46 protein-coding genes and 1 pseudogene are annotated in these 50,622 nt (G+C 38.1%); 44 read left to right on the top strand and 3 right to left on the bottom strand.

Annotated features, from left to right (window positions below; genetic code table 11):
• Window positions 1-1,497: 1,497 nt before the first annotated feature.
• From K364_RS26095 to K364_RS27815, 3 genes and pseudogenes are all read right to left on the bottom strand, one after another.
• Window positions 1,498-1,650: a hypothetical protein gene (locus K364_RS26095; protein WP_084295507.1), complete on the bottom strand. Its 153-nt coding sequence runs from the start codon at window positions 1,648-1,650 to the stop codon at window positions 1,498-1,500.
• Between the two features lie 29 nt (window positions 1,651-1,679).
• Window positions 1,680-2,000 (bottom strand): hypothetical protein, encoded by a 321-nt coding sequence (locus K364_RS27210; RefSeq protein ID WP_028307075.1) that lies wholly within the window; start codon window positions 1,998-2,000, stop codon window positions 1,680-1,682.
• Between the two features lie 43 nt (window positions 2,001-2,043).
• A pseudogene (locus tag K364_RS27815) lies at window positions 2,044-2,115 on the bottom strand (hypothetical protein); the annotation flags it as partial.
• 36 nt (window positions 2,116-2,151) lie between these two features.
• Here K364_RS27815 and K364_RS0104805 point away from each other — a divergent pair.
• From K364_RS0104805 to cas4a, 44 genes are all read left to right on the top strand, one after another.
• Window positions 2,152-2,511 (top strand): hypothetical protein, encoded by a 360-nt coding sequence (locus K364_RS0104805; protein WP_028307074.1) that lies wholly within the window; start codon window positions 2,152-2,154, stop codon window positions 2,509-2,511.
• A gap of 298 nt (window positions 2,512-2,809) precedes the next feature.
• Complete coding sequence (locus K364_RS0104800) at window positions 2,810-3,958, top strand: iron-containing alcohol dehydrogenase (RefSeq protein WP_028307073.1); 1,149 nt, start codon at window positions 2,810-2,812, stop codon at window positions 3,956-3,958.
• Between the two features lie 35 nt (window positions 3,959-3,993).
• On the top strand, window positions 3,994-5,334 hold the full coding sequence (locus K364_RS0104795; RefSeq protein ID WP_028307072.1) for a GAF domain-containing sensor histidine kinase: 1,341 nt from the start codon (window positions 3,994-3,996) through the stop codon (window positions 5,332-5,334).
• A 1-nt stretch (window position 5,335) separates the two neighbouring features.
• The gene (locus K364_RS0104790) at window positions 5,336-6,787 is read left to right on the top strand and encodes a sigma-54-dependent transcriptional regulator (protein WP_028307071.1); all 1,452 of its coding nucleotides are present in this window, start codon (window positions 5,336-5,338) and stop codon (window positions 6,785-6,787) included.
• Between the two features lie 331 nt (window positions 6,788-7,118).
• Window positions 7,119-8,273 carry an iron-containing alcohol dehydrogenase gene (locus K364_RS0104785; protein ID WP_035268052.1) on the top strand — a complete coding sequence of 385 codons (1,155 nt, stop codon included), beginning with the start codon at window positions 7,119-7,121 and terminating at the stop codon, window positions 8,271-8,273.
• A gap of 472 nt (window positions 8,274-8,745) precedes the next feature.
• Entirely contained in the window at window positions 8,746-10,002 is a 1,257-nt protein-coding gene (locus K364_RS0104780; protein WP_051533810.1) for a sensor histidine kinase, read from the top strand.
• Window positions 9,999-11,636 (top strand): response regulator, encoded by a 1,638-nt coding sequence (locus K364_RS0104775; protein ID WP_028307068.1) that lies wholly within the window; start codon window positions 9,999-10,001, stop codon window positions 11,634-11,636. The genes K364_RS0104780 and K364_RS0104775 overlap by 4 nt, the downstream gene beginning before the upstream one ends.
• A gap of 331 nt (window positions 11,637-11,967) precedes the next feature.
• Window positions 11,968-13,068, top strand: coding sequence for a glycerol dehydrogenase (locus tag K364_RS0104770; protein ID WP_028307067.1), 1,101 nt, complete (start codon window positions 11,968-11,970; stop codon window positions 13,066-13,068).
• Window positions 13,069-13,079: 11 nt separating this feature from the next.
• The gene (locus tag K364_RS22875) at window positions 13,080-13,544 is read left to right on the top strand and encodes a DUF1097 domain-containing protein (protein ID WP_051533809.1); all 465 of its coding nucleotides are present in this window, start codon (window positions 13,080-13,082) and stop codon (window positions 13,542-13,544) included.
• Between the two features lie 73 nt (window positions 13,545-13,617).
• Complete coding sequence (gene eutM, locus K364_RS0104760; protein ID WP_028307066.1) at window positions 13,618-13,899, top strand: ethanolamine utilization microcompartment protein EutM; 282 nt, start codon at window positions 13,618-13,620, stop codon at window positions 13,897-13,899.
• Between the two features lie 17 nt (window positions 13,900-13,916).
• The gene (pduB, locus tag K364_RS0104755) at window positions 13,917-14,702 is read left to right on the top strand and encodes a propanediol utilization microcompartment protein PduB (protein WP_028307065.1); all 786 of its coding nucleotides are present in this window, start codon (window positions 13,917-13,919) and stop codon (window positions 14,700-14,702) included.
• Window positions 14,703-14,716: 14 nt separating this feature from the next.
• On the top strand, window positions 14,717-16,375 hold the full coding sequence (locus K364_RS0104750) for a propanediol/glycerol family dehydratase large subunit (protein ID WP_028307064.1): 1,659 nt from the start codon (window positions 14,717-14,719) through the stop codon (window positions 16,373-16,375).
• Between the two features lie 36 nt (window positions 16,376-16,411).
• Window positions 16,412-17,059, top strand: coding sequence for a propanediol/glycerol family dehydratase medium subunit (locus tag K364_RS0104745; protein WP_028307063.1), 648 nt, complete (start codon window positions 16,412-16,414; stop codon window positions 17,057-17,059).
• A gap of 15 nt (window positions 17,060-17,074) precedes the next feature.
• A complete protein-coding gene (locus K364_RS0104740; RefSeq protein WP_028307062.1) occupies window positions 17,075-17,608 on the top strand; it encodes a diol dehydratase small subunit in 534 nt (177 codons plus the stop codon).
• Window positions 17,609-17,617: 9 nt separating this feature from the next.
• Window positions 17,618-19,444: a diol dehydratase reactivase subunit alpha gene (locus K364_RS0104735; protein ID WP_028307061.1), complete on the top strand. Its 1,827-nt coding sequence runs from the start codon at window positions 17,618-17,620 to the stop codon at window positions 19,442-19,444.
• The gene (locus K364_RS22870) at window positions 19,395-19,907 is read left to right on the top strand and encodes a glycerol dehydratase reactivase beta/small subunit family protein (protein ID WP_084295501.1); all 513 of its coding nucleotides are present in this window, start codon (window positions 19,395-19,397) and stop codon (window positions 19,905-19,907) included. Before K364_RS0104735 ends, K364_RS22870 begins: the two co-directional genes overlap by 50 nt.
• A 12-nt stretch (window positions 19,908-19,919) precedes the next feature.
• On the top strand, window positions 19,920-20,375 hold the full coding sequence (locus K364_RS27810) for a BMC domain-containing protein (RefSeq protein WP_035268049.1): 456 nt from the start codon (window positions 19,920-19,922) through the stop codon (window positions 20,373-20,375).
• Between the two features lie 2 nt (window positions 20,376-20,377).
• The gene (gene pduA, locus K364_RS0104720) at window positions 20,378-20,653 is read left to right on the top strand and encodes a propanediol utilization microcompartment protein PduA (RefSeq protein WP_028307059.1); all 276 of its coding nucleotides are present in this window, start codon (window positions 20,378-20,380) and stop codon (window positions 20,651-20,653) included.
• A gap of 51 nt (window positions 20,654-20,704) precedes the next feature.
• A complete protein-coding gene (gene pduL / locus K364_RS22865; protein ID WP_084295499.1) occupies window positions 20,705-21,409 on the top strand; it encodes a phosphate propanoyltransferase in 705 nt (234 codons plus the stop codon).
• Window positions 21,387-22,166, top strand: coding sequence for a flavoprotein (locus K364_RS0104710; protein ID WP_028307058.1), 780 nt, complete (start codon window positions 21,387-21,389; stop codon window positions 22,164-22,166). Before pduL ends, K364_RS0104710 begins: the two co-directional genes overlap by 23 nt.
• A gap of 25 nt (window positions 22,167-22,191) precedes the next feature.
• Entirely contained in the window at window positions 22,192-22,464 is a 273-nt protein-coding gene (locus K364_RS0104705) for a EutN/CcmL family microcompartment protein (RefSeq protein ID WP_028307057.1), read from the top strand.
• Window positions 22,465-22,504: 40 nt separating this feature from the next.
• Window positions 22,505-23,485, top strand: coding sequence for a cob(I)yrinic acid a,c-diamide adenosyltransferase (locus tag K364_RS0104700; RefSeq protein WP_028307056.1), 981 nt, complete (start codon window positions 22,505-22,507; stop codon window positions 23,483-23,485).
• A gap of 153 nt (window positions 23,486-23,638) precedes the next feature.
• The gene (locus tag K364_RS0104695) at window positions 23,639-25,054 is read left to right on the top strand and encodes an aldehyde dehydrogenase family protein (protein ID WP_028307055.1); all 1,416 of its coding nucleotides are present in this window, start codon (window positions 23,639-23,641) and stop codon (window positions 25,052-25,054) included.
• Between the two features lie 20 nt (window positions 25,055-25,074).
• Window positions 25,075-26,403 carry a 4Fe-4S dicluster domain-containing protein gene (locus K364_RS0104690; protein ID WP_028307054.1) on the top strand — a complete coding sequence of 443 codons (1,329 nt, stop codon included), beginning with the start codon at window positions 25,075-25,077 and terminating at the stop codon, window positions 26,401-26,403.
• Window positions 26,404-26,411: 8 nt separating this feature from the next.
• Window positions 26,412-26,960, top strand: a complete 549-nt coding sequence (locus K364_RS0104685; protein WP_028307053.1) for a BMC domain-containing protein — start codon at window positions 26,412-26,414, stop codon at window positions 26,958-26,960.
• 56 nt (window positions 26,961-27,016) lie between these two features.
• Complete coding sequence (buk, locus tag K364_RS0104680) at window positions 27,017-28,096, top strand: butyrate kinase (protein WP_035268047.1); 1,080 nt, start codon at window positions 27,017-27,019, stop codon at window positions 28,094-28,096.
• Between the two features lie 436 nt (window positions 28,097-28,532).
• Entirely contained in the window at window positions 28,533-29,867 is a 1,335-nt protein-coding gene (locus K364_RS0104675; protein ID WP_207640831.1) for a uracil-xanthine permease family protein, read from the top strand.
• A 283-nt stretch (window positions 29,868-30,150) separates the two neighbouring features.
• Window positions 30,151-30,876, top strand: a complete 726-nt coding sequence (locus tag K364_RS25415) for a GntR family transcriptional regulator (protein WP_051533807.1) — start codon at window positions 30,151-30,153, stop codon at window positions 30,874-30,876.
• 37 nt (window positions 30,877-30,913) lie between these two features.
• Window positions 30,914-32,164: a YgeY family selenium metabolism-linked hydrolase gene (locus tag K364_RS0104665; RefSeq protein WP_028307050.1), complete on the top strand. Its 1,251-nt coding sequence runs from the start codon at window positions 30,914-30,916 to the stop codon at window positions 32,162-32,164.
• A gap of 33 nt (window positions 32,165-32,197) precedes the next feature.
• Window positions 32,198-33,181 (top strand): ornithine carbamoyltransferase, encoded by a 984-nt coding sequence (locus K364_RS0104660; protein WP_028307049.1) that lies wholly within the window; start codon window positions 32,198-32,200, stop codon window positions 33,179-33,181.
• 190 nt (window positions 33,182-33,371) lie between these two features.
• Window positions 33,372-34,607 (top strand): threonine synthase, encoded by a 1,236-nt coding sequence (locus tag K364_RS0104655; RefSeq protein ID WP_028307048.1) that lies wholly within the window; start codon window positions 33,372-33,374, stop codon window positions 34,605-34,607.
• Between the two features lie 129 nt (window positions 34,608-34,736).
• Window positions 34,737-35,675, top strand: a complete 939-nt coding sequence (gene arcC, locus K364_RS0104650; protein ID WP_028307047.1) for a carbamate kinase — start codon at window positions 34,737-34,739, stop codon at window positions 35,673-35,675.
• A gap of 20 nt (window positions 35,676-35,695) precedes the next feature.
• A complete protein-coding gene (locus tag K364_RS0104645) occupies window positions 35,696-37,057 on the top strand; it encodes a PLP-dependent cysteine synthase family protein (protein ID WP_028307046.1) in 1,362 nt (453 codons plus the stop codon).
• A gap of 24 nt (window positions 37,058-37,081) precedes the next feature.
• On the top strand, window positions 37,082-38,155 hold the full coding sequence (locus K364_RS22855; RefSeq protein ID WP_051533806.1) for an XdhC family protein: 1,074 nt from the start codon (window positions 37,082-37,084) through the stop codon (window positions 38,153-38,155).
• Window positions 38,156-38,988: 833 nt separating this feature from the next.
• Window positions 38,989-41,763: a hypothetical protein gene (locus tag K364_RS0104630; RefSeq protein WP_028307045.1), complete on the top strand. Its 2,775-nt coding sequence runs from the start codon at window positions 38,989-38,991 to the stop codon at window positions 41,761-41,763.
• Window positions 41,764-41,825: 62 nt separating this feature from the next.
• Window positions 41,826-42,449, top strand: coding sequence for a hypothetical protein (locus K364_RS0104625; RefSeq protein ID WP_028307044.1), 624 nt, complete (start codon window positions 41,826-41,828; stop codon window positions 42,447-42,449).
• A complete protein-coding gene (gene cas7d / locus K364_RS0104620) occupies window positions 42,446-43,408 on the top strand; it encodes a type I-D CRISPR-associated protein Cas7/Csc2 (protein ID WP_028307043.1) in 963 nt (320 codons plus the stop codon). Before K364_RS0104625 ends, cas7d begins: the two co-directional genes overlap by 4 nt.
• Window positions 43,409-43,413: 5 nt before the next feature.
• Window positions 43,414-44,124 carry a type I-D CRISPR-associated protein Cas5/Csc1 gene (gene cas5d / locus K364_RS0104615; protein ID WP_169734737.1) on the top strand — a complete coding sequence of 237 codons (711 nt, stop codon included), beginning with the start codon at window positions 43,414-43,416 and terminating at the stop codon, window positions 44,122-44,124.
• Window positions 44,125-44,126: 2 nt separating this feature from the next.
• Complete coding sequence (gene cas3, locus K364_RS0104610; RefSeq protein WP_028307041.1) at window positions 44,127-46,133, top strand: type I-D CRISPR-associated helicase Cas3'; 2,007 nt, start codon at window positions 44,127-44,129, stop codon at window positions 46,131-46,133.
• A 289-nt stretch (window positions 46,134-46,422) separates the two neighbouring features.
• Window positions 46,423-47,391: a CRISPR system precrRNA processing endoribonuclease RAMP protein Cas6 gene (gene cas6, locus K364_RS0104605; protein WP_028307040.1), complete on the top strand. Its 969-nt coding sequence runs from the start codon at window positions 46,423-46,425 to the stop codon at window positions 47,389-47,391.
• Between the two features lie 164 nt (window positions 47,392-47,555).
• Window positions 47,556-48,563 (top strand): CRISPR-associated endonuclease Cas1, encoded by a 1,008-nt coding sequence (gene cas1, locus K364_RS0104600; RefSeq protein WP_028307039.1) that lies wholly within the window; start codon window positions 47,556-47,558, stop codon window positions 48,561-48,563.
• Window positions 48,564-48,565: 2 nt separating this feature from the next.
• Window positions 48,566-48,826, top strand: a complete 261-nt coding sequence (cas2, locus tag K364_RS0104595; protein ID WP_028307038.1) for a CRISPR-associated endonuclease Cas2 — start codon at window positions 48,566-48,568, stop codon at window positions 48,824-48,826.
• Entirely contained in the window at window positions 48,813-49,394 is a 582-nt protein-coding gene (gene cas4 / locus K364_RS0104590) for a CRISPR-associated protein Cas4 (protein WP_242841654.1), read from the top strand. Before cas2 ends, cas4 begins: the two co-directional genes overlap by 14 nt.
• 4 nt (window positions 49,395-49,398) lie before the next feature.
• Complete coding sequence (cas4a, locus tag K364_RS0104585) at window positions 49,399-50,322, top strand: type I-A CRISPR-associated protein Cas4/Csa1 (protein WP_028307036.1); 924 nt, start codon at window positions 49,399-49,401, stop codon at window positions 50,320-50,322.
• Window positions 50,323-50,622: the final 300 nt, after the last annotated feature.

Below are 50,622 nucleotides of genomic sequence, written 5' to 3'. Positions count from 1 at the left end.
CAATAGTATTAATTTAACCAGGGTGGAATGTAAATTAAATAAATGGCAGAGTGCTTGATTGGTGCAATAACGAACATGTGAAAAAAAATTTCCCCGGAAAGTGAATTAGTGGTAATATTTCTCAAAAAATTGTCAATACTAATCATGTGATTGGTTTTAAAAAAGGGGAAGTTAGGTGTCGTGCCGCTTTCCCTTTTTCCTTTCTATACCTTTTTAATAAAGAGTATTGACAGATTTTTTAATTTGCATAACTAAAAGGCAGATTATTTAATTTGATATAGTATTTAATGGTGAAAATATTTTGCAGTTTTCATCACAGATATGGCTAGGATATTTTGCTGTTTTACACTTAATTGGGAGTTCCCCCATTTGTAACACCTCCAGCTTTGTCCTAAGTGTATGATATCGCACCTCAAACCAGGAGAGTGATATGTGAAATTCTTGCTGGGCTAAAAAATCAAGAAAAAGTACTAAAACAATGGGAAATTAATTTAGATGAGAGCAGATGAGAGACAAAAAGAGCAAGTTTAGGATGGGATTAGAAAAGCTTACAAGGAAAATATGACATTATTGTTGTTAATTGGGAGCAGGAAAGCATTCTTTGACTCTGCTGGTATTACAGGACAATTTCAGTATTTACAAGTTTAAGTAGTCCATGCTGTTTTCCGAAGAATTGCCTTGCTGTTGATACAAGGCTAAACAATGTACTAAATCTTCTTGTTTCTGCATGCTCCTTATCTGATACCAAAAGTGGCCTGTTATAGACGGATACATATCTAGAGTTAAGTAATGTCAGGTAGTTATACTCTCTGCATTCTTTTTCTATCCGTCTTATTGACCTTACTATACGATCTTCGCAGTCAAGGATTTCTTCCGGGTCATCAATGTGCCTAAATATATTCTCACCCTCTCCTACCTGGCAGCTAATGTACTCAAGTAAATTAAGGCTTGGCTGGCGCCAGTACTTCTTGATGAAACTAGGGAAAATACTGATATATTTCCACTTACCCGACTCGCTGTTAAACCTACCGCTGTCTGTACTACAAATCTAACCTTGTATATACAATCATTTTCATCAAGAAGAAATAACCATCTTTCAAAGCCACCGTTATACTTGAGTCTGACACTATCGGCAAGTCCCAAACTTTGACGAATAAACGTATGCCTTATTGTACCTTTATAATGTTCTTGATAGATTTTTTCAAAATCCTCACCAGAACACTTGAAAGGCAGCTCAATGTCTAATACAATGGTTGTGGTTGGTTTTCGGTTGTTGATAATGATATTAATATATCATAAAAAAGGGTACGGGTGGTTCCCTGCCCTTTCCAACCACTTAAATATCTTACTGAAGATGCAATTGTCCTAATATTTTGATATTACTGCAGGGGAGATTGTCCCCTTACATTACTGTCTTGTGTCTCTATAAGCTGTAGAGGATGCTCCATTTTTGTAGAGCCATCTTTACCAAGGCGTACTAGCTGATGCTTTGTTATGTTACCAAAGGACTTCTACTACTGCATTGCTTTTTAAGCGACTGACGAAGTAAATACCCTTTTTACAGTATGCATCAAACTTCTCATAATCAACATACGTCCTGTCAAAAACATAGATGGTTTCTTGTTCATAGGTTATCATATCATCCATCATGTTTTTATCTGCAGGCTTTGCTGGTGTAACTATCGCTTCTTCTGTATAACCACACCATTGCAGAATTCAAGTAGTAAATGAAGCTTTATCCCTGCTTTAGTTTCTCTGAATTTAGCCCATCTAAACTGAGATAAACATAAGCTTATGGCTCTAGAATCAAGTATTAGCAACCGTCCCATTTCTTGACGTATTCTATCATGACCAAGTTCTTTACCAAGTTGCGTAGTGATATTTTTGAATAAATAAACTACTACCTCTACTGGCAGATCTCTTAATCTTGGGAGATATTTGTGAGGCGCTAATGGATTGATTATCAAAGACTTCAGTAGATTCATCATTGTTAAAATCATTACTAATATCTTTCAGGCTGTTTTTTTGGTTAATTTGGGAATTGGCTAGTAGTTCAATAAGTTCTACTGTAGATAACTTTTTTAAATACTTATCTACCTCCATGTCTGACAGCAAATTTAAAAATTTTTCATTAATTATAGGACTAAACAGTTGCAAAAAAGTGGATTTTTTGATGACAGTGGGAAAGAAGGACGGAGTAAATTTTCTATAGTAATTCCAGGCAGTTTAAAGGCAACAGAGAAACAAAAATTGCTGCCTCATCATACGGGTGATGAAAAATGTCCTTATTTGCCAGGATGCGGAAAGAAAGATAAATGTAGCAAGGGGTACATGTCTTTGGCATTGAAACAACAAAATTTTCAGGAGAAGGATAACAAATGTTCGGCAGAGCATAATGTTGAATATACTAATACTTTCGGGCAGTCGCTACACTATTTTTCTAATATGCTTTTTATCAATTCTATTTTGGGTAATTCGGATATAAAAAATAATGTATACGATGTGGCATAATGAAATTATAAAAATACAAACCCGTTTATTTAAATTACTATTTGGCTAAGGTAATTGACATAACTGTAGGAAGTATAATAAGGCTTTATTTAAACATGAAGCAAAAAAGTACAATAAGTGTATGCTATTACAGTCTCAATGAAAAATTCCAAATTCAAATGAAAGTTTGATGAGCATTAGTGTTTTCTGAAAGGTACTCTTAAAAAACATAAATGCTTAAATTAGCTTTTAAAGGAAATTGCTTTCAAAAAAAGAAATATTACCTATTAAATATATTAAAGACAGGAGGGAAAAGGGTTTGCAAATCACAAAATTTGTGGCTCCTGAAATAATTTTTGGAGATGGAGCTTTATCACAAATTGGTGAGTGCGCTGCTAGACTTGGAGCTACAAAAGTATTTTTAGTAAGTGACGAGGGAGTAAGGAATGCAGGATGGGTTGACAAAGCACTGCCGTATTTTGAACAAATTGGATTGGAATATTTTGTTTGGACAGAAGTAACGCCAAACCCTAGAGATTATGAAGCAGAAAATGCGGCAAAAGCTTACAAGGAAGAAGGGTGTGATGCAGTGGTGGGCTTGGGTGGTGGAAGCCCGCTGGACCTTGCTAAAGCAGTTGCCATTTTAGTTTCCAATGGAGGCTGCATTAAAGATTATGAAGGGGTAAATAAAATATTTAACCCATTACCACCAATGGTTGCAGTAGCTTCAACGGCAGGATCAGGTTCCGAGGTGTCTCAATTTTCTGTAATTGTAGATACATTTAGAAAATCTAAAATGACAATTATTTCAAAATCTTTGATACCTGATATTGCAATAATAGACCCAGAGCTGCTTTCAACAAAGGATGCAAAACTTACTGCAGCAACTGGAATGGATGTCCTTACACATGCCATTGAGGCATATGTATCATTAGCAAGTACTCCCATGACAGAGGTACTTGCTATTAATTCTATTAAGTTAATAGCACAAAACTTAAGACATTCAGTTGCCTCACAAACAAATAAAAAAGCAAAACAGGCCATGGCCATGGCAAGTATGCAAGCAGGACTTGCATTTTCCAATGCTATTTTGGGGATGGTACATGCTGTAACTCATCAGCTTGGCGGTCTTTTAGACATGCCCCATGGAGAAGCAAACGCCATACTCCTTCCCTATGTAATGGAGTATAATTTTTTATCATCAGTTGATAAATTTGCTGATATTGCCCGGGCGTTTGGTGTTTTAGATAGTAGTGTTTCTGATATACGACTGGCTAAAATCTCTATTTCACTAGTAAGAGAAATGGCTGAAGATATAGGAATTCCTTCCAAACTTTCAGAGGTTGGTATAAAAGAGGAGTTTTTAGAAGAAGTAAGCATTAAAGCCACAATGGATGCAAATATTATAACAAATCCAAGAGATACAAGTGCTCAGGATATCTTATCTGTATTAAAGAAGGCTTTATAACATTTATCATTTGTGTATAAAAAAGAGGTATGGTTATGCATAAAGAAAAACTAAATCTTATTGAGGACCTTACGGGGATACGTTCTTCAAAAAAAAACTACTACATTGAACTTAAAAAGAAAAATTTTCAGACTCAGAGGCAAAATGCACAATTAGAAATAATAAATGAGCTGACAAAAAGCATCAATGTGAACATGTCTTTACAAGAAATGATGGAAAATGTGGCTCATAAATTAAATTATGTGTTTACCTTTGACATCCTAGAGTTGTCTTTAATTAACAATAATAAATTAGAAGTCAAGGTTTCTCTTCCAGCAAAAGCTTTTGATGAAGTGTTTTCCTGGGAAGGCATAGAAAAAGGTCAATCTTTATACTGGGATGCATTAAAAAATAACAGGAGTTTTTTACTGCAAGATATTTCAAGGGAATATGCTAGATATTATGAGGAGAAGGCCTACTTTCATATGGGAATAAAATCCTTGATTGTGGTACCCCTGGCGATTAAAGAAAAGGTTATAGGAAACCTTGCATTACTGAGTAAAAAAGCAAATGGATTTGATGAATCAGATTTAACTTTCAGTAAGCAGTTGGCAGATCAACTCGCTGTTTGTTTAGAAAATACAAGGCTTTATGAAAAAGTTAAAGAAAAGCTAGCCATTGAATCCCAGCTTAGACAATCTACAAAACTAGCGGCAGTAGGGCAAATGGCAGCGGGCATAGCCCATGAATTAAATAACCCTTTAACAGCAATTCTAGGAAATGCACAATTGTTACAGAGAAATTCAATTGCTGGTTCCAAAGAAAGTAAAATAATAGAGGATATTGTAAAATGTGGTGTCAGATGTAAAAGAATTATTCAGAGCCTTTTGACCTTTGCTAGACAAGATTATCAACCATTTACTAATATTAATCTTAATAATGCAGTTAAGCAGTCGGTAGAACTTTTCTCTTATCAGATAGGTAACAGCAATGTAAAGCTTGAATTAGATTTAGATTCTGGGGTGCTGTTAATTAAAGGAAATATACAGCAATTGGAACAGGTTATTGTAAATTTCATTCTTAATGGAAAAGATGCTGTAGCAGATGTAGACAACCCTACCATTTGGATAGAAACAGGAATATGCTATCATCAAAAGCTTGGAAGTTGCACATATGCTTCTGTAAAAGATAATGGACATGGCATTGAAAAAAACCAACTTACAGAAATATTTAATCCTTTCTATACAACTAAACCACCTGGTCAAGGAACAGGCCTTGGATTGTCTGTAAGCCTGGGAATAGCAGAGGCCCATGGAGGATCAATTGAGGTTACATCTAAACCGGGAATAGGTTCTACTTTTACTCTATATATTCCCCTGGTCAAAGGAGATGGATAAAATGTACCAATATAATATTTTGATTATAGATGATGATACAGAAGTAGGAAACTTTTTTACATATCTCCTGGATAATCTTACTTATAAACTGGAAATTGTACATGATGGAAGACAAGCTTTAAACAAACTTCAAAAAAATCAATTTCAACTGGCCCTGGTGGATCTGAAATTGCCTGATACAGATGGTATTGCTCTCCTGGGAAAAATTAAGGAAACGCAGAATAATTGTGAAGTAATTATTATGACAGGATACAGTACTATAAAATCTGCAGTAAAAGCAATTCAATTGGGAGCTTTTGACTATATTAACAAGCCATTTGAAAACATATATGAATTAGAGTGTCTTGTTAAAAAAGCCCTTGAACAGCAGGAAGTGGTTGTATCTTATAAGAATTATGAAGAAGCCTGTAGTCAAGTGGGTCTGGTAGTAGGTGACAATGAAAAATTCAGGAAGCTAATTAATTTTGCTGCAAAAGTGGCTCCTAAAGATTTGAACATTTTAATAACAGGAGAAACTGGAACAGGAAAAGAACTAATGGCCCGTTTTATACATCTATGTAGTAAGCGTAAGGATGAAGCTTTTCTTGCTATAAATTGCAGTGCAATAGTAGAAAGTCTACTGGAAAGCGAACTTTTTGGACATGAAAAGGGTTCTTTTACAGGGGCAAGCCACCAGAGAAAGGGCTTCTTTCAGCTTGCAGATAGAGGCACTCTTTTTCTGGATGAAATAGGGGAAGCAAGTATTGGTATCCAGGTAAAACTTTTAAGAGCAATAGAAACAGGTGAATTTATTCCCATTGGTGCCACAAAAAAAATTTCAACTGATGTCCGAATTATAGCAGCAACAAATCTTGATCTGGAAGAAGCAGTGGTTAATAATACATTTCGCCAGGATTTATTTTACAGGCTTGATGTGTTAAGACTCCATTTACCACCCCTAAGAGAGAGGAAAGAAGACATACCTCTTCTTGTAGATTATATTTTGGAGAAAAGAATAAATAAAAAAGGCTTAAAAACAAAGGGGTTTGCTTTTAAAACAATAAAGAGATTAATGGAATATCCTTGGCCAGGCAATATTAGAGAGCTTATAAATGCTATTGAACAATCGACAGCCCTTGCTGAAGGCAACATGATATTACCTAAGCATCTTCCAGAAAAAATATTTAAGGGAACTAATGAAATAAGTGATAGCAAAAAGATTTCACTGGAGGATATTGATACATACTCTGAAGAACAGTTAATTTCAATAGCCAATGAACTTAATGAAATAGTTTGGAAAATATCTAAAAAAATGCCAGACAAGGTAGGATTCTGGCCCCAGAAAACACTGGAGGAAGTGGAACAAGAGATGATAGAAATGGCCATGCAAAGCTGCAAAGGCAATATAACAGCAGCAGCAAAAATCCTAGGTATTGGTCGCAATACCCTTTATAGAAAGGTAAAAAACAGGTAAAACATATAAAGATAAAAAATTCTTCAGGTATCCATTGCATGTGTTTGTAGGGACAAGTATTTATTGTTCCATATTTGGGTGCTTGTATCATTTTAGGCACTATATAATGTACTATTTTAAAAAATAATACGAATAAGAAATAAGCAATAAGCAATAAGCAATAAGAAAAAATGGATAAATGTTAAAAAAAGATTTGCTCTCCGTCTAATCCTTATCTCTTTCCGAAATATTAGAAAATTTCTGTCGATGGCATGATTATTGCTAATAACAAAGATAACTTGTTGATAGTAATAAATGCTATCAAAGTAAATTAAAGGAGGAGATAAAAGAGATGGAAAAGGTATTTAGTTTTTTCATGCCAACTATTAATTTAATGGGTCCTGGGGCAGTTAATCAAGTGGGAGAGCAAGTCAAAAACCTTGGTGGAAGCAAAGCTTTAATAGTTACAGACAAGGTATTGAACGAATTGGGCATGGCCAAAGCCGTAAAAGCAATCCTGGAAAGTGCTGGAATTCAAGTTGTGGTTTTTGATGGGGCAGAGCCTAATCCAACTGATAAAAATGTAGAGGCAGGTCTGGATGTTTTTAAAAAAGAAAAATGTGATATAATCATATCCCTTGGTGGTGGGTCGCCCCATGACTGTGCGAAAGGTATAGGCATTGTTGCTGCAAATGGTGGCAAAATCAATGATTACGAAGGTGTTAATAAGAGTACAAAACCAATGGTACCTTTAATAGCTATTAATACTACTGCTGGTACTGCAAGTGAAATGACTCGTTTTTGCATTATTACTGATACTGACAGACATATAAAAATGGCAATTGTTGACTGGAGATGTACACCCTCAGTATCAATTAATGATCCACTTTTAATGATGAAAAAGCCTTCTGACTTGACAGCTGCTACAGGGATGGATGCTTTGACTCATGCTGTGGAAGGCTATGTATCTCCAATAGCGACTCCAGTAACAGATGCTGCTGCGCTTCATTCCATAAAGCTAATATCAGAAAACCTGAGAAATGCAGTAGCCAACGGAGAGAATTTTGAAGCAAGAAACAACATGGCCTATGCTCAATTTATGGCTGGTATGGCATTTAATAATGCAAGCTTGGGCTATGTTCATGCCATGGCTCACCAACTAGGAGGATTTTATAACTTACCCCATGGTGTATGTAATGCTATTTTGCTTCCCCATGTGGAAAGATTTAACCTAATCAGTAATCCCAAGCGGTTTGCAGATATAGCAGTAGCCTTCGGAGAAAATATTGAAGGACTTTCTGTAAGAGATGCAGCAGAAAAGGCCATCCATGCAATAGAAAAGTTATCTCAGGACATTGGTATACCTGCAGGTTTATCTGAGTTGGGAGTAAAAGAAGAGGATCTGGAAATCATGGCGAAAAATGCAATGAAAGATGCTTGTTGTTTAACTAATCCAAGAACTGCTACCTTGGAAGACATAATTCAAATATATAAAAATGCACTTTAAGGTTAATGGATAGATAAATTATTATTTGATTTTTTAGCGCCACTTGAAGTTTTATATAAGAACATAGCTTTGCATTTAAGATAGCTTCCCTTATAAAAATAGGGGAAGCTATCTTGTTGTGCGCTTAGCATGGGTGCTTACTAGTCGGTGAAAGTCCGATGTGGGGGTTGATAGTACCAAAACAGCGTAGGATGTGAACTTGACTGCTGTGGTTATGCCATGGCAGTTTTTTATTTAGTAAACAGTAACCTGCAAATGAAAAATGACAATATTGTGCTAATAAAACAATTAATTATCTAGAGGTTAGCCGAAGTATGTGCCTAATCTGTTAATTACTTTATTAATGTAGACTAAGACTAGGAATAACCTACATAAAACAAACAGAAAGGATAATTAAACATTGACTTACAATAAGCCATGGGACAATATTAGTATTAAAGGGTACTCTTTCCACAAGAGGGGTGGACGATTGATGAAAGATAGTATTTATGGGTTAAAGGTAGATGGTTATCTAAGAGAAGTGATAGATATTTCGCGTCTTCAGGAAGTAATAGATAAATTCTCTGCGGCAACAAGTATGGGTGCGGTTGTGTCGGATGTGGATGGTATTCCTATTACAAAACCAAGCAACTTTACAAATTTTTGCCGTCTAATCCGTTCATCCAAGGAAGGGTTGAAGGGTTGTTATAAATCAGATAGTATTGGTGGAAAGATAGCTTGCAAATGTAGAGATATTAATTTATACAAGTGCCACTGTGGACTTAATGATATGGCGACGCCTCTTATTATTGATGATGTATATTGGGGAGCTGTTTTAAGCGGGCAGGTGCTTTTTGAAAAACCATCTCCTCAAAAATTACGGCAAATTCGCCAAATGGCCGTTAAATTTGATATAGACCCTGACAGGTTAGAGAATGCCTTTAAAGAAATACAAGTAGTATCAGAGACAACATGTAGAGCAGCTGGTGAGCTAATGCAGATAGTTGCAAAATACATTGTTGAAATGAGTGTCTCAAAAATAACTCATCAGAAGTTTATTCAACAAGTAGAGGATAGTGCTAAAAAAGAACGTGTTATGCATCAATTAGAACTTAGTGCCCTGCAGTCTCAGATAAACCCCCACTTTTTATTTAACACTCTCAATGCAATAAGTCGGCTTGCACTAATTGAAGGAGCTGGTAAGACGGAAGAAATGATACATGCACTGGCCAGATTATTGCGGCGTACTCTGCAAAATATAGATAAACTAGCACCTCTACACGAAGAAATAGAATACATAGAAAATTATCTGTTTATTCAGAAGACTCGTTACGGAGATCAATTAGATTTTAGAATAGAAATTGAAGAGGATGTTTTAGAGGTAATGATACCAATAATGACGTTACAGCCAATCGTAGAAAATGCTATTGTACATGGTATTGAGCCTAGGGAAGATATTGGAAACATAACAATAGAGGCTAGAAAGATCGAAGGCATGGTATGTATTAAGATAACTGATAACGGCATAGGAATGGATACAGAAAGGATAATGCAGAGCCTTGATTCTAGTCGATCGCTAGCAGGCCTTACAAAGGGGCTTGGGTTAAGGAGTGTTAAACAGCGTTTAAAGCATTGCTACAATTGTAATGATTTTATGGAAATTTTTAGCGAAGTGGGTAAAGGTACAATTGTCACCATATGGATTCCTCTCCAAATAAATAATACTAAAGAAATGGCTGTGAAAAAATGAATGGTAACCATGAACAACTGCGGATACTTGTTGTTGATGATGAGTGGTTGGAAAGAGAAGCTATCCCAATTATGCTTAAGCACTATGAAGACATGTACAAAGTAGTTGGAGAAGCTAAGAATGGAAAAGAAGCTATCAGTACAGCTGCTGAACTCAAACCTGACATAATCTTGCTTGATATAAAAATGCCAGGTATTGATGGTTTAACCGCAGCCAGTCACATTAAAAAAGAATCACCCTCTTCTGTTATTATTTTTCTTACAGCGTATGATCAATTTGAGTATGCTAAGGAAGCACTTAAAGTTGGGGCAATGGATTATTTAATAAAGCCACTTGGTTCAAAAGACCTCCTAGAAGCGCTTAATAAAGCACAGGTATTGATCGCGCAAGAAAAATTGCGTGAGACAGAGCAGTTAAAACTTGAGCGCCAGCTTAAGGAGGCATTACCATGGCTTAGATTAAATCTGGGTTTAAGCTTAGCCTTTGGCACCTGGGAGGAAAGGTCAAGGATTGAAAGGCAGGCTGATATTTTACAGTTAGAAGTATTACCCCAGGCTGCCTTTGGAGTATATATTGAACATAATAATTTAAATGATCCTTTACATACTGTATCAGATTTAGCTCGTTATAATTTACAGCAATTAATTGAAGATCTACTTAAGAAATATAGTTACGGGCTGTGCTTACCCATTGGTGATAAGCTGTTATTGGGTTTATTAGGAACCACGACAGTAGATATTGAAAAGGATCTCTACAGTATAGCAAATGAAATAATACACAATGCTTCAGAAAAGTTGTCATTAGGAGTAACTGTTGGACTAGGAAATACATGTAAAGATATTTCCGAAATTCCCAGGTCCGTATGGGAGGCTCAATTAGCAGCTGACTTGGGTATGTTTTATCTAGGCTCTGAGCACGTAGTCCATATTGGGGAGTTAGGAGAAAGACTAAACAGTATAGAAATGGCCCAGAGTACTGGTGATAATAATTTAGTTGAAGCATTAAAACAAGGTAACATTGGTCAAGTGAAGGTGCTGTTCAAACATTTTCTAGGCCAGTTGTCTTGTGATAGTAATGTTGATTTATACTTGGTTAAGGCTCGTTTGATAAATATTTTGATAATATTTGCCCGTAGTATGGGTATTAATCTGCAAGGGGACCAATTCGGTGAATCTAGTGTCTACTATGATTTTGCGCGGAAAATAGAACTTTGCCAATCAATAGATGATCTTGAAAACTGGATTTTAGAACTTGGAGAAACTGGACTGCGGATCGTAAACTCAACGGAAACAAAATCAGTATCCAGCCCGATTCAAAAGGTCCTTGAATATATTGAGGAGAATTATAATTCTGAGCTTACCCTTAGTAATCTTTCAAAGGTGATTTATTTAAGTCCTGATTACTTTAGTAGAATTTTTAAAGACCAAGTCGGCAGCACTTTTTCAGAATATATACTTAAGATCAGGATTGAAAAGGCAAAAGAGTTATTAAATAATCTGGATATTCCGGTATCTGAAATAGGACGTAAGGTTGGTTATTCAGACCCCAATTACTTCAGCAGAGTCTTTACCCGTGCAGTAGGTATGCCGCCAAGTCGGTTCCGGCAGGTTATTTGCAGCCATCCAAAAAACTGAGTACTACTCAAGTGGGATGGGGAAATGAAAATTTATTTAAAGGTAAATCTAAAGCATTTTAGTTTAAAAAACTAAAATGCTTCTTGTTTTTGCCAACAGAGTGCTATATGGGTAGAAATATTCCAGTTTTTGTTTTAGTCAGAGCAGAACCCTACGGAAATTATTTGACAATAATATGCTACACGAATACAACCCTGTCCAGAGGAAAAAATCAAAAAAATACTGAATAATCAGGCACAAAGGTTAAAAACGAAAAACCATCTATGAAGGAGGGTAGTGGCCAGGTTAGGGTGGTATTTGTGGGTTGATATTAAAATAGGAGGTATTAATTGTGAGCAAGGTAATGATAGCACCAGGTCGTTACGTTCAAGGGGCGGGAGCAATAGCTGAAGTTGGAAAGCATATTAGTTTGTTGGGTAAAAAAGCTCTAATTACTGGAGGAAACAGAGGCATTAGCTGCTGTAAAGAAGCCATGGAGCTGAGTTTAGCTAATGCAGGTGTTGAATGGGTCTTTGAAACATTTAAAGGTGAGAGTTCCAAGCAGGAGGTCATGAGGTTAAAGCAGGTGGCTGAAGCTAAAGGTGCAGATGTGATCATAGGAGTAGGTGGCGGCAAGGCCCTTGATACTGCAAAGGCAGTTGCTCATTACATGGGAATCCCTGTCGCAATTATCCCAACTATTGCTGCCTCTGATGCACCATGCAGCGCACTATCTGTTCTTTATACCGAAGAAGGTGTATTTGAAGAATATCTGGTACTGCCTACCAATCCTAATTTAGTTTTGGTTGATACGGCTATAATTGCCAAAGCACCGGCAAGGCTGTTTGTGTCGGGAATGGGCGATGCACTAGCAACCTGGTTTGAGGCAGATGCATGTGCAAAAGCATTTGCAGGCAATCTTCCAGGTGGAAGTTCCACGGCGGCAGCCCTGGCATTAGCAAGGCTTTGTTATGATCTTTTATTAGAATACGGTCTTCAGGCTAAACTGGCTATTGAAAAGGGAGTTGTGACTCCGGCGGTAGAAAAGATTGTTGAAGCAAATACTCTTCTAAGTGGACTTGGTTTTGAAAGCTCGGGGCTTGCAGCTGCCCACGCAGTCCATAATGGTTTAACGGTTCTTGAAAAAACCCATGGTGAGTACCATGGCGAAAAGGTAGCCTTTGGGACACTAGTTCAACTAATACTAGAAGAAAGGTCAACAGCACAAATCAATGAGGTCATAGATTTTTGCTGTTCAGTTGGTTTACCAGTAACATTAAAGCAAATTGGCATAGATGAAATTAAAGAAGATGAAATTATGAGTATTGCTGAGGCATCTGTTGTCCAAGGAGAGACAATTCATAATGAGCCGTTTCCAGTTAATGCTGAGATGGTTTATGCGGCTATACTTGCGGCAGATGCCCTGGGCGCCAGGGCATTAGCTGGGAAATAGGAGGTGAAAACATGCCGTATTTATCTTTAGCAATTGTAATAGGTGTCCTGGCAGGGATTTGGACATTTGTTTCAGGAACATTTAACATTTTAACATGGCCGGCGTTTGTTGGCTGGGCTTTGTTCTTCTTTACTGGTGGTAATGCCGAGGCTATTAAAAAGAGTGTTCCCCCAGCGTTGTCAGGTATTATCCTGGGTTATCTTTGTGTAGTTTTATGGGGTCAGATAGGCGGGGGATTAGTTATGCTTGCTGTTTTAGTTGCAGTTATCGCTTTCATAATGACATATATGATTAATGTTCCGGCCTTTGCAACTGCACCAGCTGCCTTTGCAGCCTGCGCATCATACTTCGGCGGTGGCGACCCCATTGCTGTGGGCATTCCATTATTTATAGGCATTGGTTTAGGGTATTTATCCGTCATTGTACCAGACTTTTTCCCACCAAAAGTATCGGGGGCACAAAAGGAAAATATCTAATAGATCTAAGGGTAGACAGCAAAATATTATGTGTTAGCTGCCTACCCTAAATATTTACAAAGGGGGATTTAAAATGGGTCATGAAGCATTGGGATTGGTTGAAACCAAGGGTTTAGTAGCAGCAATAGAGGCAGCCGATGCAATGGTAAAGGCTGCAAATGTAAGTTTAGTTGGCTATGAAAAAATTGGTTCCGGATTAGTAACTGTAATGGTTAGAGGTGACGTGGGAGCTGTAAAGGCAGCAACAGATTCTGGATCCGCTGCAGCAAAGAGAGTAGGTGAAATTATTTCTGTACATGTAATTCCAAGACCACACACAGATGTGGAAAAAATTCTTCCCAAACAAGATAAATAAATGTGGAGGTGATCTTCATGGAATTTGACAAAATTTTAGATAGAGTTGTTGAGGAAATAAAAAACCAGACATCATCGGGAGAAACCGTAAAAGCAAGTGACGGTGGTTATAAAAGCTGCGGCATGACTGAATTTGTTGGAACTGCAATAGGAGAAACCATTGGTTTGGTTATAGCCAATCTTGATCCGGCTATTCATGAAAAAATGGGAATCGAAAAAAAGTATAGATCAATTGGTATTATAGGTGCCAGAACTGGAGCTGGACCACAAATCATGGCGGCAGATGAAGCCGTTAAGGCTACCAATACTGAAATTGTAAGCATTGAACTGGCCAGAGACACTAAAGGGGGAGCCGGTCATGGCTGCCTGATTATCTTTGGTGCTGAGGAAGTATCCGATGCGAGAAGGGCCGTTGAAGTAACTTTGAAAGAGTTAGACAGGACTTTTGGTGACGTTTATGCAAATGATGCTGGACATTTGGAGCTTCAGTATACTGCCAGGGCCAGCTGCGCTATAGAAAAAGCCTTTAATGCTCCAGCAGGAAAAGCCTTTGGTCTAATTGTGGGAGCCCCTGCAGCAATTGGAGTGCTCATGTCTGATACAGCAGTTAAGACTGCCAATGTAGAAGTAGTTGGCTATGCCAGTCCAGGAAAGGGCACCAGCTACTCCAATGAAGTTATTATAATGGTTACTGGAGATTCAGGGGCCGTTAGGCAGGCTGTTATAGGAGCCAGGGAAGTAGGATTAAGTTTGCTTAATACAATGTCTGCGCCTGCTAAATCCTTAACTAAACCATATGTATAAGGGGTGGTAGTTCGATGAAAAGATCTAAAAGATTTCAAGTGCTGGCAGAAAGAGCTGTTAACAAGGACGGCTTCGTGCATGAATGGCCTGAAGTTGGTCTCATTGCCATGGGCAGCCCCAACGACCCTAAGCCAAGTATCAAAATAGAGAATAATGTGATAGTTGAACTAGACGGCAAAACAAGAGACAGGTTTGACATGATAGATCAATTCATTGCTGATTATGCTATTGATATCTCAATAGCTGAAGAGGCAATGTCGTATGATGACATTGTCATTGCTAAGATGCTTTGTGACATTTCAACACCACGTAAAGATGTAGTAAGACTTGTCAGGGGACTGACTCCAGCTAAAATAACCAGCATTATGGATAAGCTCAATGTAGTGGAAATGATGATGGCTCTACAAAAGATGAGGGCTAGGAAAACCCCTTCAAACCAGTGCCATGTCACAAATGTTGCTGACAATCCGGTCCTTATAGCTGCTGATGCTGCAGAGGCTTCATACAGGGGATTTGATGAAATGGAGACAACAGTAGGTGTAGTCAGATATGCACCCTTTAATGCCCTGTCCTTGCAGGTCGGAGGACAGGTAGGCAGGGGAGGAGTGTTAACCCAATGTGCCCTTGAAGAAGCTACTGAACTCCTTCTTGGCATGAGAGGCATCACCACTTATGCAGAAACAATTTCTGTTTACGGTACTGAACAAGTATTTGTTGATGGGGATGACACTCCATGGTCTAAGGGCTTTTTGGCTTCAGCTTATGCATCAAGGGGTTTAAAAATGCGTTTCACCTCAGGGACTGGTTCTGAGGTGCAGATGGGTAATGCGGAAGGCAAATCAATGTTATATTTAGAGGTCCGCTGCGTGATGCTTTCAAAAGCTGCAGGAGTTCAGGGTCTCCAAAACGGTTCAATCAGCTGTATAGGTGTACCTGGTGCTGTCCCCTCAGGTATCAGGGCTGTGCTAGCAGAAAATCTGGTTACTACCATGCTGGATTTAGAGGTTGCTTCAGGAAATGACCAGACTTTTTCCCACTCCGATATTAGAAGAACGGCTAGGACCATGATGCAGTTTCTTCCCGGCACAGATTTCATATTTTCAGGTTTTAGTGCAGTACCAAATTATGACAATATGTTTGCTGGTTCTAACTTTGATTCCGATGACTTTGATGATTACTTAGTTCTTCAGAGGGACCTAAAAGTTGATGGTGGCCTTAAGCCTGTTACAGAAGAAGAAATAGTCAGCATTAGAAACAAGGCTGCACGAGCTCTCCAGGTTGTGTTTAAAGAACTTGGTTTTCCAAAGATTTCGGATGAGGAAGTTGAAGCGGCCACATATGCCCATGGCAGCAAGGATATGCCAAAGCGTAATGTGGTTGAGGACCTAAAAGCTGCAGAAGACATGATGAAAAGGGGAATTACTGGTCTTGACATAGCCAAGGCCCTTGCAAAGGGTGGTTTTAGTGATGCAGCCGAAAATGTTTTGGGAATGCTTAAACAGCGAGTATCAGGTGATTACCTGCATACTTCTGCGATTTTGGATGCGTCCTTTAACGTCATTAGTGCGGTTAATGATAAAAATGACTACCAGGGACCAGGCTCCGGCTATCGCATGAGTGATGAAAGATGGGAAGAAATTAAAAATATTAGTGCTGCTCTAAAGGTTAAATAGATACCCTTTGGATTTTGTAAAAAGGAGTGAATAAAAATGCAGATTAGTGAACAAATGATAAGAGAAATAGCGGCACAGGTTATCAGGCGCATGCAGGAAAGTGAAAGCAGCTTCAAGGCGTATAATTATACGGGAAATAATCTCACCTTTAAAGTCATAGGCCCTGCCCAGATGGGTACAAAAAAGGATGAAGTTGTGGTTGCCCTTTCTCCGGCTTTTGGCCTTCATCAAACTGAGACAATTACCAATATTCCACATGATAAGGTGTTAAGAGAAATTTTTGCCGGCATTGAAGAAGAGGGTTTAGGGGTAAGGGTTATAAGGGTTAAGAAGACATCAGATGTGGCTTTTATAGCCCACGAAGGGGCTAAATTGTCAGGCTCAGGGGTAGCTGTTGGAATCCAATCCAAGGGAACAACTGTAATTCATCAAAGGGATTTGGCACCCCTTTCCAATCTGGAGCTATTTCCCCAGGCACCCCTGCTGGAGTTAAGTGAATACAGGGCAATAGGCAAGAATGCAGCCAAATACGCCAAAGGTGAGTCTCCTAATCCGGTACCTGTTAAAAACGACCAAATGGCCAGACCTAGATATCAGGCCAAAGCAGCTGTTTTACATATAATGGAAACCGGACATGTAGAAATGGGAGCTAGGTCAGAAGAGCTGAAGGTACAGTTTAATTAAAGGGAGGTGGTTGCCGTGAAACAAGAAAAGTTAATAGAAGATATGATACGTGAAACCCTGATGAAGCTGGGCCTGGGAAGTGACCAGGTAAAAGCAGATACTTCAGAAACATCAACAAATACTGCCAATCAAAGGGACCTCAATCCAGATAGAGACTATCCCCTTGCCACTAAAAGACCCGATCTTGTAAAAACTCCCAGGGGGAAAAATCTGGCAAGTATTACACTAAATAATGTTTTAACTGGTGAGATAACATCGGATGATCTTAGAATCACAGGGGAAACATTGCTTATGCAGGCAGAGATAGCCGAAGGTGTAAATAGACCTCAGTTTGCCAACAATTTGCGCAGGGCTGCAGAGCTAACCCGCATTCCAGATGAAAGAATATTGGAAATCTATAATGCCTTGCGTCCATACCGTTCAACAGAAAATGAGCTTCTAGATATAGCAGGTGAACTAGAAAACAAGTATAGTGCAAAGATTAATGCTGGTTTCATAAAAGAAGCTGCTGAGGTATATAAGCGCAGGAATAGATTACGTACAGAATAGGTGATTTAGATGGCAGTTATAGCTGGAGTCGACATAGGCAACTCAACAACAGAGGTATGCCTTGCAAAAATTACTGAAAAAGGGAGCATTGAATTTTTAGCAGCCTCCATTGAAAAGACAACGGGTATTAAAGGTACCACAGAAAATATTCCTGGAGTTGTCCTTGCACTAACTGCAGCCCTGAATAAGGCTAACATGAAAATTACTGATATAGATGTAATAAGAATAAATGAGGCTACACCGGTAATTGGCGATTTGGCCATGGAAACCATTTCAGAAACCATTATTACTGAATCAACCATGATTGGACACAATCCATCAACTCCGGGCGGAATAGGTATCGGCAGGGGCGTAACTACTCTAATAACAGAGCTTTCCGAAAAGAAACCTGAAGAACCTGTAATTTGCATTATACCAGAGGGTTTTGATTATGAGGATGCTGCCAATATCATTAATGAGCAGACAAGACGCGGGTTAAAAATACAAGGCGTAGTAGTTAAAAGAGATGACGCAGTTTTAATTGCCAATAGACTAACAGAAAAAATTCCCATCATAGATGAGGTTGATAGTATAGAAAAAGTCCCCATGGGTATGCAGGCAGCTGTTGAGGTTGCTCCTCAAGGTAAAACAATTACTACATTATCCAATCCCTATGGGATTGCAACTATATTTGATTTATCTCCTGAGGAAACAAAAATGGTGGTACCGATTGCCAGGGCATTGATTGGAAACAGGTCGGCTGTAGTTATTAAAACCCCCCTGGGGGATGTTAAGGAAAAGAAAATTCCAGTAGGATCCATTGTCTTACAGGGTGAGAGGCTAAATGAAACAATAAACATAGAAGATGGCAGTAAGGCAATTATGGACGCTGTAGCTAGAGTTACACCCCTTGTTAACGTATATGGTGAACCGGGCACAAATGTAGGAGGTATGCTGGAAAGGGTGCGTTCAGTTATGAGCACCCTGACCTCTCAGAATCTCTCAGAAATGAAAATCCAGGATATCCTTGCTGTGGATACCTTGGTGCCCCAGCGGGTTAAGGGGGGCCTTGCAGGAGAATTTTCAGCTGAAAGTGCTGTTGCCCTGGCAGCCATGGTCAAGACCAACCGTCTTCCTATGGAAGAGCTGGCAAGGCGGCTGACAGCAGAGCTGGGCATCAAAACTGTTATAGCTGGAGTGGAGGCTGGCATGGCTCTATTAGGTGCCCTTACTACCCCAGGAACCACAAAACCCCTTGCCATTTTAGATATAGGAGGTGGAAGCTCTGACGCTGCAATTATTAATGCTGACGGAAAAATCAGTTCAATTCACCTTGCAGGTGCGGGAGATATGGTAACCATGCTCATTAACTCTAGTCTAGGTTTGGACAATTTAAATCTTTCAGAAGAAATAAAGAAATTTCCTCTGGGAAAGGTTGAAAGTCTGTTTCATATTAGATTAGAGGATCAGACAGTAAGGTTTTTTGAAGAGCCTTTGGCGCCAGAGTTTTTCGCAAGGGTAGTCATAATAAGAGGTGAAGATGACTTTGTGCCCATCCCAGGCAATCATACACTAGATAAAATCAGAAACCTTAGAAGGTCCGCCAAGGAGAAGGTGTTTTTAAAGAATACTATTCGTGCCCTAAAACAAATATCACCTACCGGTAATCTCAGGCATATTGAATATGTGGTTCTGGTGGGAGGCTCTGCCCTGGATTTTGAGATACCAGAGATCATATCCGACGGTCTTGCTGATTACGGCATTGTATGCGGTCAAGGAAACATCAGGGGGACAGAGGGACCCAGAAATGCAGTTGCAACAGGTTTGGTCCTGTCAGCTGCAGATGAAAAGTGGTGAATGTATGCTGGAAAAAAGAATGGTAAAACCACATGTCTGCATTGCTATTGATAAAAATTTTGATAATAAACCTTTAATCAGAGAGGTAACAGCCGGCCTTGAGGAAGAAGGCATACCCTACAGGATTATTTTGAGCGAGGGAGATGCTGTGACCCTGGCTATAGAAGCTGCTGCTGTGTCCCATTTTGAAGCAGGTATAGGAGTAGGCAGTGATCATAGTATTGCGGTAAGTCAGAACAGGCAAAGCTTTAATAAGCCGCTATTTTATGTATCTGGTACTGAGGGCAGATTAGAAATATGGCGAGTTATAGGCTCTAATGCAGCTCGCATGGTCAAGGGAATCCCCTTTAAAGAGCTAAATCAGGATTTTTCCAAGGGTAATAATGTAAATTGTGAGTTTGAGGACCTAGTTAAAGCTGTTGCCAGGGAAGTACAAAAAATGTTGAGTTACCAGCAGATATAGGGGGTGGAAAGATTGAAAACCTCAATTGGATTAATTGAAACCATAGGACTTGCTGCAGCTGTAGAAGCTGCAGATGCAGCGACAAAGGCTGCTAATGTAACCCTGGATGGCATGGAACTTACAAAGGGCGGAGGCATGGTTGTAGTGAAGCTGATAGGGGATGTAGGTGCTATAAAGGCGGCAGTATCAGCAGGAGGAGTGGCTGCAGCTAGAGTAAGCAGAGTATATGCAGCTCATGTAATAGCTAGACCCCATGAAGCTCTGGACAATATGATTGCTTCTCCAGAAAACATGACAATGAATTCTGTAAAAAAGGTTCAAGTTCAGACTAAAGTCTTAACAACTGAACAAGTTCAGGAAATAGGGGAGATTTGCAACCTTTGTGGTGATCCTTGCTGTTCAAGGAAAAAGGGAGAACCTAAAATAAACTGTATTCACAATAAGGAAAAAGAAAACAAGGAGGAATAGGAATGAAGGGTGAAGCGCTAGGCATGGTCGAAACAAAAGGCCTGGTAGGTGCAATAGAAGCAGCTGATGCCATGGTTAAATCTGCAAACGTTACTCTCATTGGCTACGAAAAAATTGGGTCAGGTTTAGTTACTGTAATGGTAAGGGGAGATGTGGGAGCAGTAAAGGCTGCAACTGATTCAGGAGCCGTAGCTTCCCAGAAGGTTGGGGAGCTGGTGGCTGTGCATGTAATTCCAAGGCCTCATGCAGATGTGGAAAAAATGCTGCCAAAACTATAGGTGTGAGTCAATACGATATAGCAAAAACGGGGTGTAATGGGGGAGTGTTCTATGGATAACAAAGAATTAACCAAATTAGTAGTAGAAACAGTAATAGATAGGCTCTATTTTGAAACTATTAAAGACAAACATATTACAAATAGGCTAAACCTGAAAATACCTATTGGTGTGTCCCTGCGTCATGCCCATCTAAGTCAAAAAGACATAGATGTTTTATTTGGAAAAGGTTATGAACTGCAGTTTCGTAATGAGCTGCAGCCGGGCCAATATGCAGCAAAGGAAACCATCACCTTGCTTGGTCCAAAAAACATTCTAGCTAATGTTCGAGTTTTAGCTCCTGTAAGAAAGGTATCCCAGGTAGAAATCTCTCAAACAGATGCATTTCATCTGGGCATTACACCCCCATTAAGAGACTCGGGGCAGCTGACAGGTTCCGCCGGTATTGTGCTGGTGGGACCTGTCGGATGCCTTAAACTAGAAGAAGGTGTTATCAAGGCAGCGAGGCATATTCATTTTGACACCATTAATGCTAAAAAACTGGGGATCAAGGATGGGGACAGGGTTAGGGTTATAATCAATGGTGATAGAGGACTTATTTTTAACAATGTGCTTGCTCGGGTAGATGACCAGTATCGTTTAGAACTTCATATTGATACGGATGAAGCCAATGCAGCAGGCGTGAAAACCGGGGACTTTGCACTATTGTATAACTCTGTGAAGGGAAGTGACTTTCATGGATATAGACCATTTGGTTAAGATTATTGCTAGAGAAGTAATTAATAAAATAAACAGTCAAGAAAAGAGTCATAAGGCAAATTGCTTGCAGAAAAAAAACATACTGGCAATTTATACTGGTGGATCAATAGGCTTTGAGCAGAGCTTAAGGGAGCTTGCTGAAATGACAGATTGGGCAAATATCACGATTTTTTTGTCCCATGCTGCCTCCAGTATCTATCCGGAGAATGAGGTGTTCTCCAGAATTAATCCAGTAGAAATTATTAGGAATGGAATAGCCACAAGCAGCTTTTATGGAAGACTTAATGATTTTGATGCTGTTTTAATACCAGTGTTGACAATCAATACCACGGCCAAGCTGGCAAATGGTATATGTGATACTGGAACAACCAGTCTGATTATTGCTGCCTTAACCAGAGGAATTAAAGTGATTGCAGCAAAAAATGCCGCAGATGTTCAGGATGAAGAAAGAAAAAGAAAAGCAAGGGCACCCGCCAGTACTGGGATCATAAAAATGGCAGGTGACAATCTAAATAGATTAGAAAGCTTAGGAATAGTTTTGGTTAATATTTCGCACTTGTCAAAAACTCTTAGTTATTCCTCAAATAAACCTCAAGCTAGTTACAGTATGCAGCACAAGAAAAATATTGTTGCCAGCATGGACATTACCCCGGATGTAATAGATAAAGGATACTTGAAAGTGGCTAATAATTCAATAATTACCCCTCTGGCACTGGATATGATCAAACAGCATGGCATTGAGGTTATATATGAATAGAATAAACATGGTGGGAGGTAAGCTCATGTATTTAGCAAAAATAATTGGGAACGTTGTGGCTACTCAAAAGGACCAAAGTCTTGTTGGCTCCAAGTTATTAATTGTAGATCCAATGGAAATAATCCCAGACAGGCAGCTGCCAGGGCCCATGATTGCTGTAGACACCATAGGAGCTGGAATCGGAGAAACTGTTTTGATAATTACCGGCAGTTCAGCTCGCAAGGCAACGGGAAATAACGGGGTTACGGATGTTGCTGTTGTAGGAATAATTGATTCAATTGAAGTGCAAAAGGTATAATAAGAGACCAAGTGATGCGGCTCTTTAAGAGGTGATTGGCATGGTTCAAATCTATACAAAAAAAGGTGATATGGGTTTAACCAGTTTGCTTGGAGGAACGGTGGTTGCAAAGGATCATATGAGGGTTGAAGCCTATGGTTCCATTGATGAAGCTAGCTCTGCCCTTAGCATGGCGGTAAACTTAACAGCTTCAGATGACTTGAAGAACATATCAAGAAGAATAATGAAAGATCTGTTTATAATCTCAGCAGAGCTGGCTGGTAATAATCAGCCTGCAGGCACAATTCCTCTTGATGAAGAACATGTCAGCTGGTTGGAAAAAAACATAGACAGACTTGAAGCACTAAGACCTCCGCAAAGGGGATTTGTATATCCGGGAGCAACACTAGCATCCGGGGCTTTTGATCTGGCAAGGACTATAGTCAGGCGGGCGGAAAGGCGCACCATAAGCCTTGCTGCAGCAGAATATGTTAACCCCATAATCTTAAAATATTTAAATAGACTTTCGGATATGATTTATGTCATGGCCAGGGTGGAAGAGTTTAACACATTGGTAGGCATTATTACTAGGGAGGTGTTTAGACAAATGGCAGATGATAATGGTTATGTGGATAAGGGTTTGCTTGAAATAGCAAAAAAACTTGCTGAAGCATCTGAGCAGCATGCAAAAAAGATTGGCGTGCCTATGGTTATAAGTGTTGTAGATACTGGAGGAAATCTGGTTTTGTCTCACAGAATGGACGATGCACTCCTGGTTAGTATAGACATTGCAGCTAATAAAGCCTTTACTGCTGTAGGTGTAAAACTTCCAACACATAAGCTTACTGATCTGTCCCAGCCGGGGGGTGCTCTTTATGGAATTCAAAACACAAATAACAACAGAATAGTAATCTTTGGAGGAGGTTATCCTCTGTATTCCAATGGAGTATTAATAGGTGGGCTGGGTATTTCGGGGGGAAGCGTGGAAGAGGATATGGAGGTTGCTGAGGCAGCAATAAAAGCTGTTTGCCCTCAAAACTAAAAAGCCGATATTTGCCGAGGTTTTTGTTACACTATCAGAAAGTATAAGTTCCACAAGGTAGATAGTATTCACAAAGACTAAGGCTTCCGCCGATGTCAAGGACTTGGCGCAAGCCAAGTTTTGTTTTACTTTATCAAGGAAAGGAAGAGGAGAATGGGAATTGACAGTGCTGCTATTGAAAAACTTGTATATTCCGTGGTTAAAGAGATGGTAAGGGAAAACCATCTTAATAAGAAGCCACCTGGCGAGTTCCTTAATGCAAATGATGCTGTTGAAGCAGCTTGGATTGCACAGCAAAGGCTTGGTGTAATGCCCATAGAAAAACGTGAGGATTTAATAGCGGCTATAAGAGAGGCAGCAGTTGCAAATGCACAGCTTTTAGCCGAAATGGCTGTAAAAGAGTCAGGCATGGGCAGAGCAGCTGATAAAATAATCAAAAATAAGATTGCAGCATTAAAAACTCCAGGCACCATTGACCTAAAAACTGATGCATTTTCGGGAGATAAGGGTCTTACCATAGTAGAGATGGCTCCCTTTGGCGTGATTTGTGCTATTACCCCTGCAACTAATCCTGTTGCCACCATTATTAATAATGGAATTAGTATGCTTGCTGCCGGAAACTCGGTTGTGTTTTGCCCCCATCCTTCATTAAAGGAGACTTCAAGAAAAACACTGGAAATTTTAAATAATGCAATTATAATGGCAGGGGGGCCGGAAAACCTACTATCTTATGTGGCTGAACCAGGCATTAAAATAGTTGAAGAGCTTATGCAGCATGAAAAGATACGCTTGATAGTCGCGACAGGGGGACCAGGCGTTGTGAAGGCTGTATTAAAATCTGGGAAAAAGGCCATTGGAGCCGGTGCTGGAAATCCTCCTGTTATAGTAGATGCCACAGCTGATTTGGATAAGGCGGCTAAAAGTATAGTTGATGGTGCTACCTTTGATAATAATCTGCCTTGTATAGCTGAAAAGGCAGTATTTGCCCTTGGTTCCATAGCTGACATCTTGAAAAGCAAAATGCTGAAAAATGACGCAGTTGAGGTTAAAGGCATAGAGCTTAAAAAACTTGAAGAGCTGGTGCTCACAAGGGATGAGACCGGGGACGGAACAGTTAGATATGCACCGAACAAACAATATATTGGCAAGGATGCGGCCTTTATATTAGATAAAATTGGCATTAAGGTTCACCAATCAATTAGAGGAATTATTGCTGAAGTAGATGTAACCCATCCCTTTGTAACCGAAGAGCTTATGATGCCAATTCTGCCTCTGGTTCAGGTGAAGGACATTGATACGGCAATATCTATGGCAGTAAAGGTAGAGCACGGATACAGACATACTGCAGTAATTCATTCAAAAAATGTTGACAATATGACCAGATTTGCAAAGGCAATCCAAACCACTTTATTTGTAAAAAACGCTCCGTCTTACGCAGGGATAGGCATTGGCGGTGAGGGGTTCACTACATTTACAATTGCAGGGCCAACAGGTGAAGGCCTTACCTCTGCCAGATCATTTACGAGACAAAGGAGATGCGTACTGGTAGATGCATTTTCAATAGTATAAACCTAAAAGGTGTGATAGGAATGACCATGAATCTTGTTGAAAAGGTAAAAAAAGCTGGAATCGTAGGAGCTGGTGGAGCAGGATTTCCCACGCATGTAAAAATTGATGCCGAGGTAGAGTATGTACTAATAAATGGCGCGGAATGTGAGCCGCTGCTGAGGTCTGACCAGCAATTAATTGGCCTGTATGCTAAAAAACTCTGGGAAGCTTTAGAGATTGTGGTTAATCATACCGGTGCAAAAAAGGGGATCATTGTGCTGAAGCAAAAATACCATGAAGCTGTTAAGCGGCTTCAGGAGACATTATACCATCAGGAGTTCCTTTCTATTCACCTGCTGGATGATTTCTATCCTGCAGGAGATGAGCATGTCCTTCTCCACGAGGTCACTGGCAGGGTTGTTCCAGAGAGAGGCATACCCCTTCAAGTTGGATGTGTGGTGTTAAATGTAGAAACACTATTAAATATATGGTTTGCTTTAAGAGATGTGCCAGTGTGTGACAAATATATTACTATCACAGGTGAGGTGGAAAAGCCTCTTACCATAAAAGCACCCATTGGAGCGGGGTTTCAGGAGCTAATGGAAATGGCCGGGGGACCAACAGTTGAGAACCCGGTAATTATTGAGGGAGGTCCCATGATGGGAAAAATACAGAATCCGTCTGCCAGGGTGACCAAGACTACAGGGGGCATTATTGTTCTTTCTCAGGAGCATTATCTTATTAAGCATATGCAGCAGACACTACAGTTTACCATTTTAAGAGCTGCATCATCCTGCTGCCAATGCAGGGCATGTACGGATATTTGTCCACGCTATCTTTTAGGCCACCATATAGAGCCACATAAGATTATGCGCCTGGTTGGAGGGGGGAGCTGTGTTACAGCCCATGCGACCAATGCCTTTTTATGTTCTGAATGCAGTGCGTGTGACAAATTTGGATGTCCCATGGATTTATCTCCAGTGCGAGTTAATAAAATGATTAAACAGCTGTTGACGGAGAGGGGCATAAAAAATCCTCATGAGCTAAGAACAATTGAACCAAATTATGCAAGACAGTGGAGAAAGATTCCTGGTAATAGGCTCATTGCAAGACTGGGCCTGACAAAATATGATGTACCAGCACCCCTTATAGATAAAGAACATGTAATCAGCAGAGTTTCAATACCATTAAGTCAGCATATTGGCAGGGCAGCCAATGCAATTGTCCAAGGTGGGGAAATGGTACAAAGGGGCCAGTTAATTGGTGCAATGGCTGAAAACACTTTAGGGGCTAATATCCATGCCAGCATAAGTGGGATGGTTGAGGAAGTTTCTTCAACTGCTATAACAATAAAAAGAGTAGAAGGTTGATGATATTAATGGGAAGAGCCATAGGCTTGCTAGAGTTGAATAATATTACTCAAGGTTATCAGGCGGCAGATAAAATGCTTAAGGCAAGTAACGTACAGATCCTTGAGGCTACTTCTGTTTGCCCAGGTAAATTTATAATAATCGTTGCAGGAGATGTTGGGGCTGTGAAAAGCTCGCTAGATAGTGCAGTTAACATATGCACGAGCAGCCTGCTTGACAAACACATTATACCCAATATACATGAGGGAGTATTTCCGGCAATTAGCGGAACCTCAACAGTAAAAAGCATAAAGGCCCTGGGGATAATAGAAACCTATTCTGTAGTATCAGCTATAATAGCTGGCGATACAGCGATTAAAGCTGCCCAGATAGAGCTTATTGAGATAAGGCTAGCCCGCGGCATGGGTGGAAAGGCTTTGATTACCATGACAGGGGATGTTGGGGCTGTTACTTCGGCAGTTGAAGCCGGCAGTAATGCTGTACTAAAAAGTGGGCTTCTGGCAGATAAATTAGTTATACCTTCTCCCCATAAGGATTTACATAGTAAAATTATGTAACTGCAGATATAAATGTATAGTAAAATTTAATTTAAGCAGTCAACATGGAGGTAGATATGATTAATGATTATGACGAACTTATTCTAGTAATAAACCCTGGATCTACATCAACAAAACTAGCAATATTCTCAGGAGAAAAAATGATATTTGAAGAGACTTCATCACATGAAATCTCTGAACTTCAAAGATTTAATTCCATCAATGAGCAGTTGGACTACAGGAAGGATGCCGTAAACAGGTTTTTAGAGAAAACACAGGTCAACCCCAATTTATTAAACTGCATTGTGGCAAGGGGTGGAGTACTAAAACCTATAAGCGGGGGAACTTACTTGGTAGACGAGAAAATGTGCAGTGAACTCAGAAATGCAGAAAAGGAACATGCATCCAATCTAGGGGCTCTTATTGCAAAAAGCATCGCCGATGAAAATAACATTTACTCATTTATAGTTGACCCTATTGTAGTTGATGAGATGAATCCCATAGCAAAAGTTAGCGGTCTTTATGGTATAGAACGCAGAAGTATTTTCCATGCACTAAATCAAAAGGCCGTAGCACGTAAGGTTGCCTCTGAAATAGGAATGAAATATGAGAAATGCAGTCTGATTGTTGCTCATATGGGCGGTGGTATTTCCATAGGTGCTCATTATAATGGCCAGGTTATTGATGTAAATAATGCCCTTGATGGTGATGGTCCTTTTTCTCCGGAGAGGGCTGGCAGTTTACCAACTTGTAGTTTAGTAGAGCTATGTTTTAATAGTGGCCTTACTGAAAAAGAAGTAATTGGTTTAACTGTTGGAAAAGGCGGATTAGTAAGCTATCTGAGAACAAACAATTTAAAATTAGTACAGGAAATGATTAATGAAGGTGACACTTATGCCCAACTAATTTTTGAAGCCATGGCATATCAAGTGGCTAAGGAAATAGGCAGTTGTGCGGTAGTGCTAAATGGTGAAATTGATGCAATTGCTTTAACCGGTGGGTTAGCACATTCTGAATTATTTATTGAAAATATTATGAAAAGGATAAGTTTTATTGCTCCAGTCATGGTATATCCGGGAGAGTTTGAGATGGAAGCCCTTGCTCTAGGTGCCCTAAGGGTTTTAAGAAGAGAAGAACAGTATAAGTATTATAAATAAGGATAATGAACCCAAGGATAAACATAGATTGAAAAACTGCCATTTTCGAAAAAAACAAAGTGCAATATAATTATCCTGGATTTAAAACTATTAGAGGATGTTATTGCAGATTTTTCCCTCATTGCTTTTCAGCAGGAGGGACTCTTTATTTACTAATCTCCATATAAGGAATTTTTAAAAATTTAAAATCATTAGCAGTTATTACCAGAAAATAACTAGTACTTTTAGATTTTTTTAGAAGGAGTTTTTAAATTAAAAGAGAATAATAATAATCACGAATTGTCTGACAATCTATCAATCCGGCAGAATGCCACTGCTGGAATGCCACTAACAACTTGGTGGCATAATATTGCTGGTAGAAAAATAGCTTGTTAGACGGATGCGATTTATTTGTGTCCAAAGATTAGCTGCTATTAAAAAACGAGGAGGAATGAAAATGGATAAGGAAACAATGGTAGGTTGCCCAACTACTGTGAAAGCTGTTTATGATGTGGATGATAAGCCACCACTAAAAGAAGCTGTTCCACTTGGTCTGCAGCATGTTTTAGCAATGTTTGCCGGTAACGTAACAGTACCCATCATTATTGCTGGTGTACTTGGACTTACTGTAGGTGAAAGGGCATTTTTGATTCAATGTGCTATGCTTGTAGCGGGTATAACAACCCTCATCCAGGCTAACAGAATTGGTCCTGTGGGTGCCAATCTGCCCATTGTAATGGGTACCAGTTTCGGTTTTGTTCCTACTTCTATAGCTATTGGAGGTCAGTTTGGCCTATCTGGAATCCTTGGTGCAGCATTTATAGGGGGCTTATTCCAGTCCGTTTTAGGCTTCTTCTTAAAAACATTACGAAAGTATTTTGTTCCAGTAGTAACAGGTACAGTTTTATTAACAATTGGCTTGTCGTTAATGCCAACAGGAGTAAATTACTTTGCTGGTGGCGTAGGTGCTGAGGATTTTGGGTCCTTTTCTAATTTATTTTTAGGCTTCCTTGTACTAGTTGTGGTTATTTTCTGCAACCAGTTTTTTAAAGGTTTTATAAGTATGGCAGCAATTCTAATTGGCATTGTTGTTGGCTATATAGTAGCTATCCCAATGGGCAAAGTGAATTTTGCACCTGTAGCAGAAGCAGCCTGGTTTTCCATACCAACACCTCTCCAATATGGCATGACCTTCCACTGGGCTGCAATTGCAGCCATGTTAATCATGTTTATTGTTACAACTGTTGAGACGGTAGGGGATATTTCCGGTATAACTGCAGGTGGCGCCGGCAGAGAGGCTACTGATAAGGAATTATCCGGTGGTATAATAGCTGATGGTTTATCAAGTAGTTTTGCCGCAATATTTAATGCACTTCCAAACACCTCATACAGCCAGAATGTAGGTATCGTATCCTTCACAGGAGTTATGAGCCGTTATGTTGTAACTATTGGTGCATTATTCCTAATAGCAGCTGCACTATTTCCCAAGCTGGGTGCTTTAATAGCGGTAATGCCACAAAGCGTATTGGGTGGAGCAGCTATAATAATGTTTGCCATGATAGCCACATCTGGTATTGTATTAATTACCAAGACGCCGTTAAACCGTAGAAATTTGCTTATAGTTGCTGTTGCTCTAGGACTGGGTCTAGGGTTAGGATCGGTCCCAAATGCACTTCAGTATTTCCCGGAGTCTATTAAGCTGATATTTGCTGGTTCAGGGATTGTTATAGCAGCATTAGTTTCATTGTTTTTAAATATTATCCTTCCAGAAGATACAGGACGAAACGCATAAACCTAAAACTCATAAGCTTCAAAATGACTACTTCTATAATATTGACTATAATAATGGATTAAACTGCGATTTAATTACCGTTTAAATCGCAGTTTCTTTAATTTTTGTCAATTTGTCAAGCCTGACCCTTTTAAAAAAGTTATTTTTTTATCTTCAATATGCAGGAATTTTTAAAGAAATAGAGAATAGAATATTTATATAAATTGTTAGACAATCTGGCAATTAGTCAATTGATTAATTTAAGCACCCTAGGTGTCACTAATACTAACAGTGGAGGATATTTATGAGACGACCCCTATATGTAGACGTAGCTGATGAAATTAAAGCAAGAATTGATGAAGGCGTTTTTAAGCCTGGAGAAAAACTAACTTCCGAGCCTGAACTCTCCAAAATTTTGGGAGTCAGCAGGGGTACGCTAAGAGAAGCATTAACTCACTTAGAAAATATGGGTGTAATCTCAAGGAAGCATGGAAGAGGAGCCTATGTCAGTCAGAGCCCTTCCAAGGTAGTGGCTGGCATAGAAAGGCTAGAAAGCTTAACCAACTCTATACGTCAATCAGGGCATTTGGCAGAAGATAAAGTTTTATCTATTCATGAAACCACACTGGATGAAGAAATGGCCAACGTGTTTAACTTAAACTTTGGAGATATATGCTATGAAATTGAAAGCCTTAGATTATCAGATGGTGAGCCTGTAATATACTGCTTTGACATAATCCCAGGCTTTTTGGTTAACAATGATAAGGATTTCCTTAAGCTAAGGTATAAATGTGAGTCCTTGGATGAATTCCTTAATAAGTATACCAAATATAAGCCTAACAAATATATTTCTACAGTTAATGCTGTTTTGCCTCCATCAAAAGTGTCACGTTTACTTGAGGTAAGAGGAAATACCCCTATGATTTATCTTGAAGGAGTCATGTATGATGAGAATGGTATCCCTATAAACTATGGATATCAATATTTTAGAGGTGATAAATATCAATTTAAGCTGGTAAGGAGTAAATAATATAAAAAATAAACTAAAAGCAGGAGGTTTGAAGCAGATGAACTTGGATTTTCAAAAGATATTAGAAAAGGCTAATGAGTATAAGCCTGAAATGTCTAGATTTTTAAGGGACCTAATAGCAATACCAGGTGAAAGCTGTAATGAGGAGTTAGTTATCAAGCGTATCAAGGAAGAAATGGATAAAGTAGGGTTTGATAAGGTTGATATAGACCCAATGGGAAACATTTTAGGGTACATAGGCCACGGAAAGCATCTCATTGCCATGGATGCCCATATTGATACCGTTGGTGTTGGCGAAATAAAAAACTGGGATTATGACCCCTATGAAGGCTATGAGGATGATGAGGTAATTATAGGAAGAGGGGCTTCAGACCAGTTAGGCGGAATGGCTTCCATGGTCTATGCAGGAAAAATCATCAAGGATCTAGGACTTGAAGGCGACTATACATTAGTTGTAACCGGAACAGTTCAGGAAGAGGACTGTGATGGACTCTGCTGGCAGTATATTATTAATGAAGGCAAAGTAGTTCCTGAATTTGTGGTAATAACTGAACCCACCTCCCTTAATATCTACAGGGGGCAAAGGGGTAGAATGGAGATAAAGGTAAGCACCAAGGGCCTTAGCTGCCATGGGTCTGCTCCAGACAGGGGCGATAATGCAATCTACAAGATGGCTCCCATATTAACTGAACTAAGAGCACTAAATGAAAACCTAATGGACCATGATTTTTTAGGAAAGGGTACCCTTACGGTTTCAGAAATATTCTTCAGCTCTCCCTCAAGGTGTGCCGTTGCAGATGGATGTACCATCTCTGTTGATAGAAGACTTACCGCAGGGGAAACCTATGAATATGCACTGCAGCAGATAAAAAATCTGCCTGCTGTAAAGGAGGCCAATGCTGAAGTAGATATGTATGACTATGAAAGAAAATCATATACCGGGCTGGTATATCCAACAAAATCATACTTCCCAACCTGGCTCATAGAAGAGGATCACCCAGCTACTAAGACATTAGTTGAAAGCTATCAAGGCTTGTTTAACAGTCAGCCCCTGGTTGACAAATGGACATTTTCTACAAATGCAGTATCAATCATGGGAAGATTTGGAATACCCTGTATAGGATTTGGTCCAGGTGCAGAGAAGGAAGCTCATGCACCCAATGAAAAAACATGGAAGAGTGAATTGGTTAAAGCTGCAGCAATGTATGCAGTAATTCCTGCAATCTATGTGAACAAATACGCTGATAAGATGCCAGAGAGTACAAAAAACCTAGTAGATAATAAATAAAAAATATAATCAACATAAGGAGGATATTAAACAATGAAATCACAATTCAGAGGCAAGCATTTTATAACATTACAGGAGTGGACAAAGGAAGAGATAGATACCCTATTAGATGTTTCTTATGACATGAAGAAAAAATTTGCAATGGGCATCCCAACACCCTATCTTCAGTATAAGACCATGTTTTTAATGTTTTTTGAGCAATCAACAAGAACAAGAAATTCAATGGAAGCGGGATTTGCACAGCTTGGTGGCCATGCCAACTATCTAGATACAAGCACCATGCAGATCTCCCACGGAGAGGTAGCCAAGGACACAGCTATTATCCTTTCGAGCTATGGCGATGCAATTGCCTGCAGAAATTGCTTCTGGGAAATTGGCAACAAATACCTAAGGGAAATGGCAGAATACTCAAGAGTACCCATTATCAATATGCAGTGTGATTTATATCATCCACTACAGGCCATTGCTGACCTGATGACAATGCAGGAGAAGAAAAAGAATCTAAAGAGACTTAAGGTATCAATTATCTGGGCATATGCCAAGAGCCATAAGAAGCCAATTTCTGTACCACTATCCCAGGTTCTTCTTTTCCCAAGATACGGAATGGATGTTTGCCTGGCCCATCCTGAAGGATATCCACTTCCTGATTGGGTTATTGATCAGGCCAAAGAGAATGCTAGAAAGCATGGTGGTTCAGTAACAGTTATTAACAGCGAAGCCGAAGCTTACAAGGATGCAGACATTGTAATACCCAAGAACTGGGGCAGCTGGGTAACTAACCAGAGTGATGTTGTAGTTGATGATCTATTAGAAGCTAATAGGAGCTGGATTTGTACTGAAGAAAAAATGGCCATGGCTAAGGACGATGTAATCTATCTCCATGCACTGCCTGCTGACAGGGGAAATGAAGTAGTAGATTCAGTAATAGACGGACCTCATTCAGTGGTGTTTGATGCAGCTGAAAATAGACTTCACACTTCAAAGGCTGTCATGGTAATGACAATGAATGGCCGCTAAAATTATAAGCAGTCTATTTAACGGTATCTAAATATTAAATAGGGGGTAAGAAATTTCCCCCTATTTTAATATTTAAAATTTAGATCTTGTGTTAAATATAACTTAATAGGCAGGCTAAGATTATTAACATTTAATAAAAAATTGTGCTATAATTTAAGTATCATTAAACATTGAAAGTAGGTTAGCGGATATGAAAAATGTAAAACATCTCCGTTGTGTTAAGTGTAATAAAACATTTTCTGTAGAACCAGGAATATACACATGTAAGGAATGTGGACCTAAAGGTATCCTGGATGTGGTTTATGACTATGAATATATTGCCAGTCGTATCAATAAGAAAATTCTTTCTGAAAGCAAGGTCAACAGCATGTGGAGATACATGGATTTCTTGCCTGTACAGCCTGATGGTCCTAAACCGCCCCTAAGGGTAGGCTGGACTCCTCTATATCGTGTTGATAGATTGGGTCAGCAGTTTGGGCTTGCCAATTTATACTTAAAGGATGATGGGTTAAATCCAACTGCAAGCTTAAAGGATAGGCCTTCGGCCATAGCTGTAGCCAAAGCCTTAGAGGAGGGATATGATACTGTTGCTTGTTCATCAACAGGTAACGCTGCGTCATCATTAGCAGGAAATGCAGCGGCAGCTGGCTTAAAAAGTGTAATTTTTGTTCCCGGGAGAGCACCTCAAGGCAAGGTTGCCCAGCTAAAAATATTTGGAGCAATAGTTATTAGTGTCCAGGGCAGTTATCAGGAGACCTTTGAACTCTCGGCCCATGCCATAGAAAAGTTTGGCTGGTACAATAGAAATGCAGCAATAAATCCCTACCTTGTGGAAGGTAAGAAAACGGTTTCTTTAGAAATTGCCGAGCAGTTAAACTGGGAGATGCCAGACTGGGTAGCTGTTTCAGTTGGTGATGGATGTACAGTTGCAGGTGTCTGGAAGGGCTTTAAGGATCTTTATGAAGTTGGATTTATATCTAAAATACCTAAAATAATTTCAGTACAGGCTGAAGGATGCTATCCCATCAATAGGGCCTTTCATTTAAATAAAGAATTTGAACCCATGGAGGAAAATACCATAGCTGATAGTATTGCCGTAGGTGTGCCTAGAAATCCTGACAAGGCATTGTGTGCAATCAGAGAGACAAAAGGTATTGCAGTAAATGTATCAGATGAGGAAATACTGGAAGCTATGAGGAATATAGGCAACTATGCAGGAGTATTTGGAGAACCAGCAGGGGTAACAGCCTTTGCGGGTATTAAGAAAGCAGTAGCTGAAGGTTTAGTTGACCCAAAGGAAACTATAGTATGCTGCATTACTGGCAATGGTCTCAAGGATGTGGCCAATGGGATAAGGGCTGCCGGAGAACCTATTAAAATTTCACCAAGCCTGGAAGAGCTGGAAAAAGTACTAGAAAAAATATAAAGCAAGACAAGGGGACGGTTCTCGTGGCAGGTTCCTGTGGCACGTTTTTATTATTTGTGTGACTGGACCTAAATCTAGATCTGTTCATGATGTAAACCGGAGGATAACTTTAATGAGGAGGAGAAGCTTATGGGCAGCACAGTTGTTGTTGCATTGGGCGGCAATGCCATATTGCAGCCAAAGCAAAAGGGAACATTTCAAGAGCAAATGACCAATGTTGAAAAAACATGCGAGCATATAGTCAAATTAATAAAAGAGGGATATAAAGTAATAATTACTCATGGCAATGGGCCCCAGGTAGGAAATATCCTGGTGCAGCACATGGAAGCAAGGCATAAAGTACCGGCAATGCCGCTTTTTGCTTGTGGAGCAGAAAGTCAGGGTTTTATAGGTTATATGATTGCACAAGCCATGACCAATACTCTAAGTAAAGAGGGTATAGATAAGCAGGTGTGTACTATCCTAACTCGAGTATTGGTTGACAAGGATGACCCTGCTTTTGAAAATCCCACAAAGCCTGTTGGAGCATTTCTAACTAAACAAGAGGCAGAAGAGATAATGGCTCAAACTGGTGAAAAGTGGATAGAAGACAGCGGTAGAGGTTGGAGAAAGGTAGTGTATTCTCCAAAGCCCAAGAAAATTGTTGAATTACCTGTCATAAAGGCCCTGGTAAATCAAGGCAATATCGTTATTGCAGGTGGTGGGGGCGGTATACCTGTAATCGAAGAAAATGGCATGTTAAAAGGTGTAGAAGCAGTAATTGACAAGGATAGGGCAGGCAGCTTGATGGCACAGCAAATGGGTGCTCACTTGTTTATGATTCTGACAGATGTACCTCAAGTTGCGGTAAACTTTGGTACTCCAGAACAGAAGAATCTTGACGTTTTAACTACAGAACAAGCCAAGCAATACTTGAAGGAAGGTCAATTTGGAAGCGGCAGCATGGGTCCCAAGGTTGAAGCAGCTGTTGCCTTTGTTGAAAGGGGCGGTAGCTCCGTTATAGCTTCACTTGAATACCTCTTAGAGGCAGTTGAGGGTAAATCTGGAACCAGATTTATTAAAAAATAGATATGTAGGAGGGATACAAAATGTCCAAAAATAGAATTCCTTTTGGTCCAACTTATGAAGAGATGCTTCATCCTGAAACAATCTCCCCTGAGATACGGGAAAAAGCTCTAAAAGCAAAAGCAGAGAACGAACTTGACCCAATTAATCTTTTCAACATTACCTGGAAAAATGAAGAGAATGAAGTCAACAAAATTGTACTTCCCAAAGAGTTAACAGGTGTTGATGCTAATATTGTTGTACTCCTTGGAAAATATTTTCCATCCGGCTCCCATAAGGTGGGACCGGCATACGCTACCCTAATGGAGGGCTGTGTAGACGGAGATATTATACCTGGGGAGCATACAATACTAGGACCATCAACAGGAAACTTTGGCATAGGTGTTGCCTATATCTGCAACCTGATGGGTTATGAGGCAGTAGTTATCATGCCGGATAACATGAGTAAGGAAAGGTATGAAAGAATCCAAAAATATGGCGGCAAGCTTGATTTGACCCCGGGAACTGAATCAGACGTTATTCTAACCTTGCAAAGAACCTATGAGTTAAAAAAGGATCCTAAAAATAGGCCTTTGGCCCAATTCGAGCTTCTTCCAAATTATCGTTTCCATAGATATGTTACAGGAAACTCAGCCATAGAAGCTGTTAAGGGTATTGGTAATGGCAGGGTTGCATGCTTTACTTCTGCACCTGGATCTGCAGGCACAATAGCTGCCGGTGACCAGCTTAAGAGTGCATTTCCAGAGTGTAAAGTAGTTGCATTAGAACCATATGAGTGCTCAACCCTTGCAACTGGTGGACTTGGCCAGCATAGAATTGAAGGAATTGGAGATAAAATGTGTACCCTTATACACAATGTATTAACTACTGACTTTGTAACTTTAATACATGATGACGACTGTGTTAAAGGGTTAAAAATAATTGAGGATGGGCAAGAGGTTCTGGTTAAAAATGGAGTTTCCCAGGCAGCTGCTAAAAACCTGGCTGGCAAGTTTGGCATATCCGGTCTTTGCAATATTATTGGTGCCATTAAAATGGCTAAATATCTGCGCCTGGGTCCCGATGACAATGTGGTTACAATTGCAACTGATGGCTTTGACCGTTATCCTTCAGTGCTAGAAGAACTTAAAGAGAGATACCTTGAATATGAAGGAATGGTTCTAGAAAGATGGTTTAACGACATCTTTATTAAAGCAGATGAAGAGCATATTTATGACTTCCGTAAACCAGAAAATAAAGAAAGATTATTCAAGCAGAAGGAAAAGGATTGGCTGCCCTTTGGTTATTCAAAAGAATATATTGACTCCATGAGAAGCATGGACTTCTGGGAAGAAGAGTTTGCAAAAATAGAAAACTACGATAAAATGATTAAAGAACTAAGATAGTTTTAGAACCAGGGGGAAGTTTTTGTGAATGCCTTTTATCAATTGTCAAAAGCACTGAGGAGTCAGAAAAGGGTTGTTTTAGTAACTATCATTAAAGAATATGGTGACACAAAGGGCCTTGTGGGCAAAAAAATTTTATGTGACTTTTCAGGGGAAGTATATTATAGTGATCTTTCCCCGAAACTAACCCATGAATTAACCCTCTTTGTCCATAAGCTTTCAGTAGATAAGAAGATAACCGGAACTTTTCAAATGGCAGTTGATGAAGGGGAATTTGAAATCTATTTAGAAAAATATATTCCAGCACCGAAGGCTGTTATTTTCGGTGCTGGTCATGTTTCCCAACCAACCTGTCATTTATTAAAGATGATAGGTTTTCATGTAACTGTTATAGACGATAGGGCTTCTTTTGCTAATAGCCAGCGGTTTCCCGATGCAGATGAAATTATTGTAGACAGTTTTGAAAATGCTATAAATCAAATAAATATTGATGAAAATACCTGGGTAATCCTTGTAACCCGTGGACACAAATATGACTTTCTTTGCCTGGAGAAGCTCATGGAAAGAGATATGGCCTACCTGGGGATGATGGGCAGTAAAAGCAGGGCAGCAATTACAAGAAGGCAGCTTGCCGAGGCTGGATTTTCCAGAGAGAATATAGCCAGGCTTAATTGTCCCATGGGACTGGATATAGGCGGGCAAAGCCCTGAGGAACTGGCAGTTTCCATTGTGTCCCAGATAATTGCCATAAAAAGCGGCAGAAGTATGGGGGATGCAATGAGTAGAGAAGTTATTGAAGCTATCGTAAGGGGCTATGAAGGGATTCCAAAAGCTCTGGTTACAATTGTAAAAAGAACAGGCTCAGCACCGAGAGATGTAGGCACTAAAATGCTGGTCCTTGCTGATGGAAGCATTATTGGCACAATAGGCGGGGGTTGTGTAGAGGCTGAAATAAGGCAAAAAGCCCTGGAAGTGATAGATACAGGACAGCCAACCACATATACTGTTACTTTAACTATTAATGAAGCTGAGGATGAAGGCTTGATCTGTGGCGGTAAGGTGGAAGTTTTCATCGAGAAGGTTCAAAATTCAGGATAAAAAATAATCACCCTGCATCACCCTGCAGTGTGATTAAAGTAATTTAAAAACACTCGCGGCAAGCACTATGCGGTGCCGATTATCTTAATACAAAATATATTGTACTTGTTAATACTATAAACATAAGGGCTAGTTTTAGACAAGAAATGAAGTAACCAATGAAAATAATGAAAAGGAAAGGAAGGCATGGAGGGTTAACATAGCGGAACCTGTGCAAAGCTAGTTGCGTTTCTAGCAGGTACTCAAAGGAATATAATAATGCAGATGGCCTTGATAGCAACATTAGGTTGATATCAAGGCCTTTTTACTGTGATATGGGTAATAAGTTGTCAAGGCGTAATCCCTTTTAAAAGAGGTCAAAACATTAGTTATCAATAAAATTTCAGTACCTTATAGCTAGAGGTCAACAATAGTATATGTTGTTTTTTTTAAGTTTATTAGTGTTTACTTTTCTATAGAATAATTTTGTTTAGATTAAGCACAATATAAATGCTACAAATTTTAGTTAATTATCCATAAATGGTAGTTTAAAAACTATCTGGAACTTAAAGGAGGAAAAACTCAAATGTATGTAGAAAGGAGTAATTTGATGGAAAATAAAAACAATTTCACTATTTCTATGACAGTAACATTTTCACTTAGCACAATTATTATCTTAATATTATTGCTTAAATTATTTGAGATTATATAGCTGGCACAAGCGGGATTTCAGTTCATAGCTATTAACATTCCGCTCCAAATTGACATTAAGATTTCATGTTAAAAATGTATCTTTAGATACCAATTATTTGATTAAAGAATTATATTTTTAAATTGGGAGGTGAAAATAAACATTGCACTTAAAACAATTTAGAAGTAAGGCTATTCCTTGGATGATTAATAGAGGTTGGCAGCGTAAGTTGGCTAAAAAGATTGATTACGAACAAACACTTTTTGACCATACTATTATTCAACTTGATATTCTTATTGCCATAGAATTATTACTTATAGAAAAATTAGGATTGAAGGCAGAAGAAATAACTTCATTATTTTTTGGAATTCTTCTTCATGACATTGGGAAAGAAAAAGAAGTATGGCAGCATTATATTCGGAGTGATGAGCCTTACCAATCTCATATTGATGAAGAGTTAACTCAAGAAGCAATTAATGAATTAATTAAGCTTTTTAATTTTTCTAACTATTGCAAGGAGGACATTTTATCAGGCGTGTTATTTCATATGAATAGGGAACGAACTCCTGGAAAAGTATTTGGAAGAATTATATCCAAAAGACACAATAGTAGCAGATGGAAACAGTTATCTGAAATAGTAGATCTTATTGATAACCTTTCTTCAGCACAAGCTATCTTTGAAGCTATTCAGTTACTAGAAAAAAGTATACTTTCACAGTACATAAATATTTCGTATCATCAGGTTTTAGTAAGGGGTATTTCAACAGCCTTTCTTCACCGTAGTTGCATGGAAGCTTATATAAAAAAAGGCTGGCAACCATTAATACATTATCCAAATGGTACAGTGTATGTAACTGCTGCTACTCAAACAATTTTTTCACCGTCAATTTCAGAGATAGAAAGACATTTGGTTGAAATTATTGAGAATGTCATGAAAAAAGATATGGAAAAGCAGGTAGTTGGTTCTCCAACAGCATCAATGCTTCCTAAGCCAGACCTTTTTGACTATCGTAAAATGGAAGAATATTTAACAATTGCTCAAAGTAGGATTAATCCAAATAGTTTTTCAAAAAAAACGGAAGAATACAGAAACAAAACTTATATAAAGTATTTAAAGGTCATTAGTGACATGGAAACTCAGAAAACCGATGATAAGAGCAAAAAATATTTGATTCAAACTAAAATATCTGAGAATAAAGATTTAATTATTGATCGTATTAGTAAAGCATGTCAGGAAATGGTTATTTTTAAGTTTTTTAAAACAATTTTTAATAGAAAAAGTTTTAATTTAGATGAACTTGAGATTCTTCAGGAGGATGAAAAAAACTTAAATAAATTATTTGAAGAAATTCAGATGGAAAAGGGTAAAAACAAAGAAAATTTAGAGAAAAAATATGAACGGGAAATAAAAAAGGCCAAGCATAGGGCTTTAGAGCAGATAATATCTAATGCACAACAATCGTATGATAAATATTTTGGAAAAGGTTCTTTTGAACTGCTGCAAAAAACTACAACATTTTTGCCCGCAGTAGATATGGCTTATTCAGTTGATTTATACTGGCGTTTAAGAGCCAAAGATCTAGACTGGGAACAACCAGATGTTTCTGTAGAAGAACTATCTGATGATAAACGAAAGAAATTATTAATTAAAACTTTGGCTTACATCACCAAGGAAGCTTATGATAATGTAGAGAATAAAAACCGCCCTTATGGATTAAAGCCGAAAAAGGTTGCTGGGGTTTTTTTAAAAAATCTTATTTATCCTGCTAAACAAGTTAGATTGATGGAAATTGTAAATAGTCAAATTGATGGATACAAAACTACTAAAGCTCTTGCAAGAAAAGCTCAAGGAGAGCATCTTTGCCCTATTTGTAATCAGTATTTTAAGGGTGGTACAAATGCGAAAGCGGATTTTGTTAATAAACCGGAATCACATACAAATCGCGCTCCTAGTCATGGACCCCCCGGATATGTTGTGATATGTGATAATTGTAAATTTGAGAGATTTTGTATGCAAATTCTATTAGGGGTTAAGCCTCCGCATACCATTGTAATTTTTCCCCGCATGAACATAGGATATTATAGTGGAGAAGATTTAACTAAAAACGCAAATGATTTATGGGAACGGCTGACTAGCCTTATGTCAGGTGAAACCAAAGATCCTACCAATAAAGTTTCTTTTTCTCTAACAGGGAATATTTACGAAAAATTTAAAAAGGTAGTTTGGGACAAAGTATCATCGGATGAATTGGCAAATATTTTTACTTATAAAATAGGAGATGAAACACAAAAAAAGTATCGCAAGGAATTCACTGAAGCAATTTATGATATTTTGGGTTATGACTTGAAAAGAATTAATGAAGCTTATAATACTGATTTTAAGAACTTAGATGAGCTTATTGATGCTGCTATTTCAGGTACTTTTAGTGATGAAGATGGGGTTTTAGCTGAGGTCCGTAAACAAGTTTATAAATTAATACCACAAATGAGATCAATAATACAGACTCCCCATATGATTTTAGTGCCTTCAACTACTAGTATCAGTCTTGGCAATGATTCAAAGGCTAATGCTGGGTTACGCCAACTATTTATTCTAATTACTTTGTCTTTATCATTACAGTCAACTGTTCTTTTGATTGAGGAAGGAGAAGGAATTCCGGAAGATATTTCGAGTGGCATAGTAAAAGTGCCGACTTCTTCAGGACTTAATAAATTGGTTGGAAAAGATTGGCTTTCTTTTGATGAGGCACAAGCATGGTTAAAAAAAATTGGTTCAGCAGCAGCTTTAGTATACAGTACTGATTATCCTGAAAAAAATAATATTTTTCAAATTATAATGAGTCCTACACCAGGTCATATTCTTCGTAGGATTGAGTCTAAAAGTAAAAGTAATTATGTTCCTTGGCGTTTATTTGAAATATTAGAAGCCTTTGAATAAAAATAAGAAGGGAGTGTTGAGAGTTGAGACGGTTTCTTTTATCTGGAGGAACAACTGTCGATATGAATAATGTTAACAAAAAGATTCACAACATTTTAGATTGCTTTGACACTTATTTAGAAAACTCACCATTTAAGTATGGATCTACTACTAGGCATGCAATAATGGGACCCATTCCTAAAGTGCTTCAACGTGCATTTAGTGGCAGATGGGGTGTTGAAGATCTAGCGGGTTATGCTTATAGAATTCATGAAATGTCCAATAAAAATACTCAAATAGTATCAGAAGAAGCACGTAAGAATTTAGAAAAAGGAATTGAAAGTGTACTAGAATTATATGATATTCTACCTCAGCAGATGATACAAAAGACTAAAGAAAGAGTTGAATATTCTCTTTTTTATAGGCGTAGAAAACAACAAAGTCTTTATTTTGAACAAATTAGAAAAGATTTTGCTGCTTTTCTTGAAGAAAAATATCCTAATATAGAAGATTTACAGATAGCCTGGGAACAACAAAGCATTAAGGACTATAATATTTATCCCAGTAAAAAAAATAAGGCATATGAGGATAATCCTATGCGTAAAAAGGACATTGATTTGTTTTGGTCAAATTACCGACTTGTTGATGAGGTGAATATTGAAGAAATGGAAGAAATAACTGTTGAAGAAAGGGAAGATAGGTCATGAGTATTGAAAAGTTAAAAGAATTTACAGTAGAAAAGCTTAATCCAATTATTGGGGCTAAAACAGTTCAATTAATTATTTTTCGCGAGATTTTGGACTTTGCTGTTTTTAGAACAGAGGAGGGTCGTGAATTAAATACTGTTGTAACCCCTAGATCTATTAAAGAAGATGATGATGTTCAACGAGTAGCTTTTATTGGTACGAAACAAAAAGCAGTTGAGTCAAGAACTTTAGAACGTATTTTAAGATCTGCTGGAGAAGAAGCCTTAGAGCAAAATCTAGATGAAAAACTAAAATATAACATACAAAAACAAGCTGAATGTTATCTCAAAGATAATCTTTGTTTACAGTGTCCTCGTTGTGTTCTTTTCGGAGCCACTAGTACTGAAAGTGGAAAAGAAAAGATTGCTAATATTAAGCATCGAATAGAATATAGTACTGCCTTTTCATTATTACCATTTGAGGAAGTAGAAACAAGTATAACTTTCAATGCAATAAATGATGTAAATCAAAAAACCGGACAGGCTTTGGGAAGCCGGTACGCCGTCAGACCAGCAACTTTATTTCCTTCTATTATAACTTTAAAATCAGCTACCTTGGAAGAAGTAATACTTACAGTTAAAACTATTTTAGCTGCAAAAAGCTATGGGGCTGAAACTAGAATTGGCGGTGATGTACGAAATACTTTAGTTGGAATAGTTGGTGGTTGGGAAGAAATAATTACGTCAATGGAATTAACTTTAGAACTATATGATTATCAAGAAGATTTAACAGCGGAACGAGTTTATCAAATATTAAAGGGATATAAAAAATATACTGGTAATCAAGATAAAGTCAAAATTATTTCCCCAGAAAATGTAAATCAAATTATTTCAGAAGTTTCTCAAACATCAATGAGTATTAAACTGTTGGCCTCTCTATATGATCAAGTTAATGGATACCGTCAGATGCAGAAAGTGTGATGTATATGAAACCTATTTTACTAAAAGACCATGGTATTCGTCTCTTTTATGGGCGTTTATATAACCATGATTATCTATGGTTTTCTTCGTCAGAAATTGCTCAAGTATCCAACACGTGGCCTTTGTTACATAATTACGCATTAACTTATGCTTTATCACAATATTCATATGGAATATATTTGGGTACTGCACCTCAATATGAACATGATTTAAAAGTAATGCCTGTTTATGCAACACCAGCTATAAATACTAGAGTTAAAAGGGTTGAAGTCACTCTTAATGCAATGGATGATCTTACTCTTCGTACTGATACCGGAGGTAAAATAAACACTCCATCTTTGGCAAAAAGGATAGTGATATCACCACAAGTTGCTAAAACGAAGGGTCATCGAAGAGAAACCTTTGGTTATTCATTTTATTGTTTTACTTTGACTGACTATAAGCTTCCTGGAACTTTCCGGTTAGGAAAAAAAGGATGTTCAGTAAGGGTTTATTGGGAAGAAATTGGTGGAGCAGAGGCGTATTTTATAAAAAATCCTGTTATTCCCGATCATCCTGTTAATCCACTAGATATATACGGTAGTATCATCTGGTATGAACCCACGATTATGCCTCCCCATATGATTTTTAGAAGAGTACAAATTCAAAATGATTATTTTATTTCAGTAGGGAAGAATATGATATTATTTCCTAAACGTTTATGGCAGGGGAGATGAGAATGGCCATTACTAATATTTTAGCGGTAAAAATACCTACTTACAAAATTCAGAATATTAATATGAGCTTATATCCTCATCAGCTTAAAATGATGGAAAAATGGGATGAAAAAGACATGCTTTTATTAGCTACTAAAACAGGCAGTGGAAAAACTGCTTCAGCTGTTCTTCCTCTTCTAATTAATAAGTCTTGTGCAGTATTTGTATATCCCACTAATGCATTAATGGTTGATCAAGAGCAATCTATTAGAGAATTGGCCGAAAAAGAATTAGGTATGAGATGCATTATTATTACTCCAGATACTGTTAACGATAAAAATATAGGAGCAGACCTGCAAATTGTTAGAATAAACGCGTTCCAGTTGGAACAGTTCAGAAAAAAACTTGGGCATAATTGTAAATCAAAAGCTTTATTAAAGCTTATACAGCCTCCTTCAAATAACTGTGCAAAAATTGTAATGATTAATCCTGACTTGCTTTATTTAATTTATTCACTCCGTTATGGTAAGAGTAGTTCAGAAGTTATAGCTCACCTACAGCATTACCAGACGTTAGTGCTTGACGAATTTCATTTATATTGGGGAACAGAACTGGCACATATTCTTTTCCTTTCCTTTTTAGCTAGAAAGCTAGGTTCGTTTAAGAAAATAGTTTTACTTTCAGCTACCCCAGATCATGAAATAATAGGCCTAATTAATAAAACTCTCGGAAACTTTGAAATGGTTACAAGTCACATAAATATAGACTCACCCCCAGATGGGGAAAAGATTATGACTAATCAAGTTAAGTTTATGGTTATGCATAACAAAAATGATGTGGTTGAAAGTATATTTAATCACTTACAAGCTAATCGCATACTCCTAGAAAAGAAAGCTGAATTGCATAAAGACCCCTTTTATGTACCTGCTGTTGTTATAATTAATTCAGTCATAGATGCTATAAGACTAGAAGAAAAGTTGGTAGAGTCTGGCTGGAACTATAGTGAACTAGGTGTTGTAAGAGGATTAATGGCGAAGGATGATCGAACAATTGAAGGAAAATTAGTTGTTATTGGTACGGCTGCTATAGAGGTTGGTATAGATTTTAAGACTGATTTATTGCTTTTTGAAGCCAAAGATAGTGTCTCTTTTATGCAACGTTTGGGAAGAGTGGGTAGGCATCAACACGGAGAAGCTTTACTGTTCGGAGATAGTAGAGAGGTTAAAGCATTTGGCGAAATAGCAATGGAAATAGAACGTAATAATTTTGAGTTATTGGTTAAGAAAATTTATGAAAAAAATGATTCTTACGACTGGTTTGTTTCAACTTTTGGTGGTGTGGTTACAATTGGTTCTCAGGTAGAGGTCATAAAAGATCAACTACGACGAGATTTTAATTGTAGCAATGCTGAATTAAAAAGTATTTTTGATTGGTTGGAAAAAGAATTAAAATGTTTTGCTGATACTTTAGCTATAAATGATAAATTAAAAAAATATTTATTAAGGGTTAATTTAGCCCGTGAAAATGGAAGACCTTGTTGGCTACTTGATTATCTTAATATAGCATCATTTCGTAGCTCAATCCCAACTGTAGAGGTATATGATAATGCCGAAGAAAGAAAAGAAAGATATCCCATATATGAAACTGATATAATTACACTTCTTCGATGGAGTAAAAAGAGTCCCCAATATAAGGAGAAGTATAATACCATTTTTATCGATGGTTTTGAACTGAATAATCCTCATCATTGTTATATACATGAGTCTTTTACTGATTTAGAAGTTGGCACTATTTATAGTACTCGTGATGTTGAAAGTATAACTGTATTTAGAGATGGACATAAATCGAGCATTTCTCATATATTTACTTTGAGGCCTAATATTTTTGTACTTGTTCCAATAGACTTTGCCAAACAATTAGATTGGCGTATCCCCTGGTTTAAATGTGGCAGTAGAGGACAGAAAGCTGCAGTTTTTCATGGTGCAGCTTTAATTGTATGGGAAATGTGGAGAATGAATTATAATAATTAAAATAACCTGGTTACTATTTACCACTTAACCCCGGTCCACTGGCCGGGGTTAAGGAGAATAAAAACGAAGGTGTTTCAAATGGAAAAACCACAACTTGAAAAAATAGAATTATATTAAATTCTTTGATTATCATTCTAAATACCTTTGCAACGAAATAAAAGAGAGGGGATTAGGAATTGGATATTCGGGTAATAGAAGTTAGGCTTTGAACAATTTGCGCAAGAGATTATTGATTACCTATAAAAGCTTTGACCCCAAGGAAACAGGTTAAAAAAGGGGACTGATTACAATGAAAAACTTTCGTACAGCAGTATATAAGTTTACCATTGCAGTAAAGGAAGATGGGTTAGAACTGCCAGCCTATAAAGGTTCAACCTTTAGAGGGGGATTTGGAACTGCCTTTAAAAAATTAGCATGTTCACAACTAGGAAGGAATACCTGCACCGGCTGTTTACTGCAGGCTAACTGTCCCTATGCTTATATATTTGAGACTTCTCCACCTATAGGGGCAGAAGTACTAAAAAACTATGATGATATTCCAAGGCCATTTATTATAGAGCCCCCCCTGGTATCAAAAACCCATTACAACAAGGGTGATAAAATTGATTTTAATATAATCCTCATGGGTAAATGCATAGAATACCTGCCTTATTTTATTGTTGCTTTCGAAAAACTAGGTGAGCTGGGTATCGGAAAAGGCAGGAGAAGATTTCAATTACATAAGGTAACAGGATTAAACCTTCCTAATCAAGTAGTAAATGAAATTGTAGAAAATGAGATTTTTTGCTGTCAAAATAGACTTGTGAAAAATGTCAACTGTACCATAAGTGGAAGTCAAATTCAAGAAACATCAGGAACTAATATACCTGACCAAATAGAACTGCATTTTATTACACCTTTACGTCTTAAATACCAGAGAGAGTTGGTAAATAATATAGAGCTGCATATTTTAATGAGAAATATTTTAAGAAGAATTTCTTCTATTTTATATTTTCATCATGGCGATGATTTGAATGTTGATTATAAAGACCTTATTGCAGAAGCAGAAAAAGCAACAAAAATAGAGGATAACACTATATGGGTTGATTGGGAGCGGTTTTCTAAACGTCAGGATACCAAATTAAAAATGGGTGGCTTGGTAGGAAGGGCTAAATTTAAAGGTGATTTTACTAATATATACCCATACTTAAAGCTAGCAGAAATTATCCATGCTGGTAAGGGTACAGTTTTTGGATTAGGGAAATATAAAATAGTTTAGTTCAGAATAGTTTGGCAAAAACAATATATAATCAAAAACTGCCTCAGATACATGGATTTTACGTTGGAATAACAATTTATGAAGTTAAAGTACTTATTAAGGTAGTTTGACATTGAAGATTTTTGGCAATAATTGTTAGTAAAACAATTAAGTGAAGTGGGAATATGGATCTAGTTATTTCTGATTATGGTACTTTTTTAGGTAAAAAAAGCCAAAGACTAACTGTTAAGCAAAATGGGAAAGTGGTAAATGAGGTTCCATTTTTTGAATTGCAGCAATTAATTATTGAAGGCAAGGGAATAACCTTTTCTTCTGATTTACTCCAAGAATGCATGGAGCATGGGATTAACATTTCATTTCTATCCCATACAGGTACCCCTTATGCTAATCTAACATCATCTTATTTAAATGGTTCTGTTATCACCCGCAGGGAACAACTGATGAGCTATAAGGATAAACGGGGAGTGAAGCTGGTCAAACTTTTTGTTGAAGGTAAACTTAAGAACCAGAGAAATGTTATAAAATATTTTTCCAAGTACCGTAAGGTATCTGATACTTATCTATTTAATGAATTGCAGCTTATTGCTGAAAAAATTGAAAAGCTTGTAGAAGAACTTAAGGGTATATCTGGAAACAATATTGATGAGATTAGAGGAAATATCCTTTCTTTAGAGGGCAGGGCAGGAAATCTTTACTGGCAGGGGGTTGCAAAAATTCTTGGCCCCGAAATAGATTTTCCCGGCAGAGAACACCGTCCGGCCAATCACCCTGTTAATGCTGCTTTAAACTATGGATATGCAATACTTTCTACACGAATTGAGAAATGTTTGCTCCTTGCAGGTTTAGAAATATTCGGGGGATTTCTACATGTGGATAGGCCTGGTAAGAAGAGCCTTGTGTACGATTTTATAGAAGAATTTCGTCAGCCAGTGGTAGATAGGGTTGTAATTGCTTTAGTAAACAAAGGTACTAAACTGGAACTTGAGGATGGGTATTTAACCAATGAAAGCAAGAAACTGGTTGGGGACAAAGTTTTAGAAAAGCTGCAGCAAAAGGAAATGTATCAGGGCAAAAAATATACCATGGAAACAATCATGCAGAGGCAGGCAAGAAGAATTGCAACTTTTTTACGTGAGGAAGCAAATTACAAGCCTTTTGTATGTGGATGGTGATTATGAAAACTTTTATTATTTACGATATTTCAGAGGATAGGATAAGAAAGAAAATATTTGAAACCTGTAAGGACTATGGTTTACAGCATGTTCAGTACAGTACTTTTTTTGGGGAATTAAATCATAACAGGCGGCAGGAAATTACCGGAAGATTAAAAAAGATACTTAAGAAAGATGAAGGAAACATAATAATCTGCCCAGTATGTGATAAAGACTTGCGGCTTATGCAGGTTTTAGAGGTGTTGCCTTGTGCAGGAAATTAAACTAAGGGTTGGCGATATAAAACAGTATTTATTTTGTCCCAGGGTAATATATTTTCATCATGTCTGTCCTGTACCACGAAAATATACAGGTAAAATGGAATTGGGACAGGAGGAACATCTGGAACTGGAGAGGCTAGAGAAAAGACGAAGATTAAAAAGATACAACTTAGAAGAAGGAGAAAGGATATTTCACACTGGTTTATATAGTGAACGATTAGGCTTAGAGGGAAAACTTGACCTTCATATAGTGCAAAAAAACTATATTTATCCAGTTGAAATAAAACATACCCATGGTACACCCTATCTCAATCATAAATATCAGGTTATAGCTTATGCAATGCTTTTAGAGGAATATTACCACAAGCCAATTAGGTGTGGTTTTCTATACTTTACTACAACAGAAGTGATATATGAAATTGAGATAACACCAAATGCTAGAAAATATGTGCTGGAGATCATGGCTAAAATCCGGAAGATTATTCAAAATGAGAATATGCCATCTCCGCCCAGAAAAAGCAGACGTTGTATTGACTGTGAATTTCGCAGATGGTGCAATGATATGAGGTGAATAAATGTACTTTTTAAATGAAGAAGAAAAAAAGAAACTTTTGCGAGGACTAATTCCAAAATCACGACGCCTGGATGTGGCTGATGAATTAAGAGGATGGAACTGGTATGCACCTCCACTAGAACCACCTTACGGTATTAAACTTGCATTATATGAAGTTGCAAATTCTTATTGTCCAACAAACCGGGATTTATTTCTAAGACGTGTAATGGGGGTAAAAACAAAACCTAACTCTGCCATGGTTACAGGTAAAATTCTGCACCAGGTTCTGGCTGATTGCCTAACAAATGCTAAGAGAAATATATTTAATAATGGATTAAAAAGCTCTATGGGACCAATGACAGCTCTCGTAGATGCAGACACTTATCTGCAGGATGGTTTTGTGGCAAATTTACCGCAGGAACACAAGGGTGAATTAAAAAGAAAGATTAAAATACTTTTGGAATTTGAAACATCAAGAATTAATGCCAGGGTGCAGGAGGTATTATCAAAGCAGCCATATATTGGTGTTGATGCTTTAGTTAATCAGGCTATCCCAATTGTAACTGAACAAAAATTAGATGGATCATTTTTAGGATTAAGCTCTAATTTAAGCTCAGATGCCTTTACTTTTGCTGAACCCATGATACTTGACTTAAAATTTGGTGAGCCAAAACCTTTTCATCGCCTAACTACTACTGGATATGCCATGGTAACTGAAGCAATTTATGAGCATCCAATTAATATAGGCTGCTTGGTATATGCTCAGTTTAAAGATGATAGACTAATTATTAATAGGGATCTGCATATTATAGATGACGAACTGCGGCAGTGGTTTATAGAAGAAAGGGATAATAAAATGCAAATGATAGAAAATGAAATGGATCCAGGCATAGCAGAAAATTGCGTTACCAACTGCCCATATTATCCTACATGTAGGGAAAACTAATATTAATGAATATAGAGGAATTACACATTATATTGGAGAAATAAATTAACAGGTTCCCCTGTTGGCATTTTCGCAAATACACCGGGTTTTGAAACAGAAAATTATTTTGCGAAAGAAAGATAGTTCTTTGATAAATCAAGAACGCTGTAAAATTAGATACACCAATGGTTTAAACATGCACATATAAGTCGGTTTCATTGTATTGACCCAGATAATGGGGACTGAAAGACCAGACGGGAACCTTGAAGTGGTTGGAACGGGACGTTTCATTGTATTGACCCAGATAATGGGGACTGAAAG

Origin of the sequence: Desulfitibacter alkalitolerans DSM 16504 (genome assembly GCF_000620305.1) — a bacterium.
Taxonomy (GTDB): Bacteria; Bacillota; DSM-16504; order Desulfitibacterales; family Desulfitibacteraceae; genus Desulfitibacter; species Desulfitibacter alkalitolerans.
This window is presented reverse-complemented; position numbering and strand designations above follow the sequence as displayed.

What these genes read in the sequence shown, in the direction of transcription:
- K364_RS26095 (WP_084295507.1), bottom strand. Translation starts at nt 1,650, where the DNA reads ATGATGGATGATATGATAACCTATGAACAAGAAACCATCTATGTTTTT.
- K364_RS27210 (WP_028307075.1), bottom strand. Translation starts at nt 2,000, where the DNA reads ATGATTTTAACAATGATGAATCTACTGAAGTCTTTGATAATCAATCCA.
- K364_RS0104795 (WP_028307072.1), top strand. Translation starts at nt 3,994, where the DNA reads ATGCATAAAGAAAAACTAAATCTTATTGAGGACCTTACGGGGATACGT.
- K364_RS0104790 (WP_028307071.1), top strand. Translation starts at nt 5,336, where the DNA reads ATGTACCAATATAATATTTTGATTATAGATGATGATACAGAAGTAGGA.
- K364_RS0104785 (WP_035268052.1), top strand. Translation starts at nt 7,119, where the DNA reads ATGGAAAAGGTATTTAGTTTTTTCATGCCAACTATTAATTTAATGGGT.
- K364_RS0104780 (WP_051533810.1), top strand. Translation starts at nt 8,746, where the DNA reads ATGAAAGATAGTATTTATGGGTTAAAGGTAGATGGTTATCTAAGAGAA.
- K364_RS0104775 (WP_028307068.1), top strand. Translation starts at nt 9,999, where the DNA reads ATGAATGGTAACCATGAACAACTGCGGATACTTGTTGTTGATGATGAG.
- K364_RS22875 (WP_051533809.1), top strand. Translation starts at nt 13,080, where the DNA reads ATGCCGTATTTATCTTTAGCAATTGTAATAGGTGTCCTGGCAGGGATT.
- eutM (WP_028307066.1), top strand. Translation starts at nt 13,618, where the DNA reads ATGGGTCATGAAGCATTGGGATTGGTTGAAACCAAGGGTTTAGTAGCA.
- pduB (WP_028307065.1), top strand. Translation starts at nt 13,917, where the DNA reads ATGGAATTTGACAAAATTTTAGATAGAGTTGTTGAGGAAATAAAAAAC.
- K364_RS0104750 (WP_028307064.1), top strand. Translation starts at nt 14,717, where the DNA reads ATGAAAAGATCTAAAAGATTTCAAGTGCTGGCAGAAAGAGCTGTTAAC.
- K364_RS0104745 (WP_028307063.1), top strand. Translation starts at nt 16,412, where the DNA reads ATGCAGATTAGTGAACAAATGATAAGAGAAATAGCGGCACAGGTTATC.
- K364_RS0104735 (WP_028307061.1), top strand. Translation starts at nt 17,618, where the DNA reads ATGGCAGTTATAGCTGGAGTCGACATAGGCAACTCAACAACAGAGGTA.
- K364_RS22870 (WP_084295501.1), top strand. Translation starts at nt 19,395, where the DNA reads ATGCAGTTGCAACAGGTTTGGTCCTGTCAGCTGCAGATGAAAAGTGGT.
- pduA (WP_028307059.1), top strand. Translation starts at nt 20,378, where the DNA reads ATGAAGGGTGAAGCGCTAGGCATGGTCGAAACAAAAGGCCTGGTAGGT.
- pduL (WP_084295499.1), top strand. Translation starts at nt 20,705, where the DNA reads ATGGATAACAAAGAATTAACCAAATTAGTAGTAGAAACAGTAATAGAT.
- K364_RS0104710 (WP_028307058.1), top strand. Translation starts at nt 21,387, where the DNA reads ATGGATATAGACCATTTGGTTAAGATTATTGCTAGAGAAGTAATTAAT.
- K364_RS0104705 (WP_028307057.1), top strand. Translation starts at nt 22,192, where the DNA reads ATGTATTTAGCAAAAATAATTGGGAACGTTGTGGCTACTCAAAAGGAC.
- K364_RS0104700 (WP_028307056.1), top strand. Translation starts at nt 22,505, where the DNA reads ATGGTTCAAATCTATACAAAAAAAGGTGATATGGGTTTAACCAGTTTG.
- K364_RS0104695 (WP_028307055.1), top strand. Translation starts at nt 23,639, where the DNA reads ATGGGAATTGACAGTGCTGCTATTGAAAAACTTGTATATTCCGTGGTT.
- K364_RS0104690 (WP_028307054.1), top strand. Translation starts at nt 25,075, where the DNA reads ATGACCATGAATCTTGTTGAAAAGGTAAAAAAAGCTGGAATCGTAGGA.
- K364_RS0104685 (WP_028307053.1), top strand. Translation starts at nt 26,412, where the DNA reads ATGGGAAGAGCCATAGGCTTGCTAGAGTTGAATAATATTACTCAAGGT.
- buk (WP_035268047.1), top strand. Translation starts at nt 27,017, where the DNA reads ATGATTAATGATTATGACGAACTTATTCTAGTAATAAACCCTGGATCT.
- K364_RS0104675 (WP_207640831.1), top strand. Translation starts at nt 28,533, where the DNA reads ATGGATAAGGAAACAATGGTAGGTTGCCCAACTACTGTGAAAGCTGTT.
- K364_RS25415 (WP_051533807.1), top strand. Translation starts at nt 30,151, where the DNA reads ATGAGACGACCCCTATATGTAGACGTAGCTGATGAAATTAAAGCAAGA.
- K364_RS0104665 (WP_028307050.1), top strand. Translation starts at nt 30,914, where the DNA reads ATGAACTTGGATTTTCAAAAGATATTAGAAAAGGCTAATGAGTATAAG.
- K364_RS0104660 (WP_028307049.1), top strand. Translation starts at nt 32,198, where the DNA reads ATGAAATCACAATTCAGAGGCAAGCATTTTATAACATTACAGGAGTGG.
- K364_RS0104655 (WP_028307048.1), top strand. Translation starts at nt 33,372, where the DNA reads ATGAAAAATGTAAAACATCTCCGTTGTGTTAAGTGTAATAAAACATTT.
- arcC (WP_028307047.1), top strand. Translation starts at nt 34,737, where the DNA reads ATGGGCAGCACAGTTGTTGTTGCATTGGGCGGCAATGCCATATTGCAG.
- K364_RS0104645 (WP_028307046.1), top strand. Translation starts at nt 35,696, where the DNA reads ATGTCCAAAAATAGAATTCCTTTTGGTCCAACTTATGAAGAGATGCTT.
- K364_RS0104625 (WP_028307044.1), top strand. Translation starts at nt 41,826, where the DNA reads ATGAATAATGTTAACAAAAAGATTCACAACATTTTAGATTGCTTTGAC.
- cas7d (WP_028307043.1), top strand. Translation starts at nt 42,446, where the DNA reads ATGAGTATTGAAAAGTTAAAAGAATTTACAGTAGAAAAGCTTAATCCA.
- cas5d (WP_169734737.1), top strand. Translation starts at nt 43,414, where the DNA reads ATGAAACCTATTTTACTAAAAGACCATGGTATTCGTCTCTTTTATGGG.
- cas3 (WP_028307041.1), top strand. Translation starts at nt 44,127, where the DNA reads ATGGCCATTACTAATATTTTAGCGGTAAAAATACCTACTTACAAAATT.
- cas6 (WP_028307040.1), top strand. Translation starts at nt 46,423, where the DNA reads ATGAAAAACTTTCGTACAGCAGTATATAAGTTTACCATTGCAGTAAAG.
- cas1 (WP_028307039.1), top strand. Translation starts at nt 47,556, where the DNA reads ATGGATCTAGTTATTTCTGATTATGGTACTTTTTTAGGTAAAAAAAGC.
- cas2 (WP_028307038.1), top strand. Translation starts at nt 48,566, where the DNA reads ATGAAAACTTTTATTATTTACGATATTTCAGAGGATAGGATAAGAAAG.
- cas4a (WP_028307036.1), top strand. Translation starts at nt 49,399, where the DNA reads ATGTACTTTTTAAATGAAGAAGAAAAAAAGAAACTTTTGCGAGGACTA.